Source organism: Paenibacillus terrae (assembly GCF_000943545.1).
GTDB lineage: Bacteria > Bacillota > Bacilli > Paenibacillales > Paenibacillaceae > Paenibacillus > Paenibacillus terrae_A.
This window is the reverse complement of record NZ_JTHP01000050.1, coordinates 1-51,296: the sequence shown is the minus strand read 5'-3', so window position 1 is coordinate 51,296 and position 51,296 is coordinate 1. Positions and strand designations below refer to the sequence as shown.

Annotated in this window: 44 protein-coding genes and 6 pseudogenes; 39 read left to right on the top strand and 11 right to left on the bottom strand. The window is 42.0% G+C overall.

Annotated elements, in window-relative coordinates; all coding sequences use genetic code 11:
* From QD47_RS21090 to QD47_RS21065, 6 genes and pseudogenes are all read left to right on the top strand, one after another.
* Window positions 1-196, top strand: a pseudogene (locus QD47_RS21090) (tRNA-binding protein); the annotation flags it as partial.
* A 143-nt stretch (window positions 197-339) separates the two neighbouring features.
* The gene (locus QD47_RS21085; protein ID WP_082067262.1) at window positions 340-1,137 is read left to right on the top strand and encodes a DDE-type integrase/transposase/recombinase; all 798 of its coding nucleotides are present in this window, start codon (window positions 340-342) and stop codon (window positions 1,135-1,137) included.
* Between the two features lie 491 nt (window positions 1,138-1,628).
* Entirely contained in the window at window positions 1,629-2,060 is a 432-nt protein-coding gene (locus QD47_RS21080) for an RrF2 family transcriptional regulator (RefSeq protein ID WP_044647973.1), read from the top strand.
* A 443-nt stretch (window positions 2,061-2,503) separates the two neighbouring features.
* Window positions 2,504-3,154, top strand: a complete 651-nt coding sequence (locus QD47_RS21075) for an FMN-dependent NADH-azoreductase (RefSeq protein ID WP_044647972.1) — start codon at window positions 2,504-2,506, stop codon at window positions 3,152-3,154.
* A gap of 366 nt (window positions 3,155-3,520) precedes the next feature.
* The gene (locus tag QD47_RS21070; protein WP_044647971.1) at window positions 3,521-3,709 is read left to right on the top strand and encodes a hypothetical protein; all 189 of its coding nucleotides are present in this window, start codon (window positions 3,521-3,523) and stop codon (window positions 3,707-3,709) included.
* Between the two features lie 278 nt (window positions 3,710-3,987).
* A complete protein-coding gene (locus QD47_RS21065) occupies window positions 3,988-4,956 on the top strand; it encodes a LacI family DNA-binding transcriptional regulator (protein WP_044647970.1) in 969 nt (322 codons plus the stop codon).
* A 473-nt stretch (window positions 4,957-5,429) separates the two neighbouring features.
* On the opposite strand, the gene rpoN is transcribed toward QD47_RS21065, so the two are convergent.
* Complete coding sequence (rpoN, locus tag QD47_RS21060; protein WP_044647969.1) at window positions 5,430-6,812, bottom strand: RNA polymerase factor sigma-54; 1,383 nt, start codon at window positions 6,810-6,812, stop codon at window positions 5,430-5,432.
* Between the two features lie 277 nt (window positions 6,813-7,089).
* On the opposite strand from rpoN, the gene QD47_RS21055 reads away from it, so the two are divergent.
* From QD47_RS21055 to QD47_RS21025, 8 genes and pseudogenes are all read left to right on the top strand, one after another.
* Window positions 7,090-7,911 carry a Cof-type HAD-IIB family hydrolase gene (locus QD47_RS21055; protein WP_044647968.1) on the top strand — a complete coding sequence of 274 codons (822 nt, stop codon included), beginning with the start codon at window positions 7,090-7,092 and terminating at the stop codon, window positions 7,909-7,911.
* A gap of 49 nt (window positions 7,912-7,960) precedes the next feature.
* Entirely contained in the window at window positions 7,961-10,741 is a 2,781-nt protein-coding gene (locus QD47_RS21050) for a sigma-54-dependent transcriptional regulator (protein WP_044647967.1), read from the top strand.
* Between the two features lie 200 nt (window positions 10,742-10,941).
* Complete coding sequence (locus tag QD47_RS21045; protein WP_025723237.1) at window positions 10,942-11,361, top strand: PTS sugar transporter subunit IIA; 420 nt, start codon at window positions 10,942-10,944, stop codon at window positions 11,359-11,361.
* A gap of 1 nt (window position 11,362) precedes the next feature.
* On the top strand, window positions 11,363-11,845 hold the full coding sequence (locus tag QD47_RS21040) for a mannose/fructose/sorbose PTS transporter subunit IIB (protein WP_044647966.1): 483 nt from the start codon (window positions 11,363-11,365) through the stop codon (window positions 11,843-11,845).
* Between the two features lie 39 nt (window positions 11,846-11,884).
* Window positions 11,885-12,655, top strand: a complete 771-nt coding sequence (locus QD47_RS21035) for a PTS mannose/fructose/sorbose transporter subunit IIC (RefSeq protein ID WP_044647965.1) — start codon at window positions 11,885-11,887, stop codon at window positions 12,653-12,655.
* Window positions 12,624-13,508 carry a PTS mannose transporter subunit IID gene (gene manZ, locus QD47_RS21030; RefSeq protein ID WP_268794263.1) on the top strand — a complete coding sequence of 295 codons (885 nt, stop codon included), beginning with the start codon at window positions 12,624-12,626 and terminating at the stop codon, window positions 13,506-13,508. Before QD47_RS21035 ends, manZ begins: the two co-directional genes overlap by 32 nt.
* Before the next feature lie 113 nt (window positions 13,509-13,621).
* Window positions 13,622-14,313 (top strand): annotated as a pseudogene (locus QD47_RS33945) (glycoside hydrolase family 32 protein); the annotation flags it as partial.
* Between the two features lie 36 nt (window positions 14,314-14,349).
* Complete coding sequence (locus QD47_RS21025; RefSeq protein WP_327204681.1) at window positions 14,350-17,286, top strand: GH32 C-terminal domain-containing protein; 2,937 nt, start codon at window positions 14,350-14,352, stop codon at window positions 17,284-17,286.
* A 496-nt stretch (window positions 17,287-17,782) separates the two neighbouring features.
* Here the strand turns inward: QD47_RS21025 and QD47_RS21015 are convergent.
* Both QD47_RS21015 and QD47_RS21010 read right to left on the bottom strand, forming a co-directional pair.
* Window positions 17,783-18,076, bottom strand: a pseudogene (locus tag QD47_RS21015) (transposase); the annotation flags it as partial.
* Window positions 18,077-18,244: 168 nt separating this feature from the next.
* Window positions 18,245-18,814 (bottom strand): TetR/AcrR family transcriptional regulator, encoded by a 570-nt coding sequence (locus tag QD47_RS21010; protein WP_176716834.1) that lies wholly within the window; start codon window positions 18,812-18,814, stop codon window positions 18,245-18,247.
* Between the two features lie 219 nt (window positions 18,815-19,033).
* Here QD47_RS21010 and QD47_RS21005 point away from each other — a divergent pair, with 219 nt between their 5' ends.
* Both QD47_RS21005 and QD47_RS21000 read left to right on the top strand, forming a co-directional pair.
* On the top strand, window positions 19,034-19,681 hold the full coding sequence (locus QD47_RS21005) for an NAD(P)-dependent oxidoreductase (RefSeq protein WP_044647962.1): 648 nt from the start codon (window positions 19,034-19,036) through the stop codon (window positions 19,679-19,681).
* Between the two features lie 43 nt (window positions 19,682-19,724).
* Window positions 19,725-20,447 carry a DsbA family oxidoreductase gene (locus QD47_RS21000; RefSeq protein WP_044647961.1) on the top strand — a complete coding sequence of 241 codons (723 nt, stop codon included), beginning with the start codon at window positions 19,725-19,727 and terminating at the stop codon, window positions 20,445-20,447.
* Window positions 20,448-20,526: 79 nt separating this feature from the next.
* Here QD47_RS21000 and QD47_RS20995 read toward each other — a convergent pair whose 3' ends face one another.
* From QD47_RS20995 to QD47_RS31760, 3 genes are all read right to left on the bottom strand, one after another.
* Window positions 20,527-21,150, bottom strand: a complete 624-nt coding sequence (locus QD47_RS20995; protein WP_044647960.1) for a TetR/AcrR family transcriptional regulator — start codon at window positions 21,148-21,150, stop codon at window positions 20,527-20,529.
* A gap of 113 nt (window positions 21,151-21,263) precedes the next feature.
* Window positions 21,264-22,172 carry an arginase family protein gene (locus tag QD47_RS20990; protein ID WP_034095032.1) on the bottom strand — a complete coding sequence of 303 codons (909 nt, stop codon included), beginning with the start codon at window positions 22,170-22,172 and terminating at the stop codon, window positions 21,264-21,266.
* An 862-nt stretch (window positions 22,173-23,034) separates the two neighbouring features.
* On the bottom strand, window positions 23,035-23,493 hold the full coding sequence (locus QD47_RS31760) for a hypothetical protein (RefSeq protein WP_152643840.1): 459 nt from the start codon (window positions 23,491-23,493) through the stop codon (window positions 23,035-23,037).
* A 270-nt stretch (window positions 23,494-23,763) separates the two neighbouring features.
* Here QD47_RS31760 and QD47_RS20985 point away from each other — a divergent pair, with 270 nt between their 5' ends.
* From QD47_RS20985 to QD47_RS20955, 7 genes are all read left to right on the top strand, one after another.
* A complete protein-coding gene (locus QD47_RS20985) occupies window positions 23,764-24,066 on the top strand; it encodes a PTS sugar transporter subunit IIB (RefSeq protein ID WP_034095039.1) in 303 nt (100 codons plus the stop codon).
* Between the two features lie 14 nt (window positions 24,067-24,080).
* Window positions 24,081-25,334 (top strand): PTS transporter subunit IIC, encoded by a 1,254-nt coding sequence (locus QD47_RS20980; protein ID WP_044647959.1) that lies wholly within the window; start codon window positions 24,081-24,083, stop codon window positions 25,332-25,334.
* A 22-nt stretch (window positions 25,335-25,356) separates the two neighbouring features.
* Entirely contained in the window at window positions 25,357-26,022 is a 666-nt protein-coding gene (gene rpe, locus QD47_RS20975) for a ribulose-phosphate 3-epimerase (RefSeq protein WP_044647958.1), read from the top strand.
* Window positions 26,019-27,071 carry a galactitol-1-phosphate 5-dehydrogenase gene (locus QD47_RS20970; protein ID WP_044647957.1) on the top strand — a complete coding sequence of 351 codons (1,053 nt, stop codon included), beginning with the start codon at window positions 26,019-26,021 and terminating at the stop codon, window positions 27,069-27,071. The genes rpe and QD47_RS20970 overlap by 4 nt, the downstream gene beginning before the upstream one ends.
* A 10-nt stretch (window positions 27,072-27,081) precedes the next feature.
* Window positions 27,082-27,645, top strand: coding sequence for a 6-phospho-3-hexuloisomerase (hxlB, locus tag QD47_RS20965; RefSeq protein WP_052646842.1), 564 nt, complete (start codon window positions 27,082-27,084; stop codon window positions 27,643-27,645).
* A 162-nt stretch (window positions 27,646-27,807) separates the two neighbouring features.
* Window positions 27,808-29,865: a BglG family transcription antiterminator gene (locus tag QD47_RS20960; protein ID WP_044647956.1), complete on the top strand. Its 2,058-nt coding sequence runs from the start codon at window positions 27,808-27,810 to the stop codon at window positions 29,863-29,865.
* 48 nt (window positions 29,866-29,913) lie between these two features.
* Complete coding sequence (locus QD47_RS20955; RefSeq protein ID WP_044647955.1) at window positions 29,914-30,387, top strand: PTS sugar transporter subunit IIA; 474 nt, start codon at window positions 29,914-29,916, stop codon at window positions 30,385-30,387.
* Window positions 30,388-30,552: 165 nt separating this feature from the next.
* Here QD47_RS20955 and QD47_RS34240 read toward each other — a convergent pair whose 3' ends face one another.
* Window positions 30,553-30,774: a transposase gene (locus QD47_RS34240; RefSeq protein WP_082067260.1), complete on the bottom strand. Its 222-nt coding sequence runs from the start codon at window positions 30,772-30,774 to the stop codon at window positions 30,553-30,555.
* A gap of 677 nt (window positions 30,775-31,451) precedes the next feature.
* Between QD47_RS34240 and QD47_RS34235 the strand changes: the two genes are divergently transcribed.
* The 14 genes and pseudogenes from QD47_RS34235 (at window position 31,452) to QD47_RS20890 (ending at window position 43,828) form a co-directional block, all read left to right on the top strand.
* Window positions 31,452-31,604, top strand: coding sequence for a DDE-type integrase/transposase/recombinase (locus QD47_RS34235; RefSeq protein WP_152643839.1), 153 nt, complete (start codon window positions 31,452-31,454; stop codon window positions 31,602-31,604).
* Between the two features lie 23 nt (window positions 31,605-31,627).
* Window positions 31,628-31,810: pseudogene (locus QD47_RS34230) on the top strand (IS3 family transposase); the annotation flags it as partial.
* 173 nt (window positions 31,811-31,983) lie between these two features.
* The gene (locus QD47_RS20945) at window positions 31,984-32,685 is read left to right on the top strand and encodes a response regulator transcription factor (RefSeq protein ID WP_044647954.1); all 702 of its coding nucleotides are present in this window, start codon (window positions 31,984-31,986) and stop codon (window positions 32,683-32,685) included.
* Window positions 32,682-33,668: a sensor histidine kinase gene (locus QD47_RS20940; protein ID WP_044647953.1), complete on the top strand. Its 987-nt coding sequence runs from the start codon at window positions 32,682-32,684 to the stop codon at window positions 33,666-33,668. Before QD47_RS20945 ends, QD47_RS20940 begins: the two co-directional genes overlap by 4 nt.
* A gap of 101 nt (window positions 33,669-33,769) precedes the next feature.
* Window positions 33,770-34,549 carry an ABC transporter ATP-binding protein gene (locus QD47_RS20935; protein WP_044647952.1) on the top strand — a complete coding sequence of 260 codons (780 nt, stop codon included), beginning with the start codon at window positions 33,770-33,772 and terminating at the stop codon, window positions 34,547-34,549.
* Window positions 34,515-36,527, top strand: coding sequence for an ABC transporter permease (locus tag QD47_RS20930; protein WP_044647951.1), 2,013 nt, complete (start codon window positions 34,515-34,517; stop codon window positions 36,525-36,527). The genes QD47_RS20935 and QD47_RS20930 overlap by 35 nt, the downstream gene beginning before the upstream one ends.
* Window positions 36,528-36,737: 210 nt before the next feature.
* Complete coding sequence (locus tag QD47_RS20925; protein ID WP_044647950.1) at window positions 36,738-37,841, top strand: TolC family protein; 1,104 nt, start codon at window positions 36,738-36,740, stop codon at window positions 37,839-37,841.
* Between the two features lie 35 nt (window positions 37,842-37,876).
* Window positions 37,877-39,331, top strand: a complete 1,455-nt coding sequence (locus QD47_RS20920) for an efflux RND transporter periplasmic adaptor subunit (RefSeq protein ID WP_044647949.1) — start codon at window positions 37,877-37,879, stop codon at window positions 39,329-39,331.
* Window positions 39,328-40,065, top strand: a complete 738-nt coding sequence (locus QD47_RS20915) for an ABC transporter ATP-binding protein (RefSeq protein ID WP_044647948.1) — start codon at window positions 39,328-39,330, stop codon at window positions 40,063-40,065. Before QD47_RS20920 ends, QD47_RS20915 begins: the two co-directional genes overlap by 4 nt.
* Window positions 40,062-41,275, top strand: a pseudogene (locus tag QD47_RS20910) (ABC transporter permease). Before QD47_RS20915 ends, QD47_RS20910 begins: the two are co-directional and overlap by 4 nt.
* Window positions 41,276-41,426: 151 nt before the next feature.
* A pseudogene (locus QD47_RS20905) lies at window positions 41,427-41,759 on the top strand (polysaccharide deacetylase family protein); the annotation flags it as partial.
* A 72-nt stretch (window positions 41,760-41,831) separates the two neighbouring features.
* Window positions 41,832-42,308: an RNA polymerase sigma factor gene (locus QD47_RS20900; protein WP_044647946.1), complete on the top strand. Its 477-nt coding sequence runs from the start codon at window positions 41,832-41,834 to the stop codon at window positions 42,306-42,308.
* 376 nt (window positions 42,309-42,684) lie between these two features.
* Window positions 42,685-43,233, top strand: a complete 549-nt coding sequence (locus QD47_RS20895) for a helix-turn-helix domain-containing protein (protein WP_044647945.1) — start codon at window positions 42,685-42,687, stop codon at window positions 43,231-43,233.
* Between the two features lie 79 nt (window positions 43,234-43,312).
* Window positions 43,313-43,828, top strand: a complete 516-nt coding sequence (locus QD47_RS20890) for an acyl-CoA thioesterase (RefSeq protein ID WP_014280639.1) — start codon at window positions 43,313-43,315, stop codon at window positions 43,826-43,828.
* Window positions 43,829-44,023: 195 nt separating this feature from the next.
* Here the strand turns inward: QD47_RS20890 and QD47_RS20885 are convergent, their stop codons facing one another.
* Window positions 44,024-45,490, bottom strand: coding sequence for an RICIN domain-containing protein (locus QD47_RS20885; RefSeq protein ID WP_082067258.1), 1,467 nt, complete (start codon window positions 45,488-45,490; stop codon window positions 44,024-44,026).
* Between the two features lie 264 nt (window positions 45,491-45,754).
* Here QD47_RS20885 and QD47_RS20880 point away from each other — a divergent pair, with 264 nt between their 5' ends.
* Together QD47_RS20880 and QD47_RS20875 are read left to right on the top strand one after the other, a co-directional pair.
* Window positions 45,755-46,453: a 4'-phosphopantetheinyl transferase family protein gene (locus QD47_RS20880; protein WP_044647944.1), complete on the top strand. Its 699-nt coding sequence runs from the start codon at window positions 45,755-45,757 to the stop codon at window positions 46,451-46,453.
* An 85-nt stretch (window positions 46,454-46,538) separates the two neighbouring features.
* Window positions 46,539-48,128, top strand: a complete 1,590-nt coding sequence (locus tag QD47_RS20875; RefSeq protein WP_044647943.1) for an amidohydrolase — start codon at window positions 46,539-46,541, stop codon at window positions 48,126-48,128.
* Window positions 48,129-48,198: 70 nt separating this feature from the next.
* On the opposite strand, the gene QD47_RS20870 is transcribed toward QD47_RS20875, so the two are convergent.
* The 3 genes from QD47_RS20870 to QD47_RS20860 all read right to left on the bottom strand — a co-directional run.
* Entirely contained in the window at window positions 48,199-49,821 is a 1,623-nt protein-coding gene (locus tag QD47_RS20870; RefSeq protein ID WP_044647942.1) for an S-layer homology domain-containing protein, read from the bottom strand.
* Window positions 49,822-49,976: 155 nt separating this feature from the next.
* On the bottom strand, window positions 49,977-50,828 hold the full coding sequence (locus QD47_RS20865; protein WP_044647941.1) for a DegV family protein: 852 nt from the start codon (window positions 50,826-50,828) through the stop codon (window positions 49,977-49,979).
* A gap of 32 nt (window positions 50,829-50,860) precedes the next feature.
* Window positions 50,861-51,296, bottom strand: a 436-nt coding sequence (locus tag QD47_RS20860) for a hypothetical protein (RefSeq protein WP_044647940.1), incomplete at its 5' end; no start/stop codon positions are given.

The window sequence follows — 51,296 nt, the reverse complement described above, 5'->3', positions numbered from 1 at the left end:
AAGTGCACAAATTACAAAAAGATATGTGGCTGAAGATATTATAGGAGAACAAATAATAGGTGTAGTCAACTTTCCTCCTCGACGGATAGCAGGCTTTAATTCAGAGGTATTAGTCCTTGGAGGAATACCCGAAAAGGGGGATGTGGTTCTATTGAAACCAGATATTAATCTACCTGATGGAACACCTATTGGGTGATACATCGTTCTTGTTTAATCAGTGTAAAAATACAACTTTACAAAAGGCAAGGCACGAACCTTCGAATGATAAATATAGTTTAATGACAAAAGCCAGGATATTCGCTGCGTTCGGACGGCGTAAAAGTACCGGATGCTCAGATTATGGAACGGATTATGGAGCTGGTTTCTGCAGACGGCAATGCGTATGGATACCGAAAATTAACCGTCGCTTTACGCCGAGATTATGGCCTAATCATTAACAAAAAGAAGGTTTACCGATTGTTCAGAGAACTGAACATCCTGCGACCACAGCGAAAAGTGAACTCGTCTTACCCACGGAAACTGGCAGGAAATCGGATCATTACGAATTCGAACCAACTGTTTGAGACGGACATTAAGTACGGTTATATTGCAGGAGAAGACCGATTCTTCTTCATTCAGTCTTGCCTCGATGTTTACGACCGTTCTGTGGTCGCTTACCACATAGGATTGCGGTGCGAGGCCAACGATGTGATCCGAACGCTACAAACGGCCTTGTTTAAGAGACAATTATTTAAGGCGCAAACCAAATCTGTGATTCGTTCAGACAATGGCCCTCAGTTTATTTCTCATGGGTTTGAAGCTGCCTGTGAAAGCTTTGGAGTGGAGCATGAACGCATTCCTCCACGAACACCGAATATGAACGCACATATTGAATCTTTTCATAGGTTATTGCAGGATGAATGCTTAGCTCGCTACGACTTTGAAACGTACAGCGAAGCTTATGAAGCCGTCACTGAATTCATTCCAGCATTCGCGATTTGTCGCCGTCTCAGTTTTATGAGAAAAACCAGACAAAACCGATTCCGATCCGAGAAGTTCGTGTATAATTTCAAAAACGAAGTCTCGATGAGCAAGAGAGAGTTAGTGTCCAAACTTAGGGGGTTAATCCGAGAACTACGTATTCCTTGGTTGTATTAGGATTCCTAATCATTAGCGGAGTTAACACATTAAGGGGACCTTTAAGCTAAATGCCTGGATCATAGTTTTTGTCTATTTACCGCTGTTATTGGCGGGGCTGGGACTCTGAATGGATTTTGTACCTTTCCGAGGGTTGAGAAAAACCTTTCCCGGCCAGACTAACTGGCCCGCTGTGCTGGGGTTCATCCTGATTCATAAATTTGGGCCTGTTTATATCGTTCGCTGGATGGTTTGTAACATTGCGTGCTTGCGTGCTTATGTGGTTTTCTCCATCCCGCCGGACCAGTAGGAGAGATCAGGAATTTTCATTGATTTTAGTGTGAGCACGTCTCGTACCTGCTAATATAGATTAGAGGTGTTATACTCGACTGGTGCGTTAATGAAGGAATATATTCTTTAGCAGAACGAATTGAGAATATTTAAAGCTTATTATCAGTTCCAATTCAGTTTAAATAACCAATAATAACTAAACAGAGAAAAGGTGTGTTCATATGAGTACAGCAAATCGTGGAATCCACATTGGTCCTCCCCGTTTTAAAATAGCCGTTCATTCTGTCGTATGGCTAGCAAAAAGTAACAGCGTTTTATCTAGTGCAATGATTGCGAGTCAAGTTAAATCGCATGCTACATTCATGAGAAGAGTCATGCAGTCTTTAACCATTGCAGGTATCGTGGAGTCAAAAGGTGGACGTGAGGGGGGCTACATTTTACGAAAAGCTCCCGGTCTAATTACTTTAGGTGATATTTATTATGCAGTAAATACGGATATATCAGAATCTGATTTTGATATCGATTGTGGAGATGCCGCTAAACAGCTTGATCTTGAATTGGAAAAAATTCTGTATGAAACTGAACAGCACACTATAAAATATTTAAGTCAGTTTACAATCGATGATGTCGCTAACCGTATAGATTTCTTTTAATTGGTGAAAATTGAAAAAGACTAAGCCGAAATTTATAATGTGCTGATTCAAAGATGCATCTCAAAAGCTTTAACCAATGATGCTACCTTAGTGGTTAAAAGTTATAAGATGTCGCCATATTAGCGACTTTTTATTTTCTTGCTGGATTTTGTTATAACAGTACACTGATCGCTCATCCCCCCAATTGCGCATACTTGTAACTAATGTATAGAGCTTTTTAAAACCCTAGTTGTAAGAAAAGTGATTAAAAGTATACCTCTTCATCGATCATAGTTAGTCGTCTATTGTTGTATTCAGAAGAAAGCATATTTTGTAACCTAACATTCGTACAGAAATAAAACTTGAGATTAAGGAATAAATGAATTATAATGTGCTTATCAAAGTTGCATTTAAAAGTTTTAAATGTGCTTAAAAAAGGCACAATATGAAATGGACTGAGATAAATATCTTACTATAAGGGAGAAATTACTATGTCCAATGTACTTTTTATTAAAGCGAATGATCGTCCAGCAGATCAAGCAGTAAGTGTTCAGATGTATGAGACTTTTCTCAAGACTTATAAAGATACCCATTCTTCTGATGTAATTACTGAACTTGACTTGTTCGTAGAGAACCTTCCTACTTATGGGGATACTGTGATCACAGGCATCTATAAATTAAGTCAAGGTTATGAACTTACGGCAGAAGAGTTGGAAGCCACAACAACGTCCAATCGTTATCTGGATCAATTCCTTGCCGCAGATAAAGTAGTCATTGCCTTTCCACTCTGGAACACCATGGCACCTGCACCGTTGGTCAACTACATCGCTCATATCTCCCAGGTTGGCAAAACATTTAAATTTACTGCTGAAGGTCCTGTTGGTCTTGCCGGTGATAAAAAAGTCGCATTGCTAAGCGCACGTGGAGGAATGTACTCCATAGAGCCGATGGCGTCCTTCGAATCAGCGGTTAAACCAGTGAAGATGAATCTTGGCCTTTTCGGAATTCAAACTACCGATGTTATTATTGAAGGACATAATCAGTACAAGGATCGTGCAGAAGTGATTGTAAAAGAAGGACTTCAAGAAGTGGCCAAAGTAGCATCAACGTTCTAAGACACTTTCCAGGAGGGCTTCACCTGTTTGGTGCCAGCGGCTCTATTGGGCAGATGTTGATACGGCAAGCACTTGAGAAATGTGCTCTTGTAAGGCCTATGTACGCAAAACTGCAAGCCTATTCTAGAAAATAAGAATTATAATTTTGCAAACATTCTTTAAACGTAAAGGCAGCCGGTTATCGGCTGCCTTTACAAATTTAACGTGATCTCTTCGGTAAATTGGCAAATGGAACTAAAGAAACGGTGGGCACGTAACTTTTAATAATGCTATTCGTGTCTTTCGGAGGAAATTTGGGATTAACCACTAAAACAAGAAGGATAGAGATGAATATGAACAGATGTAGAGGACAAGGACGTATATCTAATGGAATCCGCGCTGGCGCTTCAGCCCGGCAGGGAAGATAAAGAAGCTTTTATAAAGGCCGTGGGCATTTGTGGTCATGAACGTTTATACGGCTGCACGCTTACTTACGGAACGATAGAACACGAAAAGAACGCCACATACCAAGACCCCTCAACCAATTGTAAAACGTTTGTCGAAAAAATAAAGTAACAACAAAAACACTTTCCATTGATGAATAATCTGAAAATATGAATAAGTGTTATTGAAGCTGGAGGCACAAAATTCATATGCAGGGTTGGCATGAAAAGGGCAAGATCGAGGAGCAAATCATTTTTCTGACGGATGTACTGGAGAGAACGCTTGAGCAAGCGTAGACATATTTCCGGAACAAAAAATTGATACAGATTTTAGCCGTTCTCTCAAAAAAATTGAAACGTTTCCATCTTAGTGTTATTATAATTTTCATAAAGAGAGATAGGGGGAGTGAGATGCCAAGTATTAAAGATGTAGCTAACTTAGCTGGCGTAGCTGTAGGAACTGTATCCCGAGTTATTAACAACTCGGGCTCTGTAAAACCAGATACACGCAGAAAAGTGGAGGAAGCTATACAAGAACTGAATTATTTTCCTAATGAAGTCGCTCGAAATTTCAAGATGAGGAAATCCAAGATGGTAGCCTTGCTGCTTCCAAGTATCTGGCATCCTTTTTTTTCTGAACTGGCTTATTACATTGAGGACGAGTTGGATCGGGAAGGCTTTAAGCTCATGTTATGTAATAGCGGCGGCAAGCCCGAAAAGGAACTGTATTATCTGGATATGCTACGGCAAAACAAAGTGGCTGGTATTGTCGGCATTACTTACAATGATATAGAAAATAGCGTAAGCAATGACATTCCGATTGTAAGTATTGACAGACATTTCAACAAAAAAATCACTTGTGTGACCTCAGATAATTATGAGGGAGGCCGTCTAGCTTTGAGGGAACTTGTTAAAGCAGGGGCCCAGAAACCGGCTTTTATGGGAAGTGTAACTTCCGTTTTTAGTGAAACCATGAATCGAAGAAAAGGTTTCATTGATGAGGCGAAAAAATTAGGTGTAGACTATGTTGTATACGAGAAACCAGATCCTATTGTGGACGACGAAGCCTATTTTGGCGAATTTCTATCTAAGCATCAGGATGTGGACGGCATTTTCGCTATTACCGATATGTTTGCCGCCAAATATATAGAAAGAGCAGGTAGGCAGGGTATTCGTGTTCCAAAAGATGTAAAGGTTATCGGCTACGACGGCATTCAGGATCATCCTTATTTTCATCCGATATTGTCTACAATCAGGCAGCCAGTGGAGGAGATGGCACGTATGACAATCAGACTGCTTTATAAGAAAATCGAAGGTGAAACTTTAGATCAGCAAGTGTATCGTCTCCCCGTTGTCTTCAAGCAAGGCGAAACTACATGATTTTATTGTAAAAATATCAGCTCATTCGGTCGATTCATAGTATGGATCTAATGACTGACGTTTTTCTTACAGCAAATTGGAAACGTTTCAAAAGTGAAAACATCCTAGTTCAAGAAAGGGGGTGTAATGGTGAATTCAAGAACTAGCGAGTCGGATCATTCTGGATCAAGCCAAATCGAAAAATATGGAACCGGATCAAACGCGACTATTAACTGTATCTGTTTTTGCTATCGCTGGATGAAATGAACACCAACATTCCAGCCTGATTTCAAAGGAGTGAACAGCGGAGCGGAGCAGACCGCTGCCAAGAACATGGTTATGGGAACTCCCAATCGAACCACTATCTGTGAAAGAGAGCGCCCGGCTTTTTAAGGTACGTTTAAACTGATTAAAAGAGGAAGGCGGCCGAAATGAGCACCAAAAGATTGGCTGCCTATAATTTTTTTCGATATGTGAGCGCTGCCCTTAGACATTTAAACTTCAAACTTTTTTCTTTTGGCAGAAGAAAGATATCTCAGTTCTTCCCGATATTTCGCCACGGTTCTGCGTGATAGATACAGACCTTCCTTTCCCAGCAGGGTGGTAATAGCCTGATCCGATAACGGCTTTCGCTTGTCCTCATCATCTATCAACTTTTTAATCCGCTTTTTTGCACTCTCCGATGAAGCAGCTTCTCCGTCCGCTGACGTCAAGGAGGAAGTGAAGAAGAATTTGAGTTCGAACAATCCGCGAGGCGTCTGTATAAATTTATTACTGACCGCCCTGCTGACCGTGGATTCGTGTAAGCCCGTCTTTTCGGCAATCTCCTTTTGGGTGATTGGTTTGAGGAAATACACGCCATGCTCAAAAAAATCCTGCTGCTTTTCCACAATGGCCTTGGCAACCCGTAGAAGGGTCAGCCGACGTTGCTTCAGGCTATTGATCAGCCATTTTGCCGTATTCATCTTCTCATGGATAAAACGTTTGGTTTCACTATTCGGTAGATCCTGCATCATTTGTCGGTAAAAAGGGTTGATCTCAACCCGCGACGCACTAATGTCATTAATCAGGACAAGATATTCACCGTTGGCTTTTTCGACCGTTATATCTGCTATGATGTATTGCTGCTCTTTATGAGCAAATGCTGCGCCCGGGCATGGATTTAGCTTGCGAATTCGATCGGCCATCTGTATAACCTCTCGCCTACCAATTTCAAGAGCATCCGCAATTTTTTGTATCCGATTGTTCGCCAGATCGGCCAGATGGTTGCTCACCATTCTGACTATGCATTCATCATCCATGCCAGCAAGCTGGAGCTGGAGAAGAAGACACTCTTCCAAGCTGTAAGAGGCGATCCCCGGTGGATCAAAACTCTGTATCACCAAGAGCATATCCTCAATTTCGGCTAAGGGAACGTCCAATAGTGATGCGACTGTTGGAACATCAAGTTCTAAATATCCCATTTCGTTCAAATTGCCAATGAGGTACCATGCCACCATACGCTGTGAATTTGTAAGCCCACTTACCAGTCCAAGCTGCCTGTTCAGATGTTCAAACAGGGTATCATTTGGATTGGCAACAAAATCCAGAAAAGTAACGGGGTTTGCACGCTGGACCGATGGATATTTTTCTCCGCCACGATAATGTTCAAGCAGCTCACCTCGATCTTTCTGTGAAAACCGCTCTGCTTCTTCTTTGATACTGCCTATGGACATATTAAACTCCGGCAAATCAATGACTGGATTATCGTTCGCCTGTTCATGCAGATAGGATATTAAATCAGCCGAAGAATATTGCAAGATCGTGATTGCTTGTCGCAATTCGGGCGTCATAACCAGCTTGAATCCTTGTTCCTGTTGTAATCCATATCGTATCATTGACTTATTCAAACTCCTTTCCCGTACATTTCCGGTACAACTTCACAGTCTGTCATTTATGAAAGATCTACTTCTCTAAGCCTATGCAATTCTCCTGCCTAGATGTTAACGTTACCGAGTAATTTTCTCTGATAAGAAACGATTCATACACAAGGCCAAAGCTTGTAGTAATGAGTAACAGTTATTATGTGTGTTGCATTTTTGGTTATATACACTATCTTTCTTGTATATTCATTCATTGAATAACAAAATTACACTGGGGTTGGAGGAATCATTTATGGAAACTTATAAAATTGTCTGCATTGACATTGACGGGACGCTGCTTAACTCGGCGCATCAAATCACGGAAGCAACCAAAGAAACCATTCTCCAGGTTATAAATGATAAGCAGATTCCAGTGGTTCTTGTCTCTGCGCGAATGCCAAAAGCAATTATTCCATTGCAGAAGCATCTTGGTATTTCTGAGCCTCTCATATGCTACAGTGGGGCACTTGTTATAGATAGGCACGGGAACAAGCTGAACACCCGTTATATAGATACGAAAATGACACAGCGTTTGCTTGACAGCCTGGCTGCATATGATCTTCATGTAAGCCTGTATAAGGATGATGAGTGGTATATTGAGCAATTGGATGCATGGGCGCTTCAAGAACGTGACATCACCAATATCGAGCCTCGCATTTATAGTTTTTCTAAGCTTACCAATGGTTGGAGGGAAGAGACTGATGGAACCAGTAAAATTTTGTGCATGGGTGATCCCGAAGAGATCAACCGCGTCCTTCAAGTATTGCGACCCGTATACGGTGAAGAAGTAAATCTCTACTTATCCAAGCCTACTTATCTGGAAATCATGTCAAAAAAGGCTTCCAAAACCGCAGCCATTCAAATTCTGCTAAAAGAGTACCAACTGAAACAAAGCGATTGTCTGGCTATTGGTGACAACTACAATGATATGGACATGCTGGCCTTTGCGGGACTTGGCATTGCCATGGAAAATGCTCCCCTTGAGGTCAAAGCTGTTGCCAACACCGTTACTCTTTCGAATGACGAGGATGGAGTAGCTTATGCGCTGAAAAACAATATTCTGTTCCCTAAATAAGCAGGTTGAAATCAATTTCCAATGACTGATTCTGGCTGGAGGAATACAGATGAAACGAATAGATAAGATTTTAGAGTATATTGCCGAAAGCACCAAGAAAATTTCCAAAGAGGCTTTACTTGGGGGGAAAGGGATTACGGTTGCGGAAATTGCTGATGATCAAAAGATGCTGAGAAACAATGTGAGCAAAGAGTTGAATAATCTGCTGCGTGACGATCTAATCCTTAAAATCAAAGGAAGACCGGTCAGGTTTCTGCACAAGCAGATTATCGAGGACACCTTTCGGGTTCGGCTGAAAGAGAAACAAATTGAGGTCAAAAGCATCAAAGAGGTATTGCTGCCTGACGAACAGGTCGATCCGTTCCATGCCTTGATCGGTTTCAGGGGCAGCATGCGTAACCAGGTTGAGCAGGGGAAGGCAGCGATTCTGTATCCTCCTAGAGGTCTGCATACACTGATAGTCGGGCAGACTGGTGTTGGAAAAACTATGTTTGCCAGGTTGATGTACCATTATGGCAAGTATATGAAGCGGTTTTCAGAGCATGCGCCATTTATCGTTTTTAACTGCGCTGATTATTTCAATAACCCCCACTTGCTACTTTCCCACATCTTTGGTCACGTTAAAGGGGCGTTTACAGGCGCTGATCATGAAAAAGCAGGGCTGGTGGAGAAAGCTGACGGAGGCATCCTGTTTTTGGATGAGATTCACCGTTTACCCCCGGAAGGCCAGGAAATGATTTTCTATTTCATGGATACTCACACTTATAACAAATTGGGCGAAACGGATCGAAAAAGAGACGCGAGTGTGTTATTGATTGGAGCTACGACGGAGGATCCCGGATCATCCATGCTGAAAACCTTCATTAGGCGCATACCCATCACGATCAATATCCCTTCCCTTCAGGAACGTGCTATTGAGGAGCAAATGCTGATTTTGAAGCATTTGTTTGCTAACGAGGCCAATAGGGTAAACAAGCCGATTAGGATTGAACCAGAGGTAGTAAGAGCACTGATCGGCAGCGTCACCTACGGCAATATCGGCCAGTTAAAGTCGAACATCCAGCTGGTATGCGCTAAAGGGTTTTTAAACAGCATACATGAAAACAAAGAAGAAATAGGACTTGATTTTAAAAACCTGCCGGGAAATATCCGAGATGGTTTGTTTAATATTGATAAAACGCAATATAAGATGAAGGAAATGGGATGTATTTCCTCGTGCCTATACATTACTCCAGAAGGAAGAAAAGCTTTGGATGAAGAGGTTGTTTCCGAGCTGCCGTTTAACCTTTACAAACTAATTGAAGACAAGATTGGCATGCTGAAGGAAGAAGGGCTCGACGACGTCTACATCCACAGATTTATTGCTACGGATGTCAATATCCATATTAAAAGCTTTTATAACCGTTTTTATAACACCAAGGGGAGCAGGGAACGAATTCTGAAAATTGTGGACAAAGACATCCTTGAATTCTCCGAGCAGATTAAGGAAATGGCCAAAAAAGAACTAAACCGAATTTACAGCGAGAGATTCGTGTATGCTTTCAGTCTTCATTTAAGCGCCTTTTTCAAGCGCACCAGAGAGAAAAAATACGGTGATGCACGAATCTATGAACCGATGAATGACCATGATGAAGAGTACAGACTGGCCCAGACTATCAAAAGTTTGATCGAGTCTAAGTTCGGTGTACATGTACCGGAGGCCGAAATAACTTATATGGCGATTCTTCTGAAATCTGTTGAGGAGGAACGACAGGGTAGTGTGGGAATTATTGTGGCAGCACACGGCACCAGTACAGCGAGCAGCATCGTCGGCGTCGTAGACAGCTTGCTGGGCAGTTCTAATCTTTGCGCTGTTGATATGCCTCTCGATGTCAGTCCTAGGGAAATTTTGGAGCTTATTATCGATAAAGTAAAGAGGATTGACCGTGGTAGAGGCGTGCTGCTGCTGGTTGATATGGGCTCTTTGCTCAATCTTGAAGAAACTATTATGGAACGTGTTGGAATCAATGTAAAGACCATTGATATGGTTTCAACTCCGCTCACGCTGGAGGCTGTCCGAAAGGCCAGTGTTTTTGACATGGGGATAGAGGAGATATACCAATCGCTAAAGGATTTCAGGGGATATAACAATAGCAGCGCCGCAGTGCAAGTAGTTCATAAGGCAATTGTGACGGTTTGCTCCTCCGGCAAGGGTGCAGCGGTCAAATTGAAAGAGTTTGTGGAGAAAATTGTCTGCGATTTGACAGATGAGAAAATACTGGTTGTCCCGGCAAACGTAAGGGAGTTGGATAAAGTGGTCCAGGATATGCGGTCTAAGCGAACAATTCTTGCCGTGATTGGAGTAAAACGGCCAAGCGAGCCGGAAATCCCGTTTATTCCCTTGGAAAAGCTGATTGAAGCAAGCGGTGAGCAGACATTGAGAGAGCTACTGCTGAATAACAAACAGATCCCTGCTGTGGATCAAAGCGTAGTCGTCAGGGAGTTATGCGAGGAAAGTCTGAAAGAATTTATGACTTATTTGAATCCCCACAAAATTCTGGGAATGGTGATGAGATTTGTGCAAGAGCTGGAACTTGGATTGGAAGTCAATTTTGATTATGCAACAAAAGTCCAAATTTCTACTCACACAGCTTATGCGCTGGAACGCATGGTTATTCGCGATGGACTTGTTTATCAGGGGGAAGTGAAACAGCTCGACCAGCGCATATTCGAGGTGGTAAACCGTTCATGCAGCATATTTGTTTCTGGTATGAATCTTATACTTTCTGATGACGAAAAATATTATATTTGCGAAATGTTGAGCGAAGTATATAACTTTATTCCACAGTAATGGCCAAAGAGTATAAAACGCTTTCATATGTGTATGAAAGCAGCGAGGATTGATAAATAATGATCTGTTCAGACTGGAAAAAACCTCCGACGCAACGGGGGTTTTTTGTTGTTTACAAAATTTCCTTTGATCTATACAGATGTTTGGCACAGAACTTGCATTATAGATATATGTGGAGAGAAACAAAGGGGGTGAGACAGATGATCGGTGTAATTGTTGGGACACATGGGAAATTTTCTGAAGAAATACTGAGGTCAACGGAAATGGTTTTCGGCCAATTGGATAATGTGGCAGGTGTTACGTTTGAACCAGGTGAAAGTGTCAGCGGACTTGTAGAGAAATATAAGGCTGCGTTGGCATCGCTGGATTGGACGGACGGTGTTATCTTCCTTGTTGATCTATTCGGCGGCAGTCCTTATAATGCTGCAAGCCGAATTGCGGTTAACCATGAAAAAATGGATATTGTGACAGGAGTCAACCTGCCAATGATCGTTGACCTTCTTGCAAACAGAGGGATTGAACAAGTGGAGAATTTGGTAAATCTAGCGATCCATGCGGGGCACGATTCCATGATGTCTTTTCGTGCCATTCGAAACAGCCAATCAGAGGAGGAATTATAGAATGCAAATTGCATTAGTTCGTGTTGATGACCGTCTGATTCACGGTCAGGTGGCGACCGTTTGGGTGAAAGAAGCGAAGTGCAACAAGATCATCGCCGTTAGCGATGAAGTCGCAGCGGATACATTACGCAAAACCTTATTGCTTCAGGTGTCGCCGCCTGGAATTAAGGCGTATGTCGTAACGATTAACAAAGCGATAGAGGCTTATAATAACCCCAAATACAGTGATTTTAAAACATTGTTCCTCTTTACCAACCCTACGGATGTACTGCGGGTTGTGGAAGGGGGAGTACCCATCCGCTCGGTGAATGTAGGCGGAATGTGTTTTAAGGAAGGGAAGACACAGATTACCGGGGCGGTCTCCGTAAACCAACAGGATGTACACGCATTTCGTAAGCTGCATGAAAAAGGCATTGAGCTGGAAATCAGAAAAGTAGCCAGTGATCCGAAAATCAACTTAATTACCAAACTGCAGGATCTATGATCGTAAATACCAGGCGGCAACAAGAGAGGAGTTATAGAAATGACTGTTTTTCAAATTGTGATGGTAACACTGGTAGCGGCCATATGTGGCATGGGCAGCGTTCTGGATGAAGGGCAAACCCACCGTCCTCTGATTGCGTGTACGTTGATTGGCCTTGTCCTTGGCGATCTCAAAACTGGCATTATACTTGGCGGTACTCTGGAATTAATGGCTTTGGGATGGATGAATGTAGGAGCATCCATAGCACCAGACGCTGCTCTAGCCAGCGTGGTTTCCACCATTTTGGTCATCGTCGGCCATCAATCGATCGGCGCCGGAATTGCCGTTGCGATTCCAATTGCAGCCGCCGGACAAGTGCTTACCATTTTTGTCAGGACGATTACTGTCTTCTTCCAGCATTTAGCTGATAAGTATGCGGAATCTGCAAATTTCAAAGGAATTGAGCTATGTCACTTTACTGCCTTACTTTTGCAAGGTCTGCGCGTCGCTCTGCCCGCTGTTCTGGTGGCAGTTGCTGCAGAAACGGGCCTGGTGACTGCAATGCTTGACGCAATTCCGGAGGTTATCACAAGAGGACTACAAATTGCGGGCGGCTTTATCGTAGTCGTAGGGTATGCGATGGTCATTAATATGATGGCAGCCAAATACCTGATGCCATTCTTCTTTCTGGGCTTTGTCATTGCAGCTTTTACAAACATTAATCTGGTTGGTTTTGGGGTCATTGGCGCGGTTCTGGCTCTGCTTTACATCCAGTTGAGTCCAAAATACAACCAGCGTAATGAGAATATGGAAGAAATTGAAGAGTTATAGTAAATACCTGACGGAAGAGGAGAGCACTATGAAAGAAAAGAAGCTGACTAAAAGTGATTTAAATAAAATGTTTGTACGTTCATGCTTCCTGTTAGGCTCGTTCAATTTTGAGCGAATGCAGTCGATTGGTTTCTGTGTCACCTTGATCCCGGCGATTAAGCGGCTATACAGCAAGAAAGAAGATCAAAAAGAGGCATTGAAAAGACATCTGGAATTTTTCAATACTCAACCGTTTATCTCGGCGCCTATTATGGGTGTAACGGCTGCGATGGAAGAACAGAAAGCGAGCGGCCAGCCGATTGACAATGCTACCATCAGTGGAGTCAAAGTCGGTCTAATGGGACCTCTTGCGGGAGTGGGTGACCCAATTTACTGGGGGACTTTACGTCCGGTTCTGGCTGCGCTGGGAGCCTCAATCGCCTTATCCGGCAGCCTTATCGGACCGTTTATTTTCTTCCTGCTCTTTAACATTGTACGCTTGGCAACGAAATGGTACGGTCTGAAATACGGTTATCACAAAGGTACGGAGATTGTCTCCGATATGTCGGGAAATCGGTTGCAAAAACTCACGGAGTCAGCCTCCATACTGGGGCTTTTCGTTATGGGCGCACTTGTTTCCAAATGGACCACCCTGAATGTGCCGCTGGTGGTATCAAGATATGTGGGGACGAATGGAAAAGAGGTTATTACGACCGTTCAGATGATTTTGGATCAATTGATGCCTGGACTTTTACCACTATTATTGACCTTTTTATGTATGAGGCTACTGAAAAAGAAAGTGAACGCAATCGCTCTGATTTTTGCTTTATTCGCAGTAGGCATTATTGGGTACGCATTTGGTGTTTTGGCTTAAAACGTGCCGGTCAGGGAGTCATCCTTGGCCGGACTTTGTCGGATTTTTGTGACCAAAACAGCGTAAACATAAGATATTGAGCTAAAGAGATAAATGTAAACGCTTTATTTGTAATGTTAAGAATAACACTTGGTGTTCAAAATATTAAAAGAGGATGTGAAAGATGGTGAAGAGGAAGTTAAGTATGCTGCTTATTTGCTTTATGGTATTTAGTTTACCGTTAACTCCCGCCTTTGCAGCGGATCTTGGTTATTACGATGAAACTTACCGTAATCAGATTCATTTTTCGCCTGAGGCTAACTGGATGAACGACCCGAATGGAATGGTTTATTATAAGGGTGAATATCATCTTTTTTACCAGTATCATCCTTATGGAACGAAATGGGGACCGATTCATTGGGGGCATGCGGTGAGCAAAGATCTTATTCATTGGGAACATTTACCGATTGCATTATATCCAGATGAAAACGGTCAGATTTTCTCGGGAAGTGCCGTGATCGATTGGAACAATACAGCAGGGTTCGGAAAAGAAGCGATGGTTGCGATCTTTACTCATTCCGGGGATAACGGCCAGGTTCAAAGCATTGCGTACAGCTTAGATAGAGGCAGAACCTGGACTAAGTATGAAGGAAATCCGGTAATGCCGGATCCCCCGATATCGGATTGGCGAGACCCTAAAGTATTCTGGCATGAAGACTCCAGACAATGGGTGATGTCTTTGGCCGCAGCGAATAAAGTAATGTTTTATACTTCCCCCAATTTAAAACAGTGGACCTATGCAAGTGAATTTGGTGAAGATAACGGAATACAGGCCAACAGTCTGGATACCACTTCGTACGCTATGTCTTCACAGGAAGGCGGTTCATTCACCTATGAGGGAGATATTACCCTTAATAAAAAGAATGGCAGGGAAGGCTCAGGAGGTCTGGTTTTTCGTGCTGACAAGAATGCGAAAAACGGTTATGTCGTCAGCCTGGATGCCAAAAATGATGTCGTTACTTTAAATAAGAATGTCGATGGATCGATAACAGAAATTGCAAGCAAGTCTTTAGCCCTGAGAACCTCATCAACTTACAACGTGCAGGTGGACGTATATGGTCATGACATTCATGTGTTTGTAGATAATCAGTCTGTAATTAAAGAAACTGATACTGAATTTGATTATGGTTATTACGGTCTGACCGCCTGGAATTCAACAGCTTCCTTCCGAAATGTAAATTTCAAGAACACCTCTAACTTTGCAACCAACCTATCTAATTGGGCGGCTGTAACCGGCCGGTGGGAAGATACCTTGGAGGGGAAAAGCGGTACATCAGCAGATGATGCTTTTATCATAAGTGGTAAGACTGGGGATAACTTTATATATAATGCGATTATTGATTTGTCAGAGGGAGGAGATGAAACAGGATCACTTATTTTCCGAGCGGATGCTGATGCGGAAAATGGATATATGGCGAGTATCGATGCTTTAAACGATAAAGTGAAAATCGTGAAAATGGAAGACGGGAATAGAACGGTTCTGGCCGAAACCACAGTAACGCTGGATACTTATCAAAGCCATGATTTAAAAGTGAGCACATTAGGAACAAATATAAAGATGTATCTGGACGGAAATCTCATTCATGATATCGATGATGCAACCTTCCTGTCCGGCCATTTTGGATTACATCTTTTGCACTCTTCTGCGATATTTCAGGATGTTCAATTGGGTAGAAATATCATGACCGATGAGAAAGAAATCACCAATCATGATTTTGAAACAGGCGATTTAACCGGATGGACTGTGACCCAGGGTGATACTTTTTCGGATGATCATGTATCCAGTGAAGCGACTTATTGGGGTGGATCCTTCGGACATGAAGGGAATTATCACTTGTGGGGATATTCCAAGCTTCACGAGGGAGATGAAGCAACGGGTGAACTGCATTCCTCCTATTTTAAACTAGGCGGTTCCGGTGAAATCAATCTATTATTAGGAGCAGGCGATGATGGCGACAATACCTATGTATCATTGGTCAGAGCAGCCGACGAACAAGAATTGATCCGCCAGGCCAATACAAGATTTAATGAGGAAAAATATTCAAAATACGTATGGGACGCGTCCAAATATATTGGTGAAGTGTTATATATCAAGGTAGTAGACCATGCAAAAGATGGTTACGGTCATATAAATGTTGATGATGTTAATGTTTATAATGAAGGGATCATATCGGATAAAGTTGACCAGGTTGCAAAAGAGCCGGAGAAAACAGATATGAAACAAAGCGGACTCCTCACAGATTGGTCCGCTGTTTCTGGACAGTGGATTCCTTCCACAAACGGCAGCATCGGAGGAGTATGGGAATGTCCTACGTTAGTCGAATTGCCGGTTGATGGCGACCCTTCAAAAAGAAAGTGGGTCCTACAGGTAAGTATAAATGATGGTGCTCCGGCAGGCGGATCGGGCATGCAGTATTTTGTAGGCAGCTTTGACGGTAAAACGTTTAAAAATGAAAATACTTCCGATAAAGTATTATGGACTGACTATGGAGCTGATTTTTATGCTGCTGTGAATTGGAGTGGAGTAGAAGGGAAGAATGGTGAGAAATATTGGCTCGGCTGGATGAGTAATTGGCAGTATGCCAACGATACACCCACCTCAACGTGGAGAAGTTCAACAACACTGCCGCGGAAGATGGAGCTCACTCAAACCGCAAAGGGTCTACGTTTAAAACAAACCCCTATTTCGCTAAAAAGCATTCGTGACAGAGGGGATCGTATATCATATACCAATAAAATGATATCGGGTAACAGCCATCTTCTTTCTAATTTATCAGAAGATACATTTGAACTGATCGCTTTGTTTGATGTATCAAATACGGAAGCAACAGAATTTGGCTTTGAAATCCGTAAAGGAAGTGAGGAAAATACAACTGTCGGTTATGATGTCTACAACGAACAATTATTCGTAGACCGGACTCATTCAGGAGATTTCGATTACGGAAGTAGTGTAGTTGGTAAGCATGAGGGACCATTACATGCTAAAAACGGCACGGTTAAATTGCAGGTTATTGTTGATAGATCAGCTGTAGAGGTGTTCGGCAATGATGGTACGACAGTGATTACCGATCAGATATTCGCGGATTCTGCAAGCAAAGGACTAAAGATCTATAGTAAGGGCGGAAATGTAAAGCTGAAATCTTTGGACCTATATCCTCTAAAGAGTGTATGGAAAGAAAAGAACTCTTCTTTTAAATCCAACTTATCAGGTTGGACCACCGTTAACGGGAAGTGGGCGGACACCATTCATGGAAAACAGGGACAGAGTAAGGGAAATGCTTTTATAGTATCAAAAGTGACCGGCAGGAATTTTGTATATGAAGCCAATATAAACGTGCCAGATACAGATTCCCACCCTGGTAATTCTGAAAAAGATTTGATAGATAACTCCATTGGAGCGGGTTCATTGGTTTTTCGTTCTGACTTAACAGCAAAGAATTCGTATGCAGCAAATGTTGATATAAAAAATAATATTGTAAAATTAATTAAATTTGTTGATGGGACCGGATATGAAATTGCGACATATAACAATGATGGAAAACTGGATTTACAGCCAAATACAGATTATCATCTCAAAGTAGAAGCGCAAGGCAATATCACTAAGGTTTATTTGAACAATAAATTAGTTATCGACACAAAAGATCAAACTTATAAAGAAGGATACTTTGGTCTCAATGTATGGGATACAACGGCTTTTTTTAATGAAGTTAAAGTGAAACTAAAACATAAAGATGAATGATTAAGAAAAGTTAAATAATGATATTTGTATCTCTATGGATTTAGTTTGTGTCGCCGCACAGCGATACAAACTTTTTTTAATTATTTGGTCCATTTTCAGAGACAGAATACTTAATCCTGTTTGGTTCAATGTACATCGACACAAAGTTTCCAATCAAAACTACCCTATGTTTGGTTTGTTCAATTCGATTAAATACGAACAAAAATTGCTCTTCCAACTTTATGCCTTTCCCACTTGATATTCTGCTTACAATGTATTCTTCAACCCATATATAGAAGGTATCGTCTTCAATCATAACCGCTTCTGCAAATTTCCTGCTTAAGCTTGGATTTTATAACTTAATGATGGGGGCATTATCAATGAATAAGGATGATGAGAAATTACTGCAATATTATCTGGAACTCAAAGGCCCGAATGCGGGAGAATGGAACTCCTCTCCACAGTGCATTCACACATAGTTGGTGACAAGGTATTACGTAAAGAAGACATTCGATATTTTTGTCACGACCAGCGGCTCCAATTCACCCAACCGGTCCCGAGGGACGCTGATCTCCTGTTCGCCGTATTCACTCACCACCGTTTTCTTGCTTTTTCCGTTACGGCTGTTGCGTGTCGTTTTGGCTTGGACTTCATGTTTCTCATAGCCCAGATGGGTATCCAGCTCGGCCTCCAACATCTCTTGCAAAGTTTCAGCAAATAACTCTTTTAAAGCCTTCTGTGCATCTTGAGCCGTCACCAGCTTATTCTCTTTGATGAACGCTCTCAGTTGCTGTTTCGTCCAAAGTCCCATGTGCGCTCCCCAACCTTTCTTTGATTACCATTTTAATGGTTTGGGGAGTTTACACAATCTATTTTACAGACTCAATTTTTCATACTCGTTGAGAACATCGTGTAATACATGATGTTCTCAAATAACTTGTTTTCGCTAATCTATAAGTTAAAGAACGGGTTATCTCGCTTATGAAGGGTATACCTGATTCCTTTTAAACAATCCCCATACCTGTTCGGCCATGTATTTCGGTGAATGTGGCATGTTATTTATAATCCACCATTCGATTACCCCAATGAATGCAAAGGCCATAAAGTGCGTGATCAATAGCTTGTCATACCCCTTATTAAGGTCCTCCATATTGACTTGGTCTTTTATGTTCCCTGTCACGATCTCTAACATATGCTCCCGAAATGCAGGGATTCCTTTATTCGAAAGCATGGAAGCGAAAAACGTATGGTTCTGCTCAAAGTATTGAAAAACAGGTAACAAAGAATGAATAAAATCAACCTTTTCCTGATTTGGATCGGTTGAGATGCAAACGGAGATCATTCTGCTCAAATGCTCATCGATGCATTTGTTAAGAAGATCGTATTTATCGGTGTAGTGAAAATAAATGGTTCCCCTGTTAACATTCGCCCGATCCGCAATCTCATTAATAGTTATTTCTTCAAAATCCTTCTCCGAGATCAAACCTATAAATGCATTAAATATGGCTGCCTTTGTTTTTAGGATTCTACGATCAATTTTAACTCCCATAATGTATAGCCTCCAGAAGATATTTAACAAATTATTTGAATCCGTTGAATATAAAACAAAAATCACTTTTTTAGCGATTGAAGAAATCAACATAATCCATATAATAATAACCAACGAACGTTATATATTCAACGAAAGTTCGATTAAGTTTTGTTATAACCTAAATGCTCATTGAGTTATCAGCACATTCTTGCAATATAATATCGAGGTGATCGACTAATGAACATAACGCTTTTTGGTGGTAGTGGTGCAATTGGGAAAATTTTGACTGAGGTAGCAATTCAAAACGGGGATAACGTTACCCTTTATGCTAGAAATGCGGGGAAAATTGGACAGAAACATGAGAAGCTAAATGTTGTCGAGGGTCAATTATCTAATCAAGACTTGGTGGAACAAGCACTATCGAATGCTGATGTCGTCATTAGCACATTGGGACCCGCACTCGATACGTCCAGAAAATTAAAAGGTACCCCTGTTGCAGATGGTCATGAGATTATTGTAAATGCGATGAGGAAGTTAAATAAGAAACGACTCATTACACTTGCTACTCCAACCTTGAAATCTGATAAGGATCGGAATTCGATTGCCACAGTTGTACCAGGAATTATGGCCAAGGTGATGTTTCCGAATGGTTATCACGAAATGAAAAAGCTTGAGAAAATCATCAAGCGATCTTCTTTAGACTGGACAGTAGTTCGGATTATTAATCCAAATGTAAGGCATAAGGAAAACGTTCATTATGCTTACTCGCTAGGCGATCAGCCAGCCAAGATGGGGGTATCCCGAGAAAATATCGCTAAATTTATGTATCATGCAGCTTCCGAGCCATCCTTAATTCATCAAATGCCGATTGTATACAACAGTTGAGAAATGATTCGATCTGTTTATCAAGTGAAGGGAGAGGAACGAAATGAAAGTAGAGATTTGGTCGGACATTGGCTGCCCATTTTGTTATATCGGAAAACAGCGTTTCGAGGACGGGCTGGGGCGGTTTGCATCCAAAGATAAAGTGAATGTGGAGTACCGGAGCTTCCAGCTAGATCCTTATGCCGAGAAATACCCTGCTTACGATGTACACGACTTGTATGTTTCAAAGCATGGTGGCAGCAGAGAAGAAGCCAAGGCCATGCATAAACAATTTGCCCAACAAGCGAAGAGTGATGGAGTGGATTTTCGATTTGACCGAATAATCCCTACTAATTCGCTCGATGCGCATCGATTGATCAAGTTTGCGGGTACCTATGGCAAGAGTGCGGAAGTGTTGGAGCTTTTGTATAAAGCGTATTTCACAGATTCCAAGCATATCGGCGACGCGGACACACTGGCCGACATAGCGGCGGAAGCCGGTATGGATCGCGAGAAAACGATCAACGTGCTGGAAAGCACGCAATATGCGGATGAAGTTCGTGCAGATGGGCGCGAAGCAAGCAACCTTGGAGCTAAAGGTGTACCATTCTTTGTCATCAACCGCAAATATACGATTTCAGGCGCAGCACAATCAAGCGAAGTATTTCTGGAGGCGCTGCAAAAAGCATGGGACGAGGAACATCCGCTGATGACGTTAGATACGACTCTAAACCAAGAATCAGGCAATGTTTGCGAGGATGGTTATTGTACGCCAAAAAACAGTTGACGGAGGCGCCATTAAAGTAATCGTAAAACAGCGGCAGTCCAAGACTTTATTTTCTCGTCCATAGCTGCCGCTGTTTCTTTTATTGGAACTCTTTGGGTTTTAATGCTTGGCGAATCAGTTGATTGAATTGACTCATATGGTGATCAAAACTGAATTGTTCGTCAGTGGCTGTACGTGCAATAAGGCCGTCAATCAGCGCATATAACCAGAGAGAAAGGGTCTCCACATCATAATCTGGATCTACTTGTTTTTCATGAATAGCACTTGTAAGCAGATTTTTGAATGATTCACGCATGATGATATCACTTTGATTGAAGACATGTCGCACACCCTTATTGCGTGAAGCTTCAGCCAAAATTTCGATCCATAATCTCTGGTCCATAGGATATACGGGATTACTGACACAACTAGTTATAATCGTCAGAATCTGTCCGAGAGGATCTTTTTCGGTTTCTTTAAATTCCATTTTGGATAAGGCATGGCGCTGTTCTTCTTCCACCAGTGCAATAATAAATGCATCTTTACTTGGAAAGTGGCGGTACAGATTCCCTGCACTCATTCCTGCTTCTTTCGCAATTTCGACAATGCCTGTTTTGTGAAATCCATTGCGTGAAAAACATCGAACAGCAGCCTCGATGAGCAAGCGTCTGCTATCGTCTTTTTGTTTCATTCGTTTCGATTTAGGCGGTTCAGAGTTATTCATTGTACTTCAAATGTACAGGGATACCTTCTTGGCTCTTATCCCTGCAACCTCCTTGTTTCGCGAAATAATGTACATCCATCATACCATGTACATTACCATAGTCTGCATTTGGATTAAAGTGTATTAAAGACTGGACGCTCTTTATTATCAATATCTCCAAGCAGAGGTAAACGAGACAGCATGTTCGCCAAGAAATAAGAGTCCCAAGGGAAATGTTCAGTGATCCCTAGACCGACTACATCATAGGATTTGGCTACATCTTGCAAAACTCGGATAATGGTTTCCATACTTGATCCTTGTGGGAAGCTCTTGGTGTATTCTTCGTATGTTCCCGGATAAGCAACCAGAAGAGAACGGAATTCTTTCATATCCAGTACATCCAGATCAAAATGAATAATAATCTTGGACGGTTTTTTCTCAGCTAGCCATTGGAGCACTTTAGAACTATCCTGCTTAATTTCATCGGGACCTACAATATCTAATTTCATGTTTTTCATGGGCTCTGAGTGAAGAGCATCGATCATGTCGTTCAATCCTACATATAGGATTTGTTCAGGTTTAAAAAGATGAGGAACCTCTGCAACAAATTCCTGATCACCTACACCAAGCAAATTGGCAAGAACATGAGCATGATGATTTTCAAAGTCTTCAGGGATCGAGACATCAGGGTGAGCATCTACCCATAACAGAGCAACATCTCCATCATATTTCTCATTCAAATAAGAAAAAGGAGCAAGTTCTACACTGCAATCCCCTCCAAGGACAACGATACGTTCAGGGTTATGTTTATGAATTAGACTTTTGGCTGATCTAGCTTGTTGCAATACGGTACTTTTGGCAATTATACCTTGTTCTTTTTCTACATTAGGGTTCAGATCGACGGGTACTTCTTCAAAAGGACCATTAGACTTGGGAGCAAGCCAGTTTAACAAGTGAGCTCCCAGAACGTAAGGAGGGTTGTTCCCTCCTTGCCATTGAGGGAATAACAAACGCAGTGTACGGCTTGTATCCATTTCATTCATAAGAAATTTCTCCTTTTATTTAAGTTAGTGAACGTTCATTCACTGAAAATGATACAAGATTACTTTTTATATTGCAAACCCTAAATAACAGGGAATGCCTATTTGAAATTATGCTGATTATACAATGACAATCATGAAATTCTAAAGGAAGCTTTTTTATCTTTTATTATTTTTGACACTCTTGGTCAATACTATAAAGATAACAAAAAGAAGTGTATAGCAAATGAGAAAAATTCTTTTTGATAAAGAAGGAGCAAGCCGATGGCAGTTAAGACAAAGAGTAAAGAAAGATAGAAACGCTCATATACTAAAGGCAATTCACGACATATAGAAAAAGTGTCAAATTGTTTTTTTAATTTTTATATTGGATAAGATAATAAGTTTGTGTAATCTATATAAGTTGAACTAAAGATTAGAAAACTAGGATCAGGAATTTCAACCCTGCTTGTCAATAGTTAAGAAACCATATTCGGATAGGTAAGGAATGAGGATGAACAAATCATTAGAGTGGAATGAAGTCATGCAAGCGATGAAAAATACGAAAGATCGCCGCATGTATGATCGATTTTTAATTAAAATTTCATGCTTTTGAGTAAAGGAAAATAAGTAAAGACTTGATGTAAACATGATGAACTAAAACACATGAGAGAATACTTTGTTTTGTTTCCTTTCATTATCGTATATTTCATCTGGCAGCATTATTTCATCGAAGGAATTACACTAACTGATTTGATCGTTATCTAACCACAGTAGAATGTGGGAAAATGTGGGATAATTATGGTTGCTTTCAGCAGCGATATACATAGGACGGGAAGTGGGAAATCCAAGTGAGACTTTTCCTAAGAATTTTAGTAACGAAGTTTTACTGATATAGAGCATCAAGTACGGGTACGCAACGAACGCGGACAATTCTCAGCACATTTTCAGTTATTTCGCAAGGAGCTGCAGAGAGGGGATATCCAGCAAGCGGATATACTCGTACTGCCCACATTAGCATGGAGATTCCCCTCCCCCAATGGATACGATTCCAATACCAGAACTGGCGAGGTACAGGACGGACAGGAATTAATGAAGAAAAGAAAAACCGAGGTAGTTCAGCAAACCTGGAGCTGTCATATATACGAGTGAGACAAAATGGAATCAACCCGGGCAATACCAAATCTGCGCTGCTAAGAGTCATTTCCTCCGTTGTGGCAGATATAGATTCCTCTTCATAGGACGTCATGTACCAGGATTCATCATCTCTCACGTCTACATGTTGCAGCTCAGCCTCATCTACCGCTGTACCCGTACCGGAACTCGCTGATACGATTGAATTCATTGGAATAGATGGATTTTAACCTGAAAAATATCGAGGGGAAATCATTTTTTTCATCACTATATTGTACAACCGGTTGTCTATAAAGTGGGATGTAAACGAATACAACAATTGAATTCATCATGTTATTATGAATCCACAGCAAGAAAGAAGTTAATCCTGCTGAGTAAAAGGAAATATAAAACAATTTGCAAGGAGGATTTTTTCAACCCTTTGGGATTGGAAATGGATTTAAACCTAGCTTCGAAAACTAACATACCAGGAGGAATTAACATGTCAAATTCAAAAATTAAAATCGCCGTAGCTTGTGGAAGCGGAGTAGCAACTTCTACTATCGCGGCAGATGGAGTGAAAGAGGTATTAAAAGAAGCAGGAATTGAACATTACGATATCATTAAAACGAGTATGACGGAATTACCGAATATTATTGACAACGTCGATATTGTTCTGACAACTAATAATTTTAAAACCGATGAAAAACCATATATGAACATCATGGGATTTGTAACAGGGCTTAATGAAGAAAAATTGAAAAATCAATTGGCTGAAAAACTGCTGGATTTAAAAAATAGTTAAGGTGGTAGATCATAATGGATACTGTGCATAATATTATTAAATCTATTACTGATATGGGAGCAACAGCGATTTTACCAATAATAATCACCGTATTAGGTCTAGTTTTTCGAATGAAAATTGGAAACGCTATCAAATCCGGTCTTTTAGTTGGGGTAGGCTTCTTAGGTTTAACATTAGTTGTTGGCTTGCTCAATTCCTCCCTAAAACCGGCAGTTGATTATTATGCAAAAATCGGTTCTGGATTTACAATTGCAGATATTGGATGGCCAGCTGTAGGGGCGGCATCTTGGGTGCCTCCTTTTGCAGCATTAGCAATCCCTCTTGGTTTAATTATTAATCTAGTATTAGTTCGACTTAGATGGACAAAAACGTTAAATGTGGATATATGGAATTACATGCATTTTCTAATCCCAGGAGCTTTGGCTTACTTTCTTTTTGACAGTTTCTGGTTAGGGTTGGTAGTAACATTGGTGATGTCTGTTATTGCTCTATTCGTTGGTGATTTAATTGCTTCAAAATGGCAAGAATACTTTGGTTTAGAAGGTACAACCTGCACAACTATTATTTATTCAGCTTGGGGTTATCCGATTGCCTGGCTGGTAAATAGAATCATTGATTTCATTCCTGGTTTAAATAAATTGGAGTTTTCTCTGAGTAAAATTAATAAAAAAATAGGCGTTCTCGGGGACCCAGTTATTATTGGATTTATTGTTGGGTTAGTTTTAGGGGCAATTACTAAAAGACCTGTTACAGAGATAGTGACTATGGCCACAGGGATAGCTGGAGTTATGGTATTAATGCCTAAAGTTGTTGGAGTGATGATGGACGGGCTATCTCCAATTGGGAAATCGGCAAAAGACTTTATGATTAAACGCATGGGGAATAACTCCAATCTAAATGTGGGGATGGATATTGCGCTAGGCTTAGGCGATCCGACTACTATTACAACTACAGTCGTTTCTATTCCAATTGTTATGTTATTGGCACTCATTTTACCTGGAGTTCAGTTCTTTCCAATAGGACTGTTAATGTCTGTTACCTATATTTCTGTAATGTGTACGTTAACAAGTAAAGGAAATCTATTCCGTTCTATTGTTTCGACAGTAGTATTTTGTATTATCACATTTTATTTGGCAGGATTTGTTGCACCAGGTGCAACACAGATGCTTAACAGCGCAGGTGTCGAGTTAAAAGGTTTAGGGACAGATGTTACTTTTTCTGAGATATGGAACTTATTAATTTATTGGGCAAGCACTTTAGTTAAATAAAGACTAGAGAAGAGGAAAAATAATGAATCTGATTTTACCTTCAATATTTGCAGCAGATTTAATGAACCTAAAAAGTGAATGCGATGTTTTATATGAAGAAGGATTTCAAGTACTTCATGTAGATATGATGGACGGAAACTTCGTCCCTCATATCGCATTTGGACCAGAACAAATTAAAAATATAAAAAAACAAGTGAATATGAAATTAGATGTTCACATGATGGTATCAGCCCCAGAGCAGCATATAGCGAGTGTGTTGGACACTGGAGCAGAAATGATATCAGTTCACTATGAATCAACTCCTCATATTCGTTTTGTCATTGATCAGATTAAGCAACATGGAAGGAAAGCAGGGATCGTCATTAATCCTGGGACGGACACCTCTTTATTGAAACCTTTTCTAAACATCATTGACTATGTTCTAGTTATGTCGATCAATCCAGGAAGACCTAATCAAGTTTTTATGGAAGAAACGATTGATAGAATAAGAGAACTGAAAGTAATGATAGGTCAACGAGATATTCAGATCGAAGTTGATGGTGGAGTCGATGAGAGTATAGCTAGTCAATGTATCGAAGCAGGAGCATCTTTGGTTGTCATCGGATCATATTTATTTTCGAATAACAAAGCACATGTGAAGAATTTGAAAAGTCTAGAACATGGAGAGAGAAAGGATGAGAGAAAATGAAATCATTAAAACTGTATGGTGCCAGAGACATACGTTTTGAAGAAGCGGAAAAACCTCAAATACTGGATGGAAAAGATGTCATTGTAAAAATAAAAGCATGTGGCATTTGTGGATCTGATATCTCTCGATATAAAAAATTGGGTGCAGTCACACCTGGTCAGGTATGGGGACATGAATTTGCAGGTGTTGTAGAACAAGTTGGCGATCAAGTAACAGATCTAAAAGTTGGAGACCATGTTGCTGGATGTCCAGCACTAATTGAAGAAGATGATTATTATTATCGAGCAGGTCAACCAGCTAGAGCGAATTCATTGCATGCAATAGGTGCTAAGGAACCTGGTGGATTCGCCGAATACATTAAACTCCCAGAGAAAAATTTAATCAAATTGCCTGATGATTTAGATTTTGATTCCGCCTCGATGATAGAACCTTCGACAGTAGTTTTACATGGTTATTATCGGACCAACCTATCAGTGGGCAATGATGTGGTCATTGTTGGTGCAGGGGGAACCATTGGGTTGTTTGCTGTTCAATGGGCAAAAATTTTTGGCGCAAAAAAGGTTATTGCTGTTGACATTGATGATGAAAAACTTCAAATTGCACAAGATTTAGGCGCAGATTATACAATAAATTCATTGAAAGAAAATGTTTTGGTAAAGGTAGCTGATTATACAGACGGCATGAATGCAGATATTGTAGTTGAAGCAGCTGGAACGCCAACTACAGCATCAACTGTGTTTGGTTATGCTAAAAAGGGCGGCGGAGTTGTCTTTTTAGGTATCCCATATGCAGACGTTGCTATGGAAAGATTTTATTTTGAAAAAATCTTAAGAAGTGAGTTAACCGTGTGGGGATCATGGAGTTGTGTATCCGCACCATTCCCAGGTAAGGAATGGGCAACGACTGTTCACTTTATGCACAATAACAGATTAAATACTAAAAAAATGATTACACATCGTATACCGCTTGAAGAAGGTTCAGAAATGTTTGAACGATTAATGGAAAGAAAAGAACTTATCGGCAAGGTAATCATGTATCCAGAAAGCTGAAGGTGAACTTATGGACAAATTAATTAAACAAATGGAAGTCATTATGAAAGAATTAGAAAGAAGTATTTCCTTAATGAATGTTGGTGAAAGTGAACAAATTCTGCAAGCCTTGTATAATACAAAGCGGATTTTCCTTGCTGGTTCAGGGAGATCAGGTTTAGCGATCCGTGCTTTCGCTAATCGACTGTTGCACTTAGGTAAAGCGGTTTATATTGTTGGTGATATTACTACTCCAAGCATTCAAGCAGAGGATATTTTATTTATTGGTTCTGGTTCAGGAGAAACCGCTGGTCTAATAGTAAATGCAAAAAAAGCAAAGCAATCAGGAGCAAAGGTAATTCTTAATACAACGAATTCGCAGTCCACTTTGGGGAAACTAGCTGATTACATGCTTTTAATTAATGTTGACAATAAAGAAACGGATACTGATTTAATGGAATCTTCTATTCAACCAATGGGATCGGCATTTGAGCAATTAAGTCTTCTCTTGTATGATGCGATTGTTTTGGAATGGGTAGCTACTTTTAATGAAACCTATGATGACATGAAATTAAGACATGCTAATTTGGAATAAACGTTTGATTTGGAGGCAGAACAAAATTTCGATTCTTCACAGAGCGCCTCCAAGAGCAAAGATTAAATTGAGTAATTTGAATACGACCTAAACTTGAAGCCTCTTATAAAATCCTCTGGAGCTGTCAATATTATTATTAACAAGGAAGGAGGAGAGAGAGCCATGCAGCTTGATGATAGAAGCAGCAGCTTGCTGCAAGAATTGTTATCAAATCCAAGTGTGAAGAGTAAGAACTTGGAACATAAGTATGGTTTAAGCCGCAGGCAAATCAGTTACAGCCTTGAAAAAATCAATGACTGGTTAGAGGGCCAACGCCTACCAAAAATTGAACGGAATAAACAGGGTGTTTTTATTGTTGATGCTACTCTCTTCTCTGCTGTGCCTAATGAAGTAAACAAGCCTTCGACAAAAAAGTATACTTTTTCTGAAGCAGAGCGAGTGGAACTTATTATTCTGATCCTACTGAGTCGTAGTGAAGAATTATCTTTATTTCATTTTACCAGTTCCATTTATGTAAGCAAGAATACCATACTAAATGATCTAAAAGCATCACAAGAATTAGTCGAACCTTATGATCTTAGTATCCGTTATTCTCGGTTATCTGGTTACTCAATTGAGGGTGTTGAATTTCAAAAAAGAAAGTTATTGATTGATGTCGTTAACAAAATTCATCACATGTACAATGGGGAAAAATGGGTTCAACAGTTAGCAGAGATCACTGAAAAAGAAGTGCAACAGATTCATGAACGTCTTGAAAAGATTGAAAGCCATCTGAGCTTGAAATTTACAGACGATAAGATGAAAACTTTGCCGCATATCCTACTGATCTTGCTGCGAAGAATCAAACTTGGGAAAACAATAAATTCCTTTCATATTAGCTATGAAGAATTATCGGATACCAAGGAGTACCAAGCGGTTCAAGAACTACTATCGGATTTGGAGCATATACCGACCGAGGAAAGATTATTCATAACACTGCAAATTCTTACGACGAATGTTTCCTCATCTGAGTTCCTTGGGGAAGACATCGTATCAGATTTAAATCAGGCATTGAAAAAGATGCTGGAGCGATTCGAGAAAATGTCCTGCATCCTCTTACAAGACAAAAAGCAGTTGTTGCATATGATCATGCTGCATATAAAACCTGCATATTATCGCATTAAATATAAACTTACTATTACTAACCCACTACAAGAAACAATTAACAGTGAATTCATAGAACTGCACCACCTTGTAAAAAAGTCAGCAAAACCTTTAGCTGATTACATTGGCTGTGATATTCCAGATAGTGAATGCACTTATTTAACGATGCTGATAGGCGGTTGGTTAACAAAGCAAGGAGACAGCATTCTGAGTAAAACAAAAGCAGTAGTGGTTTGCGCTAACGGAGTATCCGTTTCTAAGCTTTTACTCATTACCTTGAATGATTTATTTCCTGAATTCATTTTTCTGGATTCCTTATCTGTGAGAGAATTCAAGATGTATGATTTGGAATATGACATTGTTTTTTCTTCCGTATATCTGCAAACGAACAAACGACTATTTATAGTCAAGCCAATATTACAAAAGGAAGAAAAAATCTCTCTACGAAAACAAGTGATGGAATTATTGCATGGATTCACTCCATCTGAATTAAGTTTGAAAAATATTCTGGAGATCGTTGAGAAATATGCAACCGTTCAGAACAGGCAACTTCTTGCAAAGGAATTACAACAATACTTTACAAGCCATCACTCGTTGTCTTTCAAAACACAACCCGAATTACAAAAGACAAATTTGCATGACCTGATAACGCCGGAGAATATTACATTGCTTCCTTCAGTATCATCTTGGGAAGAGGCTATACGATTAGGGGCGCTACCGCTGCTGCTTCAAGGGAGTATCCAACCTTCTTATGTAGAAGCTATGATCCAACATTACGATGTGGAAGATCCGTATATCATTATTAGCCCAAATGTGGCAATTCCTCATGATAGTCCCGAAAGTGGCGTAAACGAAGTAGCTATGAGCTTGCTCCGTTTAGAGCAAGGCGTTGAATTTGCAAGAAATAGGCCGATAAACATCGTTATTATCATAGCCGCTGTCGATAAACAACAGCACTTAAGGGCATTGGTTCAGTTAATGAAACTTGTTGAAAGTAAAGACGATTGTGAAGCTATCATTCAAGCCCAAAGTGCAATGGATATCCATAGTATCATCAAAAAATATGGTACGGATTAATAAAAAGATATCTATGTTTTCCGATTTTTATAAAAGGGAGTAATTATTATGAGCGCAAAAACGATAAATGGACTCGTGTTTGATCAGGATTTAATTCAACTGCACGCACGTTACGATTCGAGGGAAGAGCTTATCAAAAGCTTTGGAAAAATGATAGAAGAGAAAAATTATGCCAAAAAAGGATATACAGAATCATTGCTTCAACGTGAAATCGAATATCCGACCGGAATCAACATGGGGACAATTGGTATAGCAATTCCACATACAAATAAAGAATTTGTTAACGAAACTGCTATTGCCGTTGCAGTTTTAGATAATAGCATAGAGTTCGAGGATATGGGGGGATCTGATGAAACTGTTAACGCAGAAATCGTGATGGTACTTGTAGTAAAAAATCCTAAGATGCACATCTCATTTTTAAAGAACTTAACAAGTTTGTTTCAAGAAGAAAAATTCGTTAAACGTTTTCAAAATGCAACTAATCCTGACGAGATCGAGGAAATACTCTTGAAGTTGCTTTAATAGAGACACATAATCTATAAAAAGATAGAAAATTCATGCTTGGTGGTGCTGATTTTACTGCAAAAAGGACAGAGGAATGATTGCATTCGACCTGTCCTTTTTATCATTTTCATAACTTCAATTCCGGTGGAGATGATTGTGAGGTGAAGTCAACGCTTTCTTTACTCAGGAATCACAGGGATGGTCTTGTTCTTCTTCCAAAAGGGTTCGAATCGCAATCGTATCATAGGCCCGGTCTGCCAAGATGTGCTTTAACGTCAGCTTCAACTGTTTCAGAATATCGTATCCTTGAACCGAATCATGGTTCTCGTCTCCGGACAAGTCGAAGTGAATCGGGTTACCTAGCGCATCAACTACGACATGAATCTTTAATGATTTCTTCTGGATGTTCTATTGCCGTCCGCTCCATGTAAACATTATTGATGTTATTGAAATAGTGAAGAAAGCACTTTGAATTGACCTTTCGCTCAACCTTTTTTGACGATAGTTCTCATGGTGACTGGCACTCAGAGGGGATGTGCATGGAAATGGGAATCGCTAGGACACGATGCTCTCGCTTCATTTTATTAATCGAGACTAATAGAGATCCGCATCATAAATAATAAGTTTAAATTTTCACCAAGCTTCCCGTCATTGATTGGAAGGTGTCCTGATCAGCAACACCTTCCAATGAATGACGAATCTCTACATAAAAAGGTGTCCACCGACCTTTGGGATCGTCGGGCACCTTTTGCTGTTCTTACGCTTCAATTCTTGATTCACCCTGCTCTACGAAACGATTAACTTCTTCCAACGACGGCATATCCGAAAAAACAGTAGCCCGAATCATGAAGCACTGAGATTAAAATCGAGAACCGTGAAGAAGTACAAAGCCACAACAAATTCCAAACATCAGATGCCCGTCCACGAAAACCATCTGAACCAGCAGTTTTCCGCTGAGGCGCCGGGAGGAAGTGTGGATGACAGATATCACTTATATTCCCACCGATGAAGGATGACTTTACTTGGCCAGTGTCATGGATGTATATACCCGGCAGATTGTAGGTTTCCAAATGGGATAGAGAATGACAAAAGAACTCGTCCTTTCAGCATTAGAATGTGCTTATCAAGCTCACCGTCCTGTCGGCGAAGTCCTACACCATTCAGATCGCGGCAGTCAGTATGCAGCTCATGAATACCAGGAAAAGCTTGCAGAATACGGCATGAAAGGGAGATGAGCTGAAAAGGGAACGGTTATGACAATGCTTTCATTGAATCGTTTCACAGCATTTTGAAAAAAGAACTTGTATATCTGGAGCATTTTAGAGCTAGAAAGGAAGCAGAAAAGAAAATTTCCGAGTACATTACCTTCTTTTACAACGGTGTCCGAATCCATTCCTCTTTAGGTTATGTATCCCCGAACCAGTATGCAAATGCAGCCTAAGGATTTCTCGTTTCAGTGTGTCCATTTTATTTACAGTAGTCCACAATGAAAACCTCCTAAATCTAAAACAAAGGGGATTAGGTTGTTGTTATTGCTTGAACGATCAAATACAGGCATTATATATAGAGAAATCAGTTATTAAAAATTCAAGCACTAAGAAGGTAGAAAACACAATGCAAAAGATATTAATAGTAGAGGATGACCCTCAAATCACTTCCTTGCTCCAATCATATCTTGAAAAATATGGTTATCAGGGGATTAACGTTTCAAATTTCGATCAAGTTCTGGCTATTTTTCAAGAGATAAAGCCTGATTTGGTACTACTTGATGTGAATCTACCTCGCTTTGATGGATTTTATTGGTGCAGGCAAATACGGACTCAGTCTACATGTCCCATTCTTTTTTTGTCCGCACGCGATGATAAAATGGATCAGGTCATTGCTTTGCAAAACGGAGCTGATGATTACATTACGAAACCATTTTATCCCGAAGTACTGTTAGCTAAAGTAGAAAGTAATCTGCGACGTGCCTATGGTTCTTATGCCGTTGCTCCAAAATCACGTTCCTTGAAAGTGTCAGGTTTGACGCTATATCCCGATATTATGGAACTTGTGTTCCATGACAAGCAGGTAGAAATTAGCCAGAAAGAAGCAGCACTGCTAGAGCTATTGATGACGTATCCTAAGCAGGTTGTAGGGAGAGTTCATCTCTTAGAGGCTTTATGGGATGATTACCAATATGTGGGGGAAAACACACTGAATGTTTATGTCACTCGTGTCCGTAAAAAGCTGAGCGAGCTGGGGCTGGGGGATATCATAGAGACGGTTCGAGGGGCTGGCTATCGACTTCACTTGACTGAGGAGGAAGAACGGTGAAGCTGTTTTGGCGTGACCATTTTTCACTGGTCATTTTTAATATCATCCAACTTGTTCTTGTGTTAAGTATTTATTGGATGGATGGTTATCGTAACTTGTCGACGGCCCTGTATTCGGTCTTTTTTGGGTTCATCCTATTGCTGGTCTATTTGCTGTTCCGGTACGTCATGTATTCTGGTTTATATCGCATATTATCCACTGCAAACATTAAAGATTTAGATGAGCTTATTCAGATGAAGGTACTTAATCCGTTAGCCGCTTCTTTACAACATTTGCTTTTACAATATTATCGATTGTATCAGTCCCGAATTCATCAGTTAGAGCATCAGCAGCGCGATCATATTACGTTTATCAATCAGTGGGTTCACCAGATGAAAACGCCCCTTTCTGTTATTCATTTAATCCTCAAAGGAAAAATAGATCCCGAATCGGATCAGATTCACGATGAGATTGATCGAATGGGAAAAGGACTGGACATGATTTTGTATATGTCACGATTGGAATCCTTTGAACCTGACTTTCATGTCGAGCCTGTTGTATTACGAAAACTGGTTAGTGATGTGATTTATGATAACAAAAGGTTATTGATTCGCAACGAAATTTATCCTTCCAATGAAGTGGACGAGCAGTTGAGTGTGATTACCGATGCCAAGTGGCTAAGATTCATAATTAACCAATTGGTGACCAATGCGGTGAAGTACTCTTCAGGTCATGCCCGCAGTCTGAAGCTGATGTCTGACGTAAGAGAGCATGTCATTGTGTTGGAAGTACAGGATGAGGGGATTGGTATCCCTAAAAAAGACATAGAACGGGTATTTGAGGCTTATTACACAGGTGAAAATGGGCGGAAGTACCGTGAATCAACCGGGATGGGACTCTATTTGGTGTCTGAAATCTGCAAAAGACTGGATCATGGCATTCAACTGAAATCGACGGTTGGTGAAGGGACGACGGTTCAAATCCTGTTTTCAATTGGCAAATGAGAAACCTTACAACACATTTAAGGTTTTTGTAATGTTAATCTGTCGCTTCACCCGTCTGGATGGATTATGATCATGACATAGGAAAAAGAAAGGAATGAACGATGGAGATTGTAAGAATGGATCAAGTCACCAAAATATACTATGGCAAGGTTCCCTACCGAGCCCTTAACAACATCCATTTAACAATCAAACAAGGCGAGTTTGTTGGTATTATGGGGCCGTCTGGTAGTGGGAAGACTACATTATTAAACATGATTTCGACCATTGATATGCCGACTTCTGGCGAGGTTTGCATTAAAGGGGAAAATCCACATCTGCTCAAGAAGGATAAGCTGGCTTTATTTCGCCGTAAAGAATTGGGGCTTGTATTTCAGGACTATAATTTGCTGGAAACCCTCACTTTGGGAGAGAACATACTGTTTCCTCTGATGCTGAATAAAAAAGGATTAAAGGAAATGGAGCACAAACTGGAAGAGGTAGCGAAGAAACTGGATATTTTTGATATTTTGGATAAACGGCCTTATGAGGTGTCAGGGGGACAAAAGCAACGGGCAGCTATTGGTAGGGCTATTATTCACTCTCCTTCACTCCTGCTCGCAGATGAACCCACTGGAAATCTTGATTCCAAGTCTTCACGTGTTGTGATGGAAATGCTGGGACTTATCCACCGTGTAGATTATTCCACAATCGTGCTGGTAACACACGGTGCAATGGAAGCCAGTTATTGTGATCGGGTAATTTTTATAAAAGATGGTGAGTTATATAATGAAATCCACCGTAGTCATAGTCAGCAAATATTTTTTCAGGAAATCATAGATATGCTCTCCTTTTTGGGGGGAAGTAGACATGCACATGAGCTTTCGTCTGTTAGCATGGAATAATCTCAAACGCAATGTACGTGCTTATGTACCTTATTATTTAAGCAGCTCATTGATGATTTCGATTTTTTTCGTATATGCGATATTTATTTTTCACCCGGATGTCTCAAATGCAATCACAGCAGTTAATGTAAAAAAAGGATTACAAGTTGCTGATCTGTTGATTTTTGTATTTTCCTTTTTTTTCGTATTATACACAAACCATATCTTTGTTGCTGCACGTAAGAAAGAATTGGGTATACTGACCATTTTAGGGACACATCACAGACAAATTTATTTTTTGGTCGCATATGAAAATCTAATTATAGGCTTTTTATCATTGGTTACCGGGATTATCGGAGGATTTGTTTCAGCGAAATTCTTTCTGCTTTTGGGCTCCAATGTCATAGGAATGTATTTAACATTTTATTTTCCTTGGAAAGCACTGGCTTTCACAGGGATTGGCTTTATATTTTTGTTTATATTGATCTCACTTGTGTCTGTTTTCTTCATACGCCATTTTAAATTACAGCAGCTTTTTAGCAAGGTTCCACAGATCAAAAAGGAATTAAAAGCTTCATGGAGCCTGTCCTTTCTTGCAATAGCGTTAATAGGAGCGGCTGTATATTTAATGAAGCTTGATTTTCCACCATACATTTATCTGGCACCGTATCGTTTAGGGACTCTTTCCTTTTATATATTGCACTATTTGGTTGGAGACACATTTAAATACACAATTGTAATGGGATTTATTGGTACTTACTTATTTTATACTCAATTATGTGTACTATTCATTCAATTGCTTAGAGCTAACAGGAAATGGTCTTGGAGCGGAATACGCTTGTTATGGTTATCTGAAATCACATACAAAATTAGGAATAATACCGGGCTGTTTTCATTGATTACCTTAATTGCTATCATTTCCTGTGTAGGAGCAGCGTCAACTTTTGACTCCATGCAGCAGCAAAAAAGATTTCTTAGGGAGCAATCTTATTCATTTGCACTTTCTTCTGATGTTGTAAGTTCTATAGAGCTTGAAAAAGAGATTGACCAAAATCTTTATACGGCTGGGGTGGATTATTCGAAAAGTGAAATACTGATCTTTCCCTTTCGTGAACAGCTCGCACCTGTGATGAAACAATCCAACTATGAAGCTCTTACTTCCAGGTTTAAGGAACTAAAACAGGCAGCTGCACTTCGGGATCATCAAGGCTTTTTCATTTTTGATTCAAACGGAATGTCATTAGAAGAACAGAAAACCTTTTTTGAAGAAAAGCTAACTTACAATCAAGGGAAATCTCAGATTATGAATATTCAGATTATGGATACTCAGAAGATAGACCATAGCATAAAGTTTGTTGAAAACATCATCTCTGAACTAGGAAGGTTACTTGTTGTTTCAGATCGAACTTACGACCATTTAGTTGAACAACGGTACTTCAATGTTCCATTGGCATACAAATCTGTTTATTATTTTGTGCCAAAATGGAAGAATGGTCAACTTTCATTAGAAACTTCTGAAACTCAACAGGAGATATGGTTGTATTCCGTGTTGGCCAACAAGGTGAATAAAGGGGTGCTTAACTCTAGAGCAGTGGATTATTTGACATCGGAGATGGATCTGAATATTAGTGAATTTATTGGCGGATTTATCGCCATTATTATGTTGGCAAGCACTGTAAGCCTGCTGTATTTCAGATTGTATGTAGATCTTCAACGGGATGAGGAAATATACCGAGCTTTATCGAAAATCGGACTTAGCTCAAGGGAAATGAGACGAGCTGCATCCAGACAAATTGCATTCCTATTTCTTCTGCCATTAGTTGTATCATCCGTAGGAATAGTGCTTTGTTTAGTTGTGTCAGAACCATCTGGAACATTTGTAGTACCCTTTCATCTTACGCTTATTCAGATTATGCTTTGCTTTTGGGCAATCCAATTCTTTTCCTTTCTTATTGTACGTTTCCTGTACCTTCGTCAATTGGATTTAAAGATGCTGTAAAGAGCGATAAGCCGTGTGTGAAAGTATAGCAGGAGGACAGGATTATACCTCCCTTCTGAAATCTCCACGGATTATAGACGATGCAGTTCTCAATTCACGATATCCTTGATGGGGAGTCAATACAAAGAAATTGTAGTGTAGAGGAAGAATAGAAATTCATATAACAACGTATTTATTAAACTTAATGAAACTTAGAAAGAGGGGGGTTCTATGAAAAAACATATGTTCATTTTATTGTTGTTGGCCTTATCAGCCAGTTCTTTTTCAGAGTCCTTTGTTCATGCAGAGCAGCAGCAGGTTTCCAATGCAAGTGTGAAAATAACACTGAGTCTAGCACAGCAATGGGCACGATCTAATAGCTTTAGCTTGAAGGAGGCCCAGCAAACGATAGATCGTAACCGGATTAACCTAAAAAATGCAGGTAAGAATCTGGATTTCATTCCAGCAGGTGCAGGCAACGGTGAAGAGGACGCGGCTAGTAGTTCAGCCTGGAAGGGGTATGCCTCATCGACGGTTTCTTATCTGGAATCCAAGAAGCAAATCGAACTTGCTCAAGATCAGACAGACTACACTACAATGAAAAACTATTATGATGTACTTCTGGCTGATAACAAAGTGAAGAGCAGTGAGGATGCACTTTCGCTTGCGTTATTGGAAGAAAAAGCTGCTGAGGCGAAAGCCAAACGTGGGAAAATTTCTCCAGGTGATCAAAGCACCATTATTCAGACTCGACTAGAAGCACAAAAGAATGTAGAGATAGCAAAAGCTGCGCTGCGAAAAGCGATGGATTCACTAAATACGCAAATGGGGCAACCTCAAGGTACGGTGTATGAACTGGTTGATCGACCTGTTTACCGGAAGATGGATAACACGAATTTAGATACGCTTGTGACGCGTGCAATCTCGGCGAGTCCTTCGGTATGGAGGCAGGAGGAGGCTGTCAAGCTGGCGAAAATGGAAATTAAATATTACACGTGGAACTCGGGAACTGACGATTATGAAATTAAACAGATTGATGTAGACTCAGCGGAAGGCGGATTGGAAAATACCAAGGATCAATTAGCAGAAACACTGAAGAATATGTACTTTAACTTACAGCAGAGTTATGAACAATACGAACAAATGCAAAGTAATCTACAGAACGCTAATAAAGTATTAGATATATCTCGTAAAAAAAAGGAACGAGGATTTGCTACAGGTACGGAGGTAGCCACTAATCAGTTAAAAGTGAAGCAAATTGAACGGAATAAGGATGAACTAATTGTTCAAATGACAATGCTGCAACATGCTTTAAACAAACCGTGGAGCGTATAGGTTTTAGAAAAAATACATTTTAAGGGGATATAACATTGTCGGACACAGAAAAGAAAGATGCATTGCAGGTAGTAAGAAAGAGAAGAAGGCTGAAAAGAATCGTAGGCATCCTTGTCCTGATCATTATAGTGGGGATTAGCGGTACTGTTTATATGAATAGGAGTAAGGAAAAGCCCGTGGCGGGTCCTGCAAACCAGATCGTACAGGTACAGAAAACAAACATGACCGAATCGCTTAAAGTAACTGGAACCGTCCAGGCTTCTAAGGAAGTGAATATTAATTTTACAAATGTCGAGGGTGCCAAGCTCATTGCTGTCAATGTCAAAGCAGGAGATAGTGTCAAGGCGGGTCAGGTACTGGCTCGTTTGGATGATTCCGATTCCAGGTTACAAATTAAAAATGCCGAATCCAATGTAGCGATTGCCCGAGCCAAGCTGGAGGAAGCCAAGCGTGGACCGAAGCCCAGTGATATTGAGCTCCAGAAGGCAAATGTCTTAAAGGCACAGATGGCGATAAAAACAGCCAAGGACGGGATAGAATTAGAGGAAACCACTGCACAAAAAGAGGCAGCCAAGGTGACTTTGGATAAAGCACAAAAGGATTATGATGACCAGGCTTATCTGGTTCAGAATGATGCGGCTGCAGAAAGTGACCTCGCGACGGCCAAGCAAAACTTGGATAAGGCAAAATTGGATATAAGTAATGCTGAGCTGCAATATAAAAAGGTACAGGTCAAACAAAATCAGGCGATTGAGGACGCGGAAATGGGCTATAAAACAGCTTTAATACAATTAAAGGCAGCACAGTCCCCGCCTGATGCCTCCAACATCCAATCCGCACAGGCTTCTTTACAACAGGCTGAAACGGAATTGGAGCAGAAGAAAAGTGTCCTGAACAAATTACAGGTTACGGCGCCGTGGGATGGAATTGTTTTGAAGGTCAACGGCGATGTGGGTACCAGTCCTACAGCACCTTTCATTGTTATGAACAACTCCAATACAGGCGTTATGAAGGTTAGTACCAAGGTTAACGAAAGTGACATTGCTAAAATGAGAACTGGGCTCCAGGCTACGTTGCACACGAATTCTTTCCCGGACAAACAATTTAAAGGCGAAGTCCTCTTTGTTTCTCCAGAGCCGGTTACCGAATCCAATGTGACTACATACAAAATCGAATTGTCTTTGGAAAGTCAAAAGATAAGACTTCAACCGGGGATGAACATGGATGTGTCACTCCTCTTGGCTGAACGTAAAGATGCGCTGTCTGTTCCATTGTTTGCATTGAGATCCGAAGGTGGAGTGGACGGAGTATATGTAGCAAAGAACCCGGCTAACCCTGCAGATTATGAATTCAGACCAGTGAAGCTGGGTGTTTATACAGCGGATCAGGCCGAAATCAAGTCCGGTGTCAAGGAAGGCGAGACCATTGTTATTCCGCCTCAGGGTGGTGGTGCTGGTTCGAATGGCAGTCAAGAGGGTCAGGCACAATGAACGAAGTTCAATTGAATAAAAACGTTATTGAAATTAAAGCATTAAAAAAAATATATGAGGTAGGCGGTCAGGAGATTCAGGCTCTACGTGGTGTGAATTTATCTATTAGCGAAGGTGAGTTTGTTGCCATAATGGGCCCCTCTGGTTCGGGTAAGTCCACCATGATGAATGTCATTGGTTGCCTCGATCATCCTGATACCGGGAAGTATTATCTGGATGGGTATTCCATATTGGATGCTCGTGAGAACGAGCTTTCCGAGATTCGAAATCAGAAACTGGGTTTTGTGTTTCAAAAATTCTATCTACTTCCCCGAACTACAGCATTAGCAAATGTAGAGCTACCTATGATGTATGCAGGTATACCTGCCAAGGAACGCCGGGAACGAGCCGTGGAGGCGCTTCGAAGTGTAGGCCTTGCAGAACGGATGTACAACAAACCTAACGAGCTTTCTGGCGGTCAGCAGCAACGTGTCTCTATTGCGCGTGCGTTGGTGAATAATCCTGTTATTCTGCTTGCGGATGAGCCTACGGGGGCATTGGATACGAAGACGAGCGTCGAGATTATGGAGCTGTTCCAAGGTTTGAATAAGCAGGGGAAAACCATTGTCTTGGTTACTCATGAGCTGGAAATTGCTGAATATGCCAAGCGGTTGATCAGCTTTCGGGATGGGGATATTGAGCGGGATGAAAGCATTACCAATAGAAGAATTTCATCAAGGATGGCGAGCCTATGAATTTGATGGAAACGATCCGTGTATCAATTAACAGTTTAAGACCAATAAGCTGCGCTCCTTTTTAACGATTCTCGGTATTATTATCGGCGTGGCAGCGGTTATTGCCATTATGGCGATCGGAAACGGCTCTACAGCCCGCATAAAGGCGGAAATTAGTAAATTAGGGAATAACGTATTGATGGTTGCGCCAGCTATGACAATGGTCGATGGTGAGATAGATTTTAACAACACGCCATCGTTTACTTGGGCTGATGTCGAGGCGTTGGAACAAAAGAATTCTATAGATGCATTGATGCCAAATATATCGAGCAATTCAAAAGCTGCGTGGGGGCGATATAACTATAACGCTACTATTGTAGGGACTTCCACTTCATTCTATAGGGTCAAAAAGTTTTCCTTTGCCGAGGGCAGAACATTTACCAACGATGAGATGGATAAACGCATGAATGTCGCCATTCTTGAAAGCCAAGCGGTTCAACGTCTTTTTGGTGGAGATACCCAAAATGTATTGGGACGAACGTTTCAAGTTAAACAGATTCCTTTCAAGGTGATCGGAGTATTGAACACTCAGCCAGTTACGAACTTAAGCTATAATACTAATGAACAAATTTACATCCCTGCTACAACCATGATGAACCGTCTGGGTGAGAAAAACATTACAGGATTGGACGTGTCCGCCAAGTCACCAGTTTTGATGGATCAGGCTCGTTTAGACATATTGGAAAGCTTGCGTGTGACGCACCAGCTAAAACCCTCGGAACCGGATCAATTTCAAATTATGAGTCTGTCAGAGGCAGCAGGTGCAGCTTCCGGTGTAGATAATATCATGACCAGCTTGCTGGGTGGTGTAGCCGCGATATCGCTCGTGGTAGGGGGAATCGGAATTATGAATATTATGATGGTTTCGGTTATAGAGCGTACAAGAGAAATCGGTATTCGGAAAGCCATTGGTGCCAAGCCGAGAGACATAATGATTCAATTCCTGTCTGAAGCAGTCATCTTTGGTCTCTTAGGAGGTACAATCGGGGTTGTTACAGGCATAGGAGCGTCCAAAGTACTTGAGGCAACTGCACATATGACCATTGAATTTACGATCTCGCCTATCATATATTCGTTTCTTAGCTCTGCGGGTACAGGCATTCTATTTGGGGTATATCCGGCTTATAAAGCAGCAAGCTTGAAGCCTATAGATGCATTGAGATACGAATAATTCCAATTGGAGTTTGCAGCAAAATGAAGCGAAACAGCCAGTCTCTCCATCCTGAGAAGGCTGGCTGTACTTATATCTTTTTAGGAACGTTTGATGGCATCAGCCCTTCCATCAGTAACCGTAACGCCTAAAATTTTAGATTTTCTTAAACCTGGGACAGGATTTTTCCACAAGGGTGATTCGATTGCCAGGCGGCCATATGACATGGCAGAAAAACGACCCCAATGGTATGGATGCGCTAGACAAAGCTCTACGTGATAAAGATTATCATCAGGTCGACTGGAATGTATTGCCTAAAGATACGGAAGGTGCGCCTAAGAATGCCGAAGAATTAATACGCGAATTCATAAAGAGCATTAGGACTAGAGAAAAAGCAGTGGTACTCATGCATGACACTTATGGGAAGGAAGAAACAGCCAAAGCCTTGCCTGAAATCATAACATATTTAAAAAAACAGGGATATGAATTTAAGACTATAAAGTAACTTACAGATTCCTAGCTTATTTACGTCAAGAGAACACAGTAACCAATCGAAACAGAAAGGACAGGCAATAATATGGATATTAAAGATCTGGAGGATCTATATTTATCTTGTAAATCAGAACTCTTGGGCTATCTTTTGAGAATATTGCATGACAAACAGGATGCCGAAGATTTGTTGCATGAATGCTTTATTCGGTTTATAAGAGCTTCTCCTGACTTGCCCCAAGATCGTATCCGATTTTATCTTTTGAGAATTGCCAGAAATTTAGCTATAGATATAATAAGAAAACGAAAAAGGATGGGGGGATACACTTCATGTCGGGAACTGCTCTCCTATCACTGGGATAAGCTCGATTTTGAAATTCAAGAGGAAGTCAATCGAATTCTTTTGATGGTGAGTAATGCCGAGCAAAGGACTGTACTTGAATTGCGTTTAGTCCAAGGATACTCAATAAAAGAAACGGCAGAAATTTTAAATAAGAGTGAAGGTTCTGTGAAGTCAACACTGTACAGAGCTTCAAAACGCATTAAAATGAGATATATTTCCTGAACTCTGTTGATCTCTTTGAATGCATAGACATACCAACTAGACGCATCATGATCTGGACGAACCCGATAAACAGCAGGTAGGTGATCTTTGACTTACAGCATATGGGGTACAATTCACGACATATAAAAATTAAAGTGTCAAATTGATTTTTCAATTTGACACTTTTTTATATTGGATAGGATAATGAGTCGTGTATCCTAAATTGCAAAAGATCTGTACAGACTTATGTGTAGATTCATTTTCGAATGGATCTCCACCGAATGATAATACAGAAAGTGGCGTTTATGGGCTGTACTAATGACAAAACTAATTACAGCGGACATACTTTTGTGTATTCTTCTTGTATAGACTTTTTGGATACGAGGAGGTAGGGTCTGTGGATTCAATGCAGTATATTATCGGCTCAAATTTGGCTCAAATCAGGAAGACTAGAGGACTTAGTCTGGATAAAGTGGCTGAAATGACAGGGGTTAGCAAAGGAATGCTGGCCCAGATTGAGAAGGGAAAATCCAATCCTACGGTTACCACACTTTGGAAAATTGCCAACGGCTTGCACGTTTCCTTTTCCTCCTTTCTTAAGGAAGACCCGCCGCAAATTACGAAAATTAGCAGAGAAGACCTGTATCCGGTGATTGATGAGGATGGTAACTATTTTGTTTACCCTATCTTCCCGTATCATTCGGAAAAAAAGTTCGAGGTGTTCACCGTAAGTCTGAAGCCGGGCTTTACACATCAGGCAGAGAAGCATCTGGGAGAAGAATCGATTCTCATGATCCGCGGGGAAATGTACTTTGAAATGCAGGAACAACAGCTTAAACTGAGCGCAGGGGATGCTGTGCAATTTCAAGTGACTGACCTTCATACGTACCGTAATGAGTCGGATGAGGATGCGGATTTTTATGTATTGATTTATTATGCGGATTAGTGGGATGATTAGCACAGTCTAAAACAGGCTCCCACTATATAAAAAGATAGCTACGAGGAAAAGAGAGGAAAGAGAACCCATGGAAAGCAAGTACATCCGAGAAACCTACTGCTTCAAGACGTCCCGTGTATTTCCCAACGATATCAACAATCATAACACGCTCTTCGGAGGCCGATTGATGTCGTATATCGACGATATTGCGTCTATCGCAGCCTCCAAGCTATGCCGCACGAATACGGTCACGGCGTCTACGGATTCGGTGGATTTTTTGCTGCCCATTCATCCGAGCGATTCTGTCACGCTGGAGGCGTTCGTTACCTGGACAGGCCGTAGCTCTATGGAGGTCTTCGTGAAGGTAATTCGCGAAGGACTGATGACTGGCGACCGGAAAATCGCAGCCACCGCCTTCCTGACCTTTGTGGCGCTGGACGAGAACAACCGTAAAGTGATCGTGCCGCAGGTCATTCCAGAGACAGAAGAGGAATTACAACTGCACCAGACCGCGCCGTCTCGTGCAGCGATACGACGTCAGCGCAGGGAGGAAAGCAAGCAACTGGCGAGCTTCCTCACGACAGATTATCCGTGGGAGCTGTAACGTCCTGACGCGCTTCAAGCCGATCTGGACAAGGGATAGCCCACATACAGGTTCAACCATCATTTTCCCGCAAAAAGAAGCCGTTCTTCCGTTAGCAGTGATCTGCTGGGGAGAACGGCTTTTTTAGAAATAACTGAATCACTTGAAGGAAGCTACTGCTTCAATGACGATGATGTCTGTTCGACGATGAACGAACTAAATTACCTTCACTACACGAAAATGCTGATTCGTTCCGCCGTTATCCCCCCATTGAATCGCTTTGGCGCCATCGGCGGTAGTGCCTTCGGAAATGTCGATCAGTTTGCCCGTTGCCCGGTTTTTCAGCTTGTAATAACCTCCGGTTACAGATACCAGTTGCCATTGCTGGCTGGACCAGCCTCCATCGCTCCACTGCTCGATGACTGCGCCGTCCGCAGTAGCTCCGTTCTCAACGCCGATCAGCTTGCCACTGTTGCGGTTGACGATTTTGTAATATCCGCCGCCTGCGTCTTTGAGCTGCCATTGCTGGCTGGATGCTCCCGAATCCGCACGCTGTTCCAGATCCGCTCCATCCGTGGTTGCACCGTCAATTACATTCAGCGGCTTGTTGCTCTTGCGGCTTACCAGCTGATAGTATCCGTCCGGATCAATGGCGATTGGCGTAGTTACGCCTTGAACCACCCCGCTGGCGGTGTCGATGTTCATACTGTCAAACCAGTCCATAGCCAAAGAAGTCCCGGTTGGAAAACGCAGCGGCAGCCATACATATTGTGAATCCTGCACAGGACCGCTCCACGCTCCGGCCCAACGGTCGCCCAAATACAGGTACGAGGTCGTCTGAGTACCTTCTACCGGAATTACGTAGGCCGACTGTGAACCGTAGGTCGTACTGTCTCCGAAGTTAATCGTGTTACTCCACGTACCTTCAATGCTGGATGCCGTAGCATACTTGGCTTGGTTGGGATTCCAGCCTGTTGCCCCGGATGTGATCAGGAAGTAGACGTCTCCTTTTTTGAACATTGCCGGAGCTTCACGATATTGTCCCGGCCAGAGCGTGGCCACCAGCGCTTCAACTTGCAGAAAATCCGGTGTCAGACGATAAATGTTCAAATCGGCATTCACACGGGTAGCAGAAATCAGGTAAGCCGTACCATTGTCGTTGTACACAGTCATATCCCGTGAATCGTAATCCAGAGGACGGAAGCTGCCCTGATAGGTGTAATCCCCGTCCACAGTATCGGAAGAGGCAACTGCCACCCGGGCTTCGTTGTAATTAACTCCATTTTCCTTGTGCATCCACAATACGTATTTGCGTGTTTTCTCATTATAAATGACTTTTGGACGTTCAATATTCGAAACATTCAGCTCTACTGCGGAACTGCTAGTTAGCACGTTTTTGCGGAATTCCCAGTTTCTTAAATCAGAGGAACGGTAGGCGGATACAGCCTTGAATGTGCCGTTGGGGTTGCGATTTTCACCAAACCAGTAGTAGTAACCGTCTACCTTAATCATACCGCCCCCATGAGCATGAACCACGTTTCCAGCTGTATCTTTAAACTGAATGCCATTCACAACATTCGCTGGGGCCGCTGAAGCAATCTTCGGTGAAAACATCTGGAAAATGCTCAACGACAGCAAAGCAGCGAGCATAATACACAGTAAGACGGCAAAATCATATTTCATTGTTTCGTCCTCCTCTGTATGTTTTTAAAGCGCTTACAAAAATGGTTTGTACTGAATAGCTCTTCATGCTGATGCCTATCACCTGTCTGATGATGCGATGTGAGCAGCAAGAGGGTTATATCCCAATTGTATCCATATTGAATTGAAAGTGCTAGAGTAGTATATTGACCATGTACACCGCAGACGATAAACTTCCAATGAATTTCCAATAGAGCGGTGAAGTTATGGATGGGCTGATATTTATTACGGCATAGGGGGCCAATCATGGAAATATATGCGATTGACACGAGCAAGCCGGAGGCAGACGATCATTACGAGTCACTGCTGAACCGGGTTTCGACTGAAAGGCGACAGAAGCTGGATCGTTTTTTACATCGGGAAGATGCTTTAAGGGGCTTATACGCCGATGTGTTGTTAAGGTGGTTGGCCTGTCGGCAATTGAAGGTTTCCAACGCCAGTCTTCAATTTACATATAATGCTTTCGGCAAGCCTTCCTTGTTGAATGCACCCGCATTCCATTTTAATGTTTCTCACTCGGGAAAATGGGTGGTATGCGCCGTGGATGATCATTCGCTCGGAATCGACATTGAACAGCTCCGTCCTATTGATTTTGAGGTGGGGAGGGTGTGCTTTTCGGACAAGGAGTATGATACGTTGATGCGTCAGAAGGCGGAGAGCCGCTTATCCTATTTTTACGATCTGTGGACGCTCAAGGAAAGCTTTGTGAAGGCCGAAGGGCAGGGATTAACGCTGCCGCTAAAGTCATTTTCATTCGATTTAAGTGAGCGTCCGTTGATCGGTTTTACGACGGAAGGCTTTACCAGCGAGTATTGTCATTTTAAACAGTATGAGATTGATGGACACTACAAAATGGCTGTCTGTGCAATGCATGACCACTTTGCCGATCTGGTGCAGCAGGTAGACATACATACACTATGCCTGGAATCGGCAGCACAGGCGTGATATGAAGCACCATCCGACTGCACAGTGGCGCTATAGTAGCTCTTTAGTTCGGTTTATATAGTTGAAAAAAAGGAGATGAGCTGCGTTGACACTAACATTGTTCAAGCACGGCAAGCTGTATGGGGAAGGGGTTGCCAAGGGAGATTCGGTCATTGTACAAAACGGCATCATACAGGCCATCGGACAAGCACGGGAGCTTGAATTGCAATTGTCGGGTAAGGAATATGACACGGTGGATTGGGAGGACGCTTATGTGTTGCCGGGCTTGACCGATTCCCATATGCATTTGTCCATGCATGGCATGAAGCTGGCGATGCTGGATTTTACGTCGGCTACCTCGAAGGATGAGATGCTTGATATGCTGCGCAAACGGGTTGCGCTCACACCGCCGGGAGAATGGATTTTAGGGCTGAACTGGAACGAAAATGCGTTTATTCCTGTTGAGATTCCGACCCTCTCAGAGCTGGATGCCATTACGGATCAGCACCCGGTATATTTGACTCGTACATGCTTTCATACGTTTCTGGCGAATTCAGAAGCGTATCGGCGTGCAGGTATTGGCGAGAACACTCCTGATCCGGCTTCGGGAGCCTACGGAAGAAATGCGGATGGACAGTTGAACGGATTGATTTATGAGGAAGCGTCCACTGCCTTTACAAGTGTGCAGCCAGAGCCGGATTATTCGGTTAAAAAAGATGCAATCCGCCGAGCTTGTCTGGATGCACTACGACTCGGTCTGACGGCTGCACACACGGAGGATTTGCGTTTTCTGGGAAGCGTGGACACTATGCAGCGGATTTACAGGGAGCTGAGGGAGGAAGGCATTGCTTTTCGCACGCATCAGCTCATCTATCATCCGTTCATGGAGGAAGTGAAAGCGAAAGGGTTGCGTGCTGGTGACGGAAATGAGTGGTTTAAAATCGGTGCGGTAAAAATGTTTGCCGATGGTGCGATTGGTGGAAGAACTGCGCTATTGTCTGCGCCCTATAGCGATGCTCCACATACCAGTGGCATGGCGATTCAACCGCAGCCAGAGCTGAACCAGATGGTGGCGGCTGTCAGAGCCGCAGGTTTTCCGGTCGCTGTACATGCGATAGGGGATGGGGCGGCGCATATGATTTTAACAGCGATGGAAGCCCATGCGCTAACGGAGGAAAGTGGCTTGCCGGATCGTCTGATCCATGGACAGGTGCTGACTGCCGATTTGGTCAAGAGAATGGCGAAGCTGCCGCTAATTGCGGACATCCAGCCGCGTTTTGTAGCAAGTGATTTCCCGTGGGTACTGGATCGGGTTGGCGAGGGACGTACCGAATATTTGTATGCCTGGAAGAAGCTGCTGGACGCAGGTATTCCATGTGCTGGCGGCAGTGACGCGCCGATTGAGCCGTTGGACCCTTTTCTCGGTATGCATGCCGCTGTGACCCGCACCAAGCCGGGAGAGACGTATGAGGGGTATCTTCCAGATAAAAAGCTGGACATTCACGAAGCTATTCATCTCTTTACCCTCGGAAGTGCAGTGGCTGCGGGAGAAGCGGATGAACGGGGTTCGATGGCTGTAGGCAAAGCCGCCGATTTTACGGTCATTGACCGGGACTTGTCTGAGCGGCCACAGGCTTTACTTGACGTTAAAGCACGCATGACGGTTGTGAACGGAATCGTTGCATACCGGTCATAGACGGACGATAATATGTATGCAAAAAACCTTCAACCTCACGCTAAAAGTGGAGTTGAAGGTTTTTTGGCTTTTACAAACCACGCCGTGCGAAACGGTCTGCATTTTTCACACTGGACCATAGATCAGAGCTTGCCCCGCCTGCATACCAGTAGGCGAAGCCTGCAACCCCTTTATCCTGTCCCAAACGGTATTTACGGGTGAAGGATCGCCCTTCCTCCAACCATAGCTTATGAAGCTGGGTATCCCTGTAGGAAACCGTATACTGCTGAATATCATCATGCCAGATCGGTTTGGAGGTGGAACGGGGTACAAGCTGATTTTGCTCAATCAGTGAAATATCAGACGAAGCGACCGATTGACCACTGGCATTGAGGGTCCAGTTCCGTGTGAATAAAGGCAATGCCAATATCGCTTTATCCGGGTCGGTGGTTAGTAGAAAGCGCCGTACGCTTTCACGAAGCCACGGTAATGAGGATACGGAGCCGGGGGTCGAGCTGCCTCCCCAATGTTCGTCATATCCCATCAGAATCAAATAGTCTGCCGCAGCGCCAAGTTGCTTATAATCAAAGGCGGCTGTCCAGTCTGTACCGTAATCAGGAGATACACAGATCGCCAGCACAGCATTCAGGCTTTTTAACTTGGCTTTTAATTGTTGGATGAACAGCGTGAGCTGGGTACGATCCTGACCATCTACATTTTCAAAATCAATCACAAGCCCATCCAGATGATGTGTAGATACGGCATTCGCAAGCTGAGTTATGGTTTTGTTCCGTAAAACATCACTGGACAGGATTTGGTGCGTCATCGTTAGATTCGAACGGTTCCCTACCATCGCCCAGACTTTTTTTTGATGCTGTTTGGACCAGGTGAGGAGCGAGGTGTTTGTAAGATCGCTAATATTACCCGTTTCGTTTAGAAAAAACCAGCGCGGTGATAGGGTGTTGATGTTAGATTGAAGCACTGAGCTTTCAAACTGTTGAACGCTCTGATCATATTGCCAGCCTAGTCGGATGGAAGATGCCGTGGACGCTGTTTTGGAGGCATGCTGTGTTGAATACGTCAGCAGCCGTTCCAGAAGTGCTGCTGTTTCTTCGCGGGTCAGGGAAGACGTGGGGCGAAATTGGTTGTCCTCCCCTTTCATAAAGCCATAACGGTTCACGGTGGTTACAGCTTCAAGAGCCCAATCTGCAATCTTGTTGGCGTCTGTAAAAGTGGAAACCGCTGCTCCTGATCCCGTCGAGCGTATGAGGCGTGCGATCATCAAGGCTGCTTCTTGCCGGGTTACAGGGCTGTTGGGTTGAAACGTGGCGGATGTCCCTCCCTGCACCACGTCAAGCTGGGAGGCTGCTTCAATCCATCCGTAGTACCAGGCTTGTTTGGATACATCCCGATAGGAGGAGACCGATGCTTGTACAGGTTCCAGACCGAGTGTGCGATCCAGCGCGGTAACCCATTCGGCTCTCGTAACCGCCTTTTTGGGAGAAAAGTAGCCGGGTTGTGTACCTGCCAAAATTCCTTTGGCGTGCAGTGAGGTGATCGATTGATAAGCATAGCTGTCTGAAATATCCTGAAACGCCACACCGACTGCGGCTGCGGGAACGGTTAAACATGAAGCGGATGTAGTTATTATCGTCATGGCGGCAGTCGCCAACAGAGTAAGTTTGGTTAGCAAGCGTGATCGTATGAGGCTCATTCACTATAACCTTCTTTTTTATGATAGATTGTCAGACGAATCGTTCGTCACATGACGACTAATACTATCAAAAATAGTAAAGTTATTCATTGCTAAATTGTTGGAAAACACAAAAAAGCCCTTACCTGTAGAGGCAAGGAGCTTCACAATCGAAACTATTCTTTTTTGGCATACATTATACCAATCGTCTGTGGACCACAATGACTGGAAATGACACATCCGGCTGTTGTCAGCAGCACCTCTTGCGCTCCCGTCTCTTCCTGTAAACGGGCTTGCAGCATCAGCGCATCTTCCTCAGCCAAAGCATGTACGACAATAATGATATCGTTATCCATATGTCCGCGCTGGTTCAGGGCATTTTGCAGCATCTGATCCAGCGCCTTTTCACGTTTGCCACGTACTTTGTAAGCAGGTGTCATTTTTCCGTCTATTACTTTGATCACCGGACGAATTTTGAGCAGACTACCGATCAGATTTTGCATCCCTGAGCATCTTCCGCCCTTGTACAGATACTCGAGCGTATCAATCACGAATTCCGTGTCTATCAGGGGGCGGGTTCTCGTCAACATGTCCACAATTTGTTCCATTGTACTGTCGTTGGCTGCGGCGCGTGCGGCCTTCATCACGAGCATGCCAAAGCCGCACGACAGATTCAGGGAATCAAAGACGGTAACACGGCCTTTCGGGAACTCGGAAGCAGCGAGCAGCGCATTTTGATAGGTTGAGGACAACTCGGAAGACAGACTGATATATAAAATGTCGTCCCCTTGTTCTATGTAGGGAGCAAAGGCTTGAATAAAGTCCGATGGAGAAGGTGCGGCGGTTCGCGGCAAATGTCCCTCACGACTTACGCGCTGAAATAACTGTTCTGGCTGGATATCCACACCATCCCTTAAAGATTCATCCCCAAACACCGTATACAATGGTACAATGCCAATCTCGTACTGTTCGCGCCATTGGACTGGAATATCACTGGTACTGTCCGCAAAAATTTTGATTTTGTTCATACATTGAATCCTCTCTGTGTGATGCGGAGAAATTATAAGGATTGCACAGAGGAAGGATAGATATCCGCTGTGTTACTCGGAACGGCAAGACCCATGGCCAGAAGTGCAATGAAGCCCAAAATAATGAACGCATTAATGATTAGCCCTGCAATGGCAAATGCTTTCTTACGGTTCTTCAACGCAATTCCAATAATGCCGACCACAAGCCCGGCGCAATTCAATAACAGACTGCCTAAAAATACAAAAGGAAGCAGGACGGTTCCGGTTTGTTGCAGAACAACTTCTGGGTCCAGGGTTTGGTATTGGCTGAAATGAGCCAACAGATTAATGACCATAACAGCCAGAATGATATACCCGATCAGGCTGACGAGCGACATAATAAAAGAAGCAAGACCGGGACCGGAATGCTTGAGCTTGACTGGAGGCTGGAAGACGGGAGCTTCTGAAAAAACAGGATGCTCCTCAGAC

Excerpts from the sequence above, each read along its gene's own strand:
- QD47_RS21085 (WP_082067262.1), top strand. The coding sequence starts at position 340 with ATGGAACGGATTATGGAGCTGGTTTCTGCAGACGGCAATGCGTATGGA.
- QD47_RS21080 (WP_044647973.1), top strand. The coding sequence starts at position 1,629 with ATGAGTACAGCAAATCGTGGAATCCACATTGGTCCTCCCCGTTTTAAA.
- QD47_RS21070 (WP_044647971.1), top strand. The coding sequence starts at position 3,521 with ATGGAATCCGCGCTGGCGCTTCAGCCCGGCAGGGAAGATAAAGAAGCT.
- QD47_RS21065 (WP_044647970.1), top strand. The coding sequence starts at position 3,988 with ATGCCAAGTATTAAAGATGTAGCTAACTTAGCTGGCGTAGCTGTAGGA.
- rpoN (WP_044647969.1), bottom strand. The coding sequence starts at position 6,812 with ATGATACGATATGGATTACAACAGGAACAAGGATTCAAGCTGGTTATG.
- QD47_RS21055 (WP_044647968.1), top strand. The coding sequence starts at position 7,090 with ATGGAAACTTATAAAATTGTCTGCATTGACATTGACGGGACGCTGCTT.
- QD47_RS21050 (WP_044647967.1), top strand. The coding sequence starts at position 7,961 with ATGAAACGAATAGATAAGATTTTAGAGTATATTGCCGAAAGCACCAAG.
- QD47_RS21045 (WP_025723237.1), top strand. The coding sequence starts at position 10,942 with ATGATCGGTGTAATTGTTGGGACACATGGGAAATTTTCTGAAGAAATA.
- QD47_RS21040 (WP_044647966.1), top strand. The coding sequence starts at position 11,363 with ATGCAAATTGCATTAGTTCGTGTTGATGACCGTCTGATTCACGGTCAG.
- QD47_RS21035 (WP_044647965.1), top strand. The coding sequence starts at position 11,885 with ATGACTGTTTTTCAAATTGTGATGGTAACACTGGTAGCGGCCATATGT.
- manZ (WP_268794263.1), top strand. The coding sequence starts at position 12,624 with ATGAGAATATGGAAGAAATTGAAGAGTTATAGTAAATACCTGACGGAA.
- QD47_RS21025 (WP_327204681.1), top strand. The coding sequence starts at position 14,350 with ATGTCTTCACAGGAAGGCGGTTCATTCACCTATGAGGGAGATATTACC.
- QD47_RS21010 (WP_176716834.1), bottom strand. The coding sequence starts at position 18,814 with ATGGGAGTTAAAATTGATCGTAGAATCCTAAAAACAAAGGCAGCCATA.
- QD47_RS21005 (WP_044647962.1), top strand. The coding sequence starts at position 19,034 with ATGAACATAACGCTTTTTGGTGGTAGTGGTGCAATTGGGAAAATTTTG.
- QD47_RS21000 (WP_044647961.1), top strand. The coding sequence starts at position 19,725 with ATGAAAGTAGAGATTTGGTCGGACATTGGCTGCCCATTTTGTTATATC.
- QD47_RS20995 (WP_044647960.1), bottom strand. The coding sequence starts at position 21,150 with ATGAATAACTCTGAACCGCCTAAATCGAAACGAATGAAACAAAAAGAC.
- QD47_RS20990 (WP_034095032.1), bottom strand. The coding sequence starts at position 22,172 with ATGAATGAAATGGATACAAGCCGTACACTGCGTTTGTTATTCCCTCAA.
- QD47_RS31760 (WP_152643840.1), bottom strand. The coding sequence starts at position 23,493 with ATGAATTCAATCGTATCAGCGAGTTCCGGTACGGGTACAGCGGTAGAT.
- QD47_RS20985 (WP_034095039.1), top strand. The coding sequence starts at position 23,764 with ATGTCAAATTCAAAAATTAAAATCGCCGTAGCTTGTGGAAGCGGAGTA.
- QD47_RS20980 (WP_044647959.1), top strand. The coding sequence starts at position 24,081 with ATGGATACTGTGCATAATATTATTAAATCTATTACTGATATGGGAGCA.
- rpe (WP_044647958.1), top strand. The coding sequence starts at position 25,357 with ATGAATCTGATTTTACCTTCAATATTTGCAGCAGATTTAATGAACCTA.
- QD47_RS20970 (WP_044647957.1), top strand. The coding sequence starts at position 26,019 with ATGAAATCATTAAAACTGTATGGTGCCAGAGACATACGTTTTGAAGAA.
- hxlB (WP_052646842.1), top strand. The coding sequence starts at position 27,082 with ATGGACAAATTAATTAAACAAATGGAAGTCATTATGAAAGAATTAGAA.
- QD47_RS20960 (WP_044647956.1), top strand. The coding sequence starts at position 27,808 with ATGCAGCTTGATGATAGAAGCAGCAGCTTGCTGCAAGAATTGTTATCA.
- QD47_RS20955 (WP_044647955.1), top strand. The coding sequence starts at position 29,914 with ATGAGCGCAAAAACGATAAATGGACTCGTGTTTGATCAGGATTTAATT.
- QD47_RS34235 (WP_152643839.1), top strand. The coding sequence starts at position 31,452 with ATGACAAAAGAACTCGTCCTTTCAGCATTAGAATGTGCTTATCAAGCT.
- QD47_RS20945 (WP_044647954.1), top strand. The coding sequence starts at position 31,984 with ATGCAAAAGATATTAATAGTAGAGGATGACCCTCAAATCACTTCCTTG.
- QD47_RS20935 (WP_044647952.1), top strand. The coding sequence starts at position 33,770 with ATGGAGATTGTAAGAATGGATCAAGTCACCAAAATATACTATGGCAAG.
- QD47_RS20930 (WP_044647951.1), top strand. The coding sequence starts at position 34,515 with ATGCACATGAGCTTTCGTCTGTTAGCATGGAATAATCTCAAACGCAAT.
- QD47_RS20925 (WP_044647950.1), top strand. The coding sequence starts at position 36,738 with ATGAAAAAACATATGTTCATTTTATTGTTGTTGGCCTTATCAGCCAGT.
- QD47_RS20915 (WP_044647948.1), top strand. The coding sequence starts at position 39,328 with ATGAACGAAGTTCAATTGAATAAAAACGTTATTGAAATTAAAGCATTA.
- QD47_RS20900 (WP_044647946.1), top strand. The coding sequence starts at position 41,832 with ATGGATATTAAAGATCTGGAGGATCTATATTTATCTTGTAAATCAGAA.
- QD47_RS20890 (WP_014280639.1), top strand. The coding sequence starts at position 43,313 with ATGGAAAGCAAGTACATCCGAGAAACCTACTGCTTCAAGACGTCCCGT.
- QD47_RS20885 (WP_082067258.1), bottom strand. The coding sequence starts at position 45,490 with ATGAAATATGATTTTGCCGTCTTACTGTGTATTATGCTCGCTGCTTTG.
- QD47_RS20880 (WP_044647944.1), top strand. The coding sequence starts at position 45,755 with ATGGAAATATATGCGATTGACACGAGCAAGCCGGAGGCAGACGATCAT.
- QD47_RS20870 (WP_044647942.1), bottom strand. The coding sequence starts at position 49,821 with ATGAGCCTCATACGATCACGCTTGCTAACCAAACTTACTCTGTTGGCG.
- QD47_RS20865 (WP_044647941.1), bottom strand. The coding sequence starts at position 50,828 with ATGAACAAAATCAAAATTTTTGCGGACAGTACCAGTGATATTCCAGTC.